This is a genomic window from Bacillus sp. DNRA2, from assembly GCF_012843265.1.
Lineage (GTDB): Bacteria > Bacillota > Bacilli > Bacillales > Cytobacillaceae > Bacillus_BU.
In genome coordinates, this window is sequence record NZ_JABAIT010000017.1 from 1 (window position 1) to 57,671 (window position 57,671).

Consider the following 57,671-nt stretch of genomic DNA (forward strand, 5'->3'; position numbering starts at 1 on the left):
TCATCCCCAACGGGGATAATTATGGAGGAGCCGTATGCGATGACCCGCACGTACGGAACTGTGAGAGGCGCATGAGTAATTCATGCGCCTACTCTATTTAATTAATAATTGGAAAAAAACATTGTTCATCCGATCTCATTTTTTTTGCTGTTGAAGTATCTTCTTTAATTTAAAATGCAGGGCAACTAGTCTTAAGCCTGTGCCAAAGTCAAAAGTGGCCAGAAGAACTAGGACATAGCTGAAAAAATCCCAGCCATATTCATTTACATTTTCAATTGCAAAATATGTGAATAAACAGGCTAATATTATATGGATTACACCTGAAATTAAGGGTGTCCTTATCATAGGAATCCTCCGATAAAACTTTGAATTTTTTCTGATTGTTCAATGTACCGATTAATATCTTCTTTAAAAACGGATTGAACAAGCACAACGAACGTATTCATGGCTACATGGGCAAAAATAGGAACGATGATTCGCTTTGTTTTTACATAAAGAAAGGCGAAGGTGAAGCCCATCGCAGAATAAAGTAGCGTATGTTCCAGTTCCATGTGTGCCAAAGAGAAAATAACAGAACTAATCAGTGCAGAAAGGAAAAAGTTTAAGCGCTGATAAAGTGTACCAAAGATAATTTTCCGAAATACAATTTCTTCAAGGATTGGACCTATTATCGAACTAACAAAAATCATAACTGGAAACGATTCTATAATACGAACGATTTGTTGGGTGTTTTCAGAGCCTGTTTTAATCCCCATCATCGATTCAATTGCACCGGCAAAGCCTTGGGCAAATAGTGCGATGAATAATCCGAATACCGCCCAAAAAACAGATGTTGAGATGTCGGTTTTATCGCGAGTATTATTTTGGGAATATTCTTTCCGTAATATCCATAAAACGAGTATCAGTGTAATCGCAAAACTGGCAACAAGCCATATTGGTACTGATAATTTCTGCATCTCAGCAGTTGATTTACCCAGTGAGGTACCAATAAAGATGGTTAAAGGAATGCCAAAAAAGCTCGAGAGCTGCATAGCTATATAGGCGATTAAGACAAAACCATATTCTTTCTTCAAATTATGTTTCTCCTTTATAAAACTGATGCAATAAGTCTAATTGTACTCATAAACCGCCCAAGGATTCAATTAATGACTATTATCTTCATTAATTTTTCTTTCATTTAGAATAAAATTGGAAATATGTAGCATACTCTTTAAGGTTGAGTAATTTTACGTGTAGTGTCTAGTTCCAGCGGCTAGGGGCTCGGGTCACAAGCCCCTGAGCAAGCCGCTTCCACTTTTCCGTTAAAATTTTTATACATGATACTTGCAAAAGTAGAGGTTATTAATTATTATAATAATTGTGTTAGCACTCAAGTAGAGAGAGTGCTAATAATGAAATTTCATAGATATTTGAGGAGGTTGTTTTACTTGTTAAAGCCACTTGGTGATCGTATTGTTATTGAGCTTGTTGAAACAGAGGAAAAAACTGCAAGCGGGATCGTACTACCTGACACTGCAAAGGAAAAACCGCAAGAAGGAAAAGTTGTAGCAGTTGGTTCAGGACGTGTACTTGATAGCGGCGAGCGTGTAGCAGTAGAAGTTGCTGTGGGCGATCGCATTATCTTCTCAAAATACTCAGGTACAGAAGTAAAATACCAAGGTACAGAATACTTAATCTTACGTGAAAATGACATTCTTGCTGTAGTTGGCGAGTAATTGGATCGATAGACCGATAAATATACTTAATTAACCATTTAGAGGAGGTAATTTTTACAATGGCAAAAGATATTAAATTCAGTGAAGATGCACGTCGTGCGATGCTTCGTGGTGTTGATACACTTGCAAATGCAGTAAAAGTAACTCTTGGACCTAAAGGACGCAACGTGGTTCTAGAGAAAAAATTCGGTTCACCACTTATCACAAATGATGGTGTAACAATCGCAAAAGAAATCGAGCTTGAAGACGCATTCGAAAACATGGGTGCGAAGCTTGTTGCTGAAGTAGCAAGCAAAACAAACGATGTTGCGGGTGACGGTACGACTACTGCAACAGTTCTAGCTCAAGCTATGATTCGTGAAGGTCTTAAAAACGTAACTGCTGGTGCAAACCCAATGGGAATCCGCAAAGGGATCGAAAAAGCAGTTGCAACAGCTGTAACAGAATTAAAAGAAATCTCTAAACCAATCGAAGGTAAAGCATCTATCGCACAAGTTGCTGCAATTTCTTCTGCTGACGAAGAAGTAGGTCAATTAATCGCAGAAGCTATGGAGCGCGTTGGTAACGATGGTGTTATCACAATCGAAGAATCAAAAGGTTTCACAACTGAATTAGACGTAGTAGAAGGTATGCAATTTGACCGTGGCTACGCTTCAGCTTACATGGTAACTAACACAGAGAAAATGGAAGCTGTTTTAGAGAATCCATATATCTTAATCACTGACAAAAAGATTTCTAACATTCAAGAAATCCTACCAGTGCTTGAGCAAGTTGTTCAACAAGGTAAGCCATTATTATTAATCGCTGAAGATGTTGAAGGTGAAGCATTATCAACATTAGTATTGAACAAACTTCGCGGTACATTCAATGCTGTAGCTGTTAAAGCTCCTGGCTTCGGTGACCGTCGTAAAGCAATGCTTGAAGATATCGCTATTTTAACTGGAGCAGAAGTTATCACTGAAGAGCTTGGCCGTGAGCTTAAATCTGCAACAATCGCTTCACTTGGTCGTGCTTCAAAAGTTGTTGTTACAAAAGAAAATACAACAATCGTTGAAGGTGCTGGTGATTCGGCAGCTATTCAAGCACGTGTTAATCAAATCCGTGTTCAATTCGAAGAAACTACTTCAGAATTTGACCGTGAAAAATTACAAGAACGCCTAGCTAAATTAGCAGGTGGTGTGGCAGTTGTTAAAGTTGGTGCTGCTACTGAAACTGAATTAAAAGAGCGCAAGCTTCGCATCGAGGATGCCCTAAACTCTACTCGCGCAGCAGTAGAAGAAGGTATCGTATCTGGTGGTGGTGTTGCCCTTCTTAACGTATACAATAAAGTGGCTGCTATCCAAGCAGAAGGCGACGAAGCAACTGGTGTAAATATCGTTCTTCGCGCAATGGAAGAGCCATTACGTACAATTGCTCACAACGCAGGTCTTGAAGGCTCTGTTATCGTTGAGCGCTTAAAGCATGAAGAAGTAGGAACAGGCTTCAACGCTGCAAATGGCGAGTGGGTAAACATGATCCAAGCTGGTATCGTTGACCCAACTAAAGTAACTCGTTCAGCACTTCAAAACGCTGCATCTGTAGCGGCTATGTTCTTAACTACTGAAGCAGTAGTGGCTGACAAACCAGAACCAGCAGCACCAATGATGCCTGATATGGGCGGCATGGGTGGAATGGGCGGCATGATGTAATAGCCCCCTCAAACCCTTGATATGACTGGGTTTTTAAGTAAGATGAGAGTGGTTTGCTAACATTTTGCTAACATAGAGGAAATTAACGGAGGCTTCTCATGAGTTCAGCGAACTTTTGAGAGGCTTCTTTTTTCATTTCTTGGGTTACGTGGAGATACACATTTTTCGTGATTTGATCATCGGAATGGCCAAGTCGGTCCATGATTTGTTCGAGTGAGACACCAGCCTCAGCAAGAAGTGACGTATGAGTATGTCTTAAACTATGCGGTGTTAAGTCTTCGTTTAGACCAGCAATTGCTAGCAGCCGTTTCATTCGATCTCGTACGTTTTTAACTACAATGGGATAACCATAATGCCGTTCCATTTTGGCAAAGATAAAATCTTTGTTATGGTAAGCAGCACCTAAGCGCTTGATGACTTCATCTTGAACCTTTTTATGCTCCTTTAAAGCATCAATCACCTCTTCGTCCACAATAATTTTTCGTCGTGATTTTCTCGTCTTCGGTGTGACTAGCTGATATTCCAAAGCATTATTTTTGGGATTGTAATATGTTTTGGTAATGCTAATGGTGTAGTTTTTAAAGTCTATATCCTTCCACTTAAGAGCAACCAATTCTCCAACCCTAATTCCTGTATAGGCTAATATCAAAAAAACTAAGTAATCATGTTCGCGGTCATTGGCTTTTGCTGTTTTTAAGAGTAAAGCAAGCTCTTCTTTTTCAAGGTACTTTGGTACTTCCTCTTCTTCCAACTGTTCAATCGTTTTTTTATCTTTTTTCACGTAAGCGAATTCAGTCGGGTCCTTTTTAAGTAGCTCTAGCTCTAGTGCCTTCCGGAAAATCATTCTTCCTGTACGATTAATTCCATCTCTTGTACTATCTGAGTAACCTCGGTCTTTAAGATCATTTAGAGCATCTTGATACATCTTTCTTGTGATGTCTTTTAACTTAAGTTTGGCAAAGTAGGGCAGTAATTTTCCAATTTCATGAAGGCGAACTCGAATCGTTCCAGGCTTTACATCTTTTGAATCACTGTAGACCGGAAGCCACTCCATTGCAAAGTCACTAAACGTTTTTTCTGTTTCCTCTAAATAGGTGCCTTGGTTTAATTCAAGAATGAGAGCGGCAGCAGCTTCTTCAGCTTCCTGTTTAGTAATAAACCCGCTTTTTACCTTTTGCTTTCTTTTGCCGGTAACTGGATCTAATCCAATATCAACGGTGAAAGCCCATTTTGAACCACAAGTGCATTTTTTCTTCTTGCACTTACAGCCTCTTCTGTAAAAATGTCCTTTCATTCAACAGCCTCACTTTCAAAGTATATTTGTGTTACTGAAAGAACATTATTTCCATAGGGAATGTCAAAAATTCCTTTTAAGACAATTTAAAAATTTTTAATTATGATATTAAATATATTTATTGAACTTTGGAGATGGTGGACGGGGGTTATCTTTGAAAAATTCTTGAAAAGTGAAACAATCAATTGTTAATTCGATTTTGTTGTAAATTACCTAAATTATAGAGGAGCACTGAAAGTGTGTAGTAAATAGTTCAAAAATGAAGTAAAAGAGATACAAGAGCAGTTAAAAGCGAACATAAAAGACAAGGAGCTATATAATTTAATTGAACAAATTGTAAAAGAAGATCCAGAATTGAAAAAATTGGTAGAAGAGGAGTGACTTTGTTGGTGGGAGGTATATCAAAACAAGCATTAGAAAAACAAATAACGGCATCAAAAAATTTTTTACAAGAGAGATACGGAATTATAAAACTTGGCATATTTGGCTCATATGCTCGTAATGAACAAAAAGCATCAAGCGATGTAGATGTTTTTATTGAATCTGAGAAAGCACTCGGTTTAGAATTCTTGTCAATCAAATATTATTTAGAGGATAAATTAGGCATTAAGGTTGATTTAGCAACCGAAGCAATGATAAAACCGCAAATTAGAGAGCAAATTTTCAATGAGATCATCTACCTATGGGGCGATAACGAATAACAGTCATAATTATTTACCATTATTTAGGATTGAAGTTTTGTAAATGTACTGAAAAAATCTTTAAGTTAGATAAAAATAAATGTTTTAGCTTTATTCAACAATCGGGCAAGATTATGAAGTAACTCTTGTATTGCGTATGTATTTGTCAATATTAAATTGAGCCAGAGTGATCACTTCAAAAGTGAGCCACTTCATTCTGTATTATTTCCATATTTGGGGGAGGATTAGGAGTTTAGGGGAGTTTGCCCCGAGGGGCAAACTCCCCTAAACTCCTCGCGCGCCCAGACTACTGGTCACTCTCTTCCCTTTGCTTCATACTTTGTCTAAACCGATAAGATTCTCCATTTAGCAGGAGGATATGAGCCCTATGTGTAAGGCGGTCTAGAAGGGCTGCAGTCATTTTTTCATCTCCAAATATTGAGGTCCATTCCGTAAATTCTAGATTCGTAGTTATCATTACACTTGCTCTCTCATATCGACCTGCAAAGAATTGGAACAGGAGCTCTGACCCAATTTTCGTGAATGGCACATAGCCAAGTTCATCAATTATGATCAAATCAAATTTGAGCCATCTCTTTTCTAATGCTCCAAGCTTATGTTCTTCATTTGCCAAAAGTAATTCTTCTACTAATTCTGCTGCGGAGATAAACTTAACCTTATAACCATTTTTAATCATTTCAATGCCGAGCCCCGTTGCCAGGTGCGACTTTCCGGTCCCACTGTTACCTAAAAAAATTATGTTTTCCTTTTTCTCCACAAAATCTCCTTTTGATAAGGTAAGAAAACGATTCCTATTCAGACTTGGCATCAAACTAAAATCATAACTATCTAGTGTTTTTTGGACAGGAAAAGCAGCTTGTTTTAGCCTTCTTTGTCTTTGATTTTCTTCTCTAGATTCTGATTCTGCTTCTAGTAAGGCCAATAGAAATTCCTCGTAGCTTAAATTACGATCCTCAGCCTCTCTTGCGAGAGAACGATATTGTGCTGCAATAGTAGGAATCCTTAGTTGTTTAGTTAAGTGGTCTAAAAGTAATTCAGTTGTCATTTTCCTGCGCCTCCCGTCAATTGACCGTACTGTTCTATATTGGACTTATTCACTTTGTAATCAAGGAGATTGACAGGTGTTTTGTCCATAGGAAGAGTACTGATTGGTGTGAACTGGTTTGTAAGCCTATGTATGATTTCATGAACCTTCTCATACCGGAAAACTTGCGATTTCTCTGCTTCCAATAAGGCTTTCGTTAAATTATCCATACCAATATCACGATGGAGGAGGAGAAGTCGAATGAACTTTCTATCACCAACAGAGCCTTCTTGCTCGCGCATTTTTAAATGGAATCTCTTGAAAATATCTGGGATTTCAGTGGATTGGAATGCGTGAGCGTCTCGGATTGCCCGTGGTTTTTTAAGTAATACTTCTAGATAATGATCAAGAACGGTGATCATCTGATTACGATCATAGGAGCGAGTATGTTCTGCGATCACACGGTTTTGAGCCACTACGATTACACGATCGGCAAAAATTTTTGCCCATACAGCTTGACCAACATAGCTACTTGGTACAGAATAACGATTGGTTTCCACTGTAATAAGGGAAGTTTTATTAACTTTACATGATATAAGCTTACAAGCTTCAAAGCGATTCGTTGGAAGGGGATGAAGGTACTCTTTTTCTTTCTCCCACATTTCTAAGACAGTCTCTAATTTATTTGGGACGTGAGTCCTTCCGGCCTCTTTTAAACACCAATCTATGAGATAGTCATTCAGTTCTTTTACTGATTGAACTTCAGGTAAAGGTACCAAGGCATTTCTTCTTATGTAACCTACCGTGCCCTCAACTCTCCCTTTTTCGTTCCCACTTGCAGGATTACAGAATTCAGCTTTAAACACGTAATGTGCTTGAAGCCCAATAAAAGACTCCTGTTCTAGCCGATCTCTTCCTTGTAAGATTTTCAGTACAGCTGTTTTAAGATTATCTAGTAGACCCTCTGTTGGTACACCCCCTACAAACTCAAACGCGTGAACAAAACCATCCAGGAAAGCTTCCTGTTTTTCGTGGAGATACGCTCTGACAAACCGCATACGGCTGGCGGAAAGCTGAACGCAGAAGAGAAAAATGCGTTGTTTTCGACCCTGTAGAATAATATCCGCCTCTCCCCAGTCGAATTGGAATTGGTGGCCGAGTTGAAAATCCAAAGGAATAAACGCTTCCTGAATTTGTTGCCTGCGCTTGGCTACGATTTTACGTATGTTGGAGGCAGAGCCTTTAAAATCATATTCATCTTGTAATCTCTTAAAAATTTTGATTGCGGTATGCTTTTGTTTTCTCCAGTTCTTTTGATCTTCTTCTAACCATTGATCAATAATAGGAATAACCCTTTTGGTTTCTGGAGAATATTCTTTTGTTCCATAAACGTTTTTCCGTAAGACTGTTGTCGGTGCTGTATTGTTTTTTAGGTATTTACTTACAGTATTACGGGAGATTCCAAGTTTTGTCGCGATTTGTCTTTGCGATAAACCTTCAACCTCTTTTAGGAATTTGATATTATGAAATTGAGCCATTTCAATCATCCTTTTCGTCCTCTCAAATGAAGTAAGTTTGGTCACTTCCTATCATAAGAGAGGTTAATAGAATTGGAAATTAAGTGGCTCATTTTTTATGTGATCAAAACACTTAAAAGTGGCTCAAATCTAGATTATCAAAAACAGCGTAGTAGACTACATACTGTGCAACAACGCAAAAAAGGTCTTTATTTTATTTAGTTATATGAAAGAATTTAATGAAATTCACAAACAGGGAAAATTTGGATAATATAGATTTAGAAGTATGAACAGGAGAGGATGGAAGTTGGACAATATAGTGTTAAAGTCGCAGCAGATGTCTACGAGACTGATTCAATTTTGCTTATACATGTGTGTCTATATATATCAATATAGCCTATGAGATAATTGGATCACAAGTAATAATACAAAGGCTGGTGAGGTATTGAATACAAAAGCTTTTTATGAACTAATGGATGTTTTAAAAAATCATGATATGATTGATGCTTTTATAAAAAAACATACATTGCGAGAAATATTGTTTGCTTTTAAGGGCAATGGATTAGGGGTAAATGCTTACCCGGATTCAAAATCATATGAGAGTTATTTAGAGTTAATAAGAAAAATTTATTCAAGTGATTTGACACAAAATGAGTTGTCTGAAATTGAAAGATATGAAAATGATATAAAAGCGTTTAATGACTTGTTTGAAGATTACTACAATAAAGATGAATTTAATGAAGTTATAAAAGTTCCAGATCAAAATAAACTTTTTGCTTTCCTAATAGTTTTTGAAATCTATGTAAGAGCATTAAAGGATCTTAGGTTTAATGGTGGTAAAAATAAAGACTTTTATGGAGATGTAGACATACAGAAAAATATTAAGGGAAAGGCTACAGGCATCGATAAATTATCTGCTAATCAGTTAACTGATGTTATTGATTATACTTTGCAACAAGCAAGTAAAGTTGTTCAAGCTTTCATTTTTCACGGATACCTTTACGATAATAACAAATTTAAATGTTGTGGAATAGAAGAAGAGATAGAATGGACTGATATTGAGAAATCAATCCAATACCTCCATTTAATAGATATAAGAAATGTTCTATTTGATGCCCTAGAAGACTGGAAGTTTGGCAATTATAAATTGGTATGTAATGGACAATACACTAATATTACCCCAAATGACTTAAAAAGTTTTTTAGACGAGAAAATAGAAATCCAACGGTTCGAATCATTTAGGCAAACAAATATCGTTAGTAACCGAGATGAGAATGTAATAATAAAACAAGATTCCAAAACTAACTCTTTTGCTCCAGATGCTTTTATAGATGAATGGGAAAAGGCATCATATGAGGAATATTTAGAGTATTTTTCAAGTGATAGTTTGGATTATAAAGTTAGTGGCATTGAACTTGTAAAATGGCTAAGGGCATATGCTATAGTTCGATACTATAATAGAGAATTTTTAAATAAAAATATATTTCCTGACAATGGTGTCCCAAACAGTTGGTTGTATATAACAACTCGCGATCATTGGATAAACATGTTTATTAAGCATGGTATAGACGGGGATAGTGCAAGATTTATATACAATAAATTAAAATTTAAAAAGAGCTCAGTAGATTGGTTTGACTCTCCATTTATTGAACTAGGAGAAAATGTTATAACCGTCCCATCACTTGTTAGTAACCTACAAGATGTAATAGCACTTACGTCTATGGCAACAAAGGAAGATATGAACCTTGACTTTAAGGGTTACTGTTATGAGGATAGAATTCTTAATGATTTAAGGAATAACCAAATTCCTGCTGTAAGTATTAAACGAAAAGTAGGAAACGATGTATATCAATGTGATGTGGCTTTTCTTTTAGGAAATGACTTATTTTTATGTGAGTGTAAACATACAACTCAGCCTTTACACAAAGAAAAAGGTATGATTTATATAATAAAAAAATACCAGAAGATGTAGAACAAACTAACAGAATATGTGACTTCTATAGTTCTAATTTAATTCACGTGATTGACGAGTTTAACAAGAATCAGGAATGTAATTTAGCAACAGATTGGAAGCCAAGGCGAATATATAGAATGGTTATATATCCTTGCAAACTAGCTAGAAAGTTAGAATTGGATAGAGTAATCATTACCGACTATACAGTTTTCACGACATTACTTTATAAAAGGTTGCCAACAATTTTTGAGAAAGGCAAGCCAATAAAACAGATAATGCCACCCAAAATGAAAGGTGTTTTTCAAGGGAAGGTTACTGCCAATAAGCTATTGAATTTTTTAGAAAATCCTTGGCAAATAGGCTATCAAAAAGCTGCAACTGAAATTGAGGATGAGGTAATACCAATCAATCATTTATTTTTAAGTAAGAAAAAAGCATTTAGAAAAATTGATAACTTTTATGAGTTAGTAAAGTAATACTGAACGTGGATGCTAATAACTTGTGTTATTAATGTTACTTCCAAGATACCCTTGTTTTGCGTAGTACAAATATACTATTTAAAAATCATGGAGACGATTACGTTAGTTTAGTGTCGTCTAGTGTTGGAAAGGAGAAATCTAAAAAATGTATAAAGCAAGTCTGCTTCTGAATATTAAGTGTATTTCAGATGCAAAAATATCCCAAATAAATGCTCTTAAACATGTAAGTGATTTTATACAATCGGCTTCGACTGAAGCAGCATATGGAGATAGTTTTTCACTGTTTGGTCATTTAAATGCAGCTGGTAAATACCTTTCAAGAGACTTCGAACAGATTGATAAAAACAATACGATTCTAAAATCATCTGATAGAAGGGTGGTACCTTTTCTTAGATCCCAACTATTTATTGCTTTAATCGCTAATCTCGAAGACTACTTTTCACAAATTATGAAAGAGATTTTACTTAGCTTTCCAGAAAAGATAACCACAAAGACTATTGAAAAAAACCAAATTTTTGATAGCAATAGTAAATTTCAATTAATCGAAAAGCTTGCAGTAAAAATGATAATGGATATTTTGTATAAATCACCTAGTGATTACCGAAAAGAATTTGAAAAAACAATCTCTGCAGAAGGAAATTTACTTGAACCCTTTTGGGAATCTTATGTAGAAATGAAGGCAACTCGAGATACCGGAATGCACGGAGGGTGGAAAGTAAATAGAACGTATATAGAAAAGGCAGGAAAAAAAGCAAGAACAACAACAGAAGGTGCATTTTTACCAATTACAAAAAAGTACTTTGATGAAGCATTAAAGTTAGGGGAACAAATAGTAGATTCAATATATAAGCATACATCTAATAAGTATAAAGGATGTACTTATTCATTTGCATTTAAAGAAATGTGGAATAAATCTTCCCTTAGTATAGTTGTTCCATTTGATGAGGCTTGGAACATAGAATCAGATTATATGACAAGACCAAAAAAGGATTTTAACTGGGGCTGGTCACATTCTGAAGTAATGCTGTATGAATTTTTTGAAAGCGTTTATTATGGTGAGGAGAAAATGCCACCTGTAACAAAATTGTTTGAAAGACTAAAGGAAAATGATGTCAAGATTATTAACTCATGGCTTGATTCTCCTTTTTTCTTTGGAAATATATTTTAAGTAAGATTGGTAATTTATTCTTATAAATTTAACAACTGAAAAATATTATTAATCCTCAAGTGTTTATAATGTGATGATAATTCCAATATTTCATCACATTAAACTTTTCAGCAATCGGGCGCGTATCCACAGCAAGGATAAGCGCCCATTTTACGTTTTGGGCCATATTGTTATAGAACAGAATTAATTGTAGAACGGTTCCGCAACATAGAAACAAAGGATATCTATCGAATGGATTACATTAAAGCTGAAATACGACCAGGAAATAGGATAGGGACACTTGACCAGTATAGGGAAGTATAGATATTTGTAAACTCAAATTGAAAAAACATATGAATAATACTAATTGTAATATTAGAAGGTAGTAGGAAATAGCTCTAGATATTAAAAGTCTCAAGCCATTTTACTGGTAATTATATCAGTAAAAAGGCAAATCAATGTGTTATGATAGTTTTGAATTTATTTGTATATTCAGGATAATTGAAAAGCAAATATTATTAAGTTAATACATAATTTAAGGGGGGCATTATGAAAAAACTTTTATTGTTCCTGTGTTTAATGGCCGCAATTATTATCATTTCAGCATGTTCTGCTGAACAAGAAAAAATGCTAAAAGTAAGCAAATCTTCTGATGAATTTGTTGGAGAAAATTATAAAACAGTCATTTCACAATTGGAAGAAACAGGATTTACCAATATTAAGACTAAGGTATTGGATGATTTAATTACTGGTTGGTTGACAAAGGATGGAGAAATTGAAAAAGTAGAGATTAATGGAGATACTGAGTTTAGTGCAAATGATAGTTTCCAAAAAAACTCCAAAATAGTCATTACATATCACACATTTCCAAGTGAAGAGGAAAGGGCCACCAAATCTACTGATGAAAAGAAAAAAGACATCAAGTCTACTGATGAAAATAAAAGGGATACCCAATCCACTGATGAAAAGAAAAGAGAAACCAAATCTACTGACGAAAAGAAAAAGGCTACCAAATCTACTGATGAAAAGAGTTCTAAGACCGTTGAACAATCAACCAATGATACATCGATATTAACGGTAAAAAATAATGAAGATCTTGCAGCACTCTTATCAGTCAAAAATGAGAACGATCCAATTATCGGTAAATTTGCAAAAAAATATGTTGGTAGAATCATTGAATTTGATGGAAATATTGCAAATATGATGCAACATGGCAATTATAAAACAAGATATAACATTTTAATTCTTGCAGGTGATTATAATGAAACCACTTTTAGTGGACCTAATTTTCAGTTCGAAAATGTCGGTGTCATTGATTTAAATCTTACTGGTTCTGAAATACCGGATAGTATTGGTGCGGGACAAAATCTTCATATTACTGCTGAAGTTGTAGAATACAATGAAACTTCTGAACTATTCCGACTTAAGCCAATAAATACTGAAATAAGATAAAAGTTATTTTAGGGCGTAGGAGTCGAATTTAAGATTCAGATAAAGCAGGCGGACCAACTTGATTGAAGGAATTAAGTACCATACTAAAAACAACATTGATGCAAAAACTAACCGTATAATAAATAATGATATTCAAAAAATCGGGCGCAGATCACAGCAAGGATTAGCGCCTTTTTTACATTCTAGGGCCAAATTAACAATATTTTTCAACATGGAGCTTCACATCAGTATTCTTGAAAAGCTCTTCAAATTGCTGAATTCCCTCCACACATTTTTGTTCTATGTGTTCAAAAAAATCAGTATAACTATTAAAGGAATAGTCATCAAAATGCTTTTGAGCTGTTTTGATGATGCTGTCAATTTGTTCTTTATGTGACAGTGACATACTAGCGATTTCTTCAAAAGTACTCTCATGAGAATAAATATAGTACCTTACATATTTTTCACATAACTTTTTGTACTGCGATATTTCATTTTTTGAGAGATGATCCAGATAGTCAGAAACATCTAAAGGATCGGTGTAAATGTGCAAGGGTTTTGCTGTATAATGTATACTTCTTATTCTGTTTTGCAACCAACGTTTTTCAAATAATGATAAAAACTCATCCCAAGAAAGTAAATGTATATTAGTGTTTTTAGTTGCCTCATATGCTCCTGATTGAAACCCTTTTTTAGCGATGATTAGACCGTATTGTGAACCATAGTCACTAACAACCGTTCTAAATGAGTGAATAACCGTTTGAGGGATATCAGTGTTCCAATATTTACATTCGATAAGGTACTCTGATGAAGGTGTGCTGTTGCTATCCTTTGCGAACACATCGATATCAACAGTACCTCTTACTGTTGCTATCTGTTTGCCACGTTCCGCATCAAATCCACATTCCTTTAATATTTTTGCAACTATTAGTTCTAAATCTTGCCAACTATTGGGTGATTCATGAACAATTTTCAATACAAAATCCTCCATAAACTACAATGTTATATAAATCTTATTAAATTATAGGATATCAAATTTTGATATCAAATAGTTAATGAGATTTTACTCTTTTATTCCGATAGGGCGCACTTCTGTAGTAAGAAATGTGCTCTTTCTTTATGTTTAGGGCCTGATTCTTCAAACATTCCTTTAAAGGAAATTAAAAATTCATGTTGAATTATAGAAGTGATTGTGAAGGTTACTATATATCGGATGCAGTTGAAACTAAAAAATTCTATGAAAATACAAAGGTTAATAGAGGTGCTGATGTGAACAATGGGTATGAGAGAAAAGTAATTTGTTTAAAGGATTATAAAAGTGCAAAGCTATTTGGAGAACTTCGAAAGTATCCTGATGTTTTCGAGTATTGCTTAATTCCTAATTATGAAGACAAATTTTCAGAATCTCATACTGAAAGCATTCAGATGGGGGATTGTTTTGCTAATTTGATTAAAAGTGGGGATCATTATGCCTTAATTTCAATTATCTTTAATGAGGAATGGAATGCTCAGGAAATTGGTGAATGGATAGAAAACTATGAAATAATCATTCACAAACCTACATCTTCACTAATAGAAATTCAAAAAATCGGCTCCATTATTGATGCAAAAAAATTTAAAAATCACACTTTAGTCTTATGTAAGCGAGGAACGGAATCAATATCATTAGATCCAGGTGAACTTGAAGAGGTTACAGAGGAATACGAAAAGTACAATAAGATAACCAATACTGGATTAGCTAAATCAGTTGAATTAGTTGATGATTTATTAGATAAGGATGACTGTTTAGGTCGTGAATACCCTGGCGTTTCTGATGAAGAAGATGAGCCATTATTTGAAGAGTTAATGGAGAACTTAAAATACTCTGAAATATTGAGAGGTCTATTAATTTTCTGTAAAAGTTGCTCTTTTGAAGGTGCAATAATACATTATAGAACGTTTGAAGTAGAAGAATCCTACTGTCCTTATTGTGGTTGTAAGATTGATGTTAATAATTGTAACTGGGTGAATGGTCCACTGTAAAATTACTGAAAAATTATAATATAGGAGAGTAGAGATTAACTTGAATTTAAAGAATCTTAAAGAAATGGTAAAACCTTTTGGAGATAATTCAGATTCACCATATTTCCGTCCTTTTGTATGTAATGGTGATGAATCTAACTATGATATTTTTTTAGTGGGTATTAATCCCGCAACCCCCATCTCTATGAAAGATATGGATATTGATAAGTACGTTAATTTACTAATCAAATATGATGATTTCTATAAGGAGTATCAGAAAATACGAGAGAATGCTGGCAAAACCACAATATCTCGAACGAGGAAAGGTACTGTAAATTTTGTAAATGAACTTGGAATGAAGACAGGAAAAGCAATCTTGGAAACAAACGTAATTCCATATCCAACCTCTAACATTAAAGAGCTCAAAGAAATACCAGACAATGTAAAAAAATATGCCATGAATTTATTTTATTCAGTCCTGATACAGTATACTCCAGAGGTAATTATTGTTTTTAGTAAAACAAGTCTTAAATATTTATTAGAAATTATGTGTGAACATAAAATTATTGAATCTAAGGTTAGTACAAAGAAACCTATTAAAGTAATTGAAGACAACTCCAATCCATTTATTCAATTTAGTTATTTGAATGGAAAAAAAGGAGCAATATTTGTTTGTAGACATCTGATGTATTATGGTGACAAGGGTAACAGTTTCTCGAAATTCAGGGAGAAGGTAATTAATTACCTAAATAGTGGTGGCAAATAGGTAAGATACTGAGTGCTTTTGTCCAATGTCATATACAGCTATTTAGCAAATTATTGTAGTACAATCTTCAATTATACCAGCTATAGAAGCTACTCAGGTATTCCATAAAATGGGCGCTTTCCTGAGGGAGCAGGCTAGGAAAATGCATGATATTGAACGGGAAAATTCTTGTAATTACAGTAGCGATTATTTTTAAGGGAGAATATAAATGGAAGAGGAAATAAAGTTGTCCAGAGAAGATGCCATTTTCTTTATGGATATGGTTGCATCTTCGAAAAGCCCGAACTATGTACCAAAATTACCAAAGGTAAAACCATATAACAAAATATTAAAAGATAGAAATTCAAATGATTTTAATAGATTTATAAGATTATATAAAGCAATGAGATACGTTTTAGCAGAAAGAGAATTGATTATTTTGGATGAAGTTGTAAATTAGTAAAGAAGAATTTGAAAACATCCAGCATAAATTAGCCTACAAAGTTCAAATCATCGATGAGTATGGGGAATATGGTGGGGATTTTTACGTTTTTGACAATTGGCAGATTGTCAGGAAATATACAGCTAGGATTAATGGGAAGTTCGTTACCCGATATGAAATTGTTGAGAAAATCCCCAAAAAAGATCGAACTGGCAATGTGAAAGAGTTAGGTTCTTCATATGAGGGAACTCCACTTGAACCTTTAGAATACTTGGTCAACCCTAAATCGTTAGCGATTAAGGGTGGTAAAAATTTATTTGGTAAAGGCTTGAATGACATTGGGGAACGCCTGTCCATCAAATTGGAAAAAACAGAATTATCCAATGCATGGGCACATAGTGGTTATGAGGATAATTTTCTACATATTAAGAAATCTGCGGACGTAAGTGGCTCTGTAGTGAATAAAGGTGTGGCTGATGTAAGCGGTGGTACTAAGGGTACGGGTAATGGTGTCCTTTCTTATGGAAAGAATTCAGTACCAATTGGACCTTGTAGAGAAGTTTATGGATTCCCAGTTAAAGTAAAGCCAGGAGCCCAAGAAAAGCATATTCCTAATACACCAAACTACAAACAAGAAATAGCAAATGGAAAAATCAAGAGTATTTTCTATGTTGATAATAAAACAGCACAAAAATTGCTTGATAAGTTTGCAGGAAAAGGCCAACTGCTGCCAAACAGTAGAAAAGAAAGAGTAGACTTTGGTAAACCAATTGGAAAATACTATGATCGTGATACTGGTGAATACCTTGAAACTACTAGAGGAATAATTCATTACGGAAAAGACGGAGCGCATATAGTGCCTTCAGAACCATTAAAAAAGTAATAAGAGGGAGGATATCATGGAATATGATCCTTTAATAAAAGTGTTAAAAGAGTATAAAGATAGTGACTTGATAATAGAGTGGGAAAGTGGATTAAAGATTATTGGTGAACCAGACACACTCTTTGAAACAGACAATGGGTTGGATGACGATGATGTGAATTATACCGAATATTATGCAGTTTCATTTCAAGTAAATGATATCATATCGCATCCTAATAGTGAAAAAAGTAGTTTATATAATTGGTTAATACAAAAGAAAGGTTCATTAGTTGAAATTTCACTTTATGATGATCCGCCAAGTGCGGTTTTTTTAACTAACGGAGAAAGTGTTTGGAAAAAGGATAGTAAACAATAAAAGCGTTTACTTTATAAACATATACCTTGATGGGCTAAATTGCCTTTCAAGGTTTTTTGCTTAATTTATATTAAGTCAGCTGAAATTTGTGAGTAGCAAATTGGAAATGATTAGTTTGGGAATCGAGAACGCATGATGGTAGTACCCTCAAGGAGTATCGTTTTATGTACCTAGCCGAAAAAGAGCGAAAGGATACAATTGAGAAAGTTCATGAACTGGACTATGATCTAGTCAATCAATACCAAAAGTCCCAGCCGGCCGAGTCCTATGCGAAACTTCTGTTTCAGCAGTTATTAGAATCATCAACGAAAAACGGTGCCATAACACCGATTCATTTTGATACGAAAGCCTATCACAACAGTGAAATTTATCGGGCAAAAAAGCCTAGGACAATTAGTAAAAAAGAGTTTGAAAGTATCAATAATTAATTGGCATACAAATTACAAATCATTGATGAATTCGAAGAATATGGTGGAGATTTTTATGTTTTTGACAATGGGCTGATTGTCAGGAAATAAACAGCTAGGGTTAATGGGAAGTTCGTTACCCGATATGAAATTGTTGAGAAAGTCCCCAAAAAAGATCGAACTGGCAATGTGAAAGAGTTAGGTTCTTCATATGAGGGAACTCCACTTGAACCACTAGAATACATGGTCAATCCCAAATCGTTAGCGATTAAGGGTGGAAAAAAACTATTTGGCAAAGGCTTGATTGACATTGGAGAACATTTGTCCATTAAATTAGAAAAACTGGAACTATCCAATGCAGGGGCACATAGTGGTAATGGCGAAAACTTTCTACATATTAAGAAATCTGATGAAGTAAGCAGCCCTGTAGTGAATAAAGGTTTGGATGATGTAAGAGGTGTAACTAAGGGTACGGGTGATGCTGGTAAGGGTGCCAGTGTAGTTGATAAATTTAATATTGATGACGCATATGTCAAACCAAAGCATTTATCAACAACTAAAGGTAATGAGGCAAAGTTTTTAGGAGATTCTAAAGGTGCTGCCGAGCAAATATTGAAGGATTCAATGAAAAATGGAACAGTCCAGTCAATAACAGATAATGGATTAACTAAAATGGGAAAACAGAGTTATTCAGTAATAATTGACGCTGGAAAAACTATAGGAACAAAGGGAGAAAACTTAATTAAAGTTGTATTATCAGAAGATGGAGGCATGTTATCTGCTTATCCAATAAAATAGAAAGGTGAGATTATTATGAATGTTTTAGAAGGATTTTTGCAGGCAGAAATTAATACACAGGAATTATATGAAGATATAATGTCTTTTATTACTTCATATCATATCAGATGTGGAGAATTTGAAGGAAATGAATATATAATAAAAAAAATGGATCAAACCAATTTTATTTTATTTCCGGAATATGTAGATACAGATGGTGAAAGAGAAATACACGGAGCGATATCAGTTTATAGAAACAATTTAATCAAAGTGATTAATGACTATGCACAGGTTAAAGGAATACAAGTAATTGATGTAAATTAGTAGTTACTAAGAAATGATTACAGTTCGAAAACGTAGTCTCATTGAAAAGAGTAACCTGCTTTAGTAAACTTTCATGAGTGTACCCCCATAGGGTGAATTTCTGAATAATCCTATTTATGTCTGCGACCAACATTCAAGCCACGTTGAGTGTGTGAACAATGGAAAAAGTATATCTGCTTGAAATTGCTAACATTAGCTAACGCAATCCTATGAAAAGCGGTAAATCCCCGTTAAAGATGTTACAACCAGCAATATCCAAAACGTTGATTTACCGCGTTTTTTGCACCTCTCGTTAACGATATTACACACTCAAAGCTCGCGGGCGGCATGATGTAATAGCCCCCTCAAAGCTTGATATGAATGGGTTTTGGAGTAAGATGATAGTGTAATGCTAACATTTTCTAATAAAAAGGAAATTAACGGAGGCTTCTCATTAGTTCTTTGAACTTTTGGGAGGCTTCTTTTTTATTGCAATGTGATGGTTTTGCTCAAACATACTGATAAATTTCTCAATTTCATAATGACTTTTATGGTATCATTACCACAAAAGTACTATATTACCATTAAAAGGAAACTCTGGTAGAAATGACAAAAGATATTGCTAATAATATGGTAAATAAAGCTGAAAAATTGGCAAGAGAAACGTTCGATAAAGCGGATGAGTATATTAATAGTGTCGGGAAAAAACTCGATAAAATATTTTGGTGATGTAGGAGGTTTGTATGTTAAAGAAATGTGCTGAGGAAGATTTTTATGGGATACGGTCGGTTGCATATGGCAGGCTGAATCCTCACTCGATTCCAGGATTTTTCTGGGCAACTTTCGTGATTAGTGGAGTAATCACAAGTGTGATAGCAGTGGGGATTTTAGGAAGCGGATACCCATTTCCAACCTCTTTTTGGCCTATAACCGCAAAAGTTAGTATTATTCTTTTAATAATCCAATTTTTAATTGTATTAATGTTTACAAAGGAAAAATATACCTTTCGGTTTCAAAAATAACAATCAGTCTTGTTAAGTATCATTCCATTAAAGATGTCAACAGAAGTGTATTTAGCTTTTTTAATATTTTGCATGGGCGGAACAGCACCTGATTATTTAAAAACTACAGCTATTATTCTATATATTGGAGGACTTGTCTATTTGGTCATTTCAACCATTAGAGGAGTCCGAAGAGTTCAAAAAGGTGAACTTCGCATAGGCGGTAAAGGATTATATGATTTTGCAAATTCAAAAGGGCATATAAGCATACCTATCGTATTCGGTGTTACGATGCTTGGAGGCTCAATATTCAAGATATTATCTTATTCAACGGTTAGCTTTGGTCCCTTGCTTCAATTGTATTTCTTACTTTTGCTAATTGTTGTCCTTCAATACGCGATTGCCTTTGCCTGGCCGGAGTTCTTCTTGTTCACATATTGCAAATTCAGATTTGAGTCGTTTATCATTCCCATGCCAAGGCGTCCGTTGGAAGATAAATATTCTGCCAAACACAGGAAGCCTCAGAAAAAACAGACAGTCCTGGCGAACAGCCATAATATTCATAAGAAGAAATAAAAACAAAAGAAAGCTAGGGGATGACATAATTGAAAATCAAACGTTGTCCGATTATTTTTCATAATGTGATAAGTACCTCAACAATGATGTAGCAAAAATAATTTTTAAAATGGATTAGAGGTGAAAGTTAAATGGCAGTAGGAATATTAGTAGATTGTTTTTATTACGAATTGAGTCAAAGCGATTTTGTACATTCATTCTTCTCAACAATCTCCTATCATTTAGAAAAAGAAGGATGGGGTACAAAATATCCGTTATTGATGAATGAGTTGTATAATGACAAACTAAACTGGAATGAAGTTTCTGTTGTAAAAGCTAATTTAATCGAAATTGAACAGGAATTATCAAAATACTTACCGGAACAAGTTATTTGGGATATAGATGATTTATCAAAAAATCCACCGTGGGGGGATAAAATTAGTTCAAAAGTAACTAATCTAGCGAATTATTTTGCAACAAATGATGGGAAAACATTTTTTGAAGTACTACGTACAGCAATTGATGTAGCAGAAGAAGATAAATGTTATTTGAAAATTCACAGACTATAATTTTTCTTAACCATGGGACGCTTTCCCATAGTTTTTTACATAAAATTCCTTTGGATCAAGTTGGTACTAATAATGTGGAAAACTTATATCTAATAAAAAACCATCCCTATCACAAGGTTATTACTAATGAGCAAAATTCATTAACAAAGAGTATGAAACCAGGGGAAAGTAAGATAGTGGAGTTTCCTATTCCAGAAGGAGACATTTATCTTCTTAACAAGGAATAAATAATATTCAGAGGGTGATTATTATATGTGGAGAGAGCAAATTAGTCAGATTTCCAAAATAAGAGAGAAGCGAAATCGAAAACTCAATATACCTACCAATGAAACTGAATTATCAAGATTTCGCAAATCTCTAGTAGAAAAATTTGGTGAAGATGTACTGCCACAGCAATACTATGAATTTATAAAAATAGTTAATGGAATTGAATTTAATGGACTTGAAATTTATGGGATTGACCAAGAATTTTTGGATTCCAAGCCAATAAATCAAGTGGATAGTTTTTTGATGCCAATGAAACAGGGGTGTCAATTATAGATGAAGATGATCTAATTTTTTTTGGAGATTCAGATATAGCTTGGTATTGTTACAATGTTACTAAACAAAATTTTGTTGAGCTAGATAAGCCTTCAGGTGAGCATATGGTAACTTTTTGCGATTTTGATACTATGCTCTAATCTGCTTTCTCTGCAGCACTTACATAAATGTACAATCCGACGAACAAAATCAATGCTTAAAGGGTGAAATTTGTAAGTCAATTACATTAGATAACTAACTTTAAAGCACTTGAAAGCCTTTAGGTAACAGGTGTTTTTTGTTTTTAATTACTTGTAATCAAAGAAGAGAAAAGTTCATCATTGTACAAAATACTTGGTGATATTTTGCTTGGAATCTTCAAAAGCAGCAGATAAAAATGGAATTGAATACTTGAGAGATAGTGATACAGTAAGGACGGCATTGCCCTGAGATGATTGTATTAGTAATGTTGGGAAGAAACTGGATAAGATCTTTTTGTAGATTTAGGAGGTTTGTATGTTAAAAGATTGTGTTGAAGAGGATTTTTATGAGATAAAGATGGTTACATGTGGTCGATTAAAACCCAACTCGATTCCTGGATTCTTTTGGGCGACATTTATATTTAGCGGTTTATATACGGCTGTCATGAGCTTTGGGACGGGGTATAGCAGTTACGTTACAAATCCTATATGGCCTATAATTGTCAAAATTAGTACAGCATTGTTAGTCATTCAATTAATTGTTGCGATTGTTTTTACAAAGGAAGAAATTAGCTATAGATTTCAGAAATTTCAAAGTATACTGTTAACCGTTATTTCATTAAAGTTTTCCTTAGAAGGTTATGTGCTTTTTTATCAATTTTGTGAAGATAGACAAGCACCTAGTTATTTAACTTCAATTACAACTCTCTTAGTAATAGGGGGAATTATATATTTAGTATATTCAACAATTAGAGGTATTAAGCGGGTAAAAAGGGGAGAGTTTCGCAAAGGCGGCAAGGGATTGTACAATTTTGCACAATCAAAAGGGCAAATCAGTTTACCGATCATCTTTGGTGTGACGATGATAGCAGGTACAATTATCAGATCATTGTCCGATCCATCAGTTCTTTTTGGACCCTTAATTCAATTATATTTTTTTCTATTCCTTTTCGTTGTTCTGCAATACGCGATTGCCTTTGCATGGCCGGAATTTTTCTTGTTCACCTATTGCAAGTTTAGATTTGAGTCGTTTATCATTCCCATGCCAAAGCGTCCGTTAGAAGATAAATATACTGCCAAACGAAGGAAGCCTCAGAAAAAACAGACAGTCCTGGTGAACAGCCATAATAATCATAAGAAGAAACAAAAACAAAAGAAAGCTAGGGGATGACATAATTGAAAATAAAACGTTGTCCGATTATTTTTCATAATGTGATAAGTACCTCAACAAGATGCAAGACAAATGAATGGTATATTACGGCTAGAGAGTTCAGAAATGCCATTATTAAAAATGGATTATACAGCACCGGTCCGATTATTTATAAAGTCTCTCATTTTGACGAGCCTTTGAATGAAGCAGATTACACATTTTATATACCGATCAATACTCCTTTAGAAATGGAAGATAACGATAAATATTGTTTTTATGAATTGTGGAAATTTGATGATGGTTTAGCGTTTAGACATGCGGATTTAGACGATGACTTGGAAGTGTCTTATGAATTACTTCAGGCTGCTGCCAAAGCAAATAAATTAGAATTAGAGGAATCATTTTATCATATTTACTTAGATGTGTATGGGGAAGGAATCATTGATATTTACGCTCCCATCGTAAAGGCGAAGATTGGAAGCGAGACCGGGGGATACTTTGGTGAAGAGGTTGGTTTTGGTGGATTTATCAAATTTGAAAAACCAAAGGAGGAGGGAAAATGATATGCAGGCGTTTAAAGTTGGAAAATTTGTTACATACATTGCAATAATTATTCTTCTAATAGTTGCTTTTATATCTCCTTATAGTTTATCCAAGAAAGTCTACTTTATTTTTTGTATTTTAATTCTTGGCGTAATTTCATTGGGGGTAAATAAAATATTAGAACGAGCGCACGGTAAATTCTTCAAAAGTTAAAATCACATATGTTATAGGGATACCGATTGAAGATGTGAAAATTACTGAGAAACGTAAAGATATTCAATATTGAAACAAGTAACCACGGGGATGGTTGTCTGTTTACTTGATTATTTCCAAGTTATAAATCAGCTAACTCCAATTGATTCATAAGAGTTCGCTATTGATATGTGAATAGAACTTCGTTGATTGGACAATTGCTTTTGAATCTTGAATGGACTAATCCCTTCAAGGTTTTTATATGTGCGCCCGGCATGCCTTTAACTTGGTGGTGAAAGTCCACTACAGGCTTGGTATGTGGAGTGTGCGATCAACGGTAAAAAGTCTATCTGCTTGAAATTGCTAACATTTTGCTAACGCAATCCCATAAAAAACGGTAAATCCTCATTAAAGATATTACAGCCAACAATATCCAAAACGTTGATTTACCGCAATTTTTGTACTCAATGTTAACAATATTACACTCTAAAAAACTACGGGCGGCATATGTAATAGCCCCCTCAAACACTTGATATGAGTGGGTTATTAAGAAAGATGAAAGTGTAATGCTAACATAGTGGAAATTAATGGAGGCTTTTCATGAGTTCAGCGAACTTTTGAGAGGCTTCTTTTTTCATTTCTTGGGTTACGTGGAGATACACATTTTTCGTGATTCGATCATCAGAATGGCCTAGTCGGTCCATCATTTGTTCTAGTGAGTCCCTATCCTCTGCAAGAAGCGATGTATGAGAGTGCTTTATAAGCGGATTCCATAATTGCCCAATTATGGAATTATTACATTTCAATAAACGGTCATTTTTTACCTCTTTAGATTGTTGCTTTACTAAATCATTATTCGCTATATTTAGAAATGATCACCTCTTCTTATTGGTATTGTTTTTGCGGGCATTAACCTATACCAAGAGAAAAGGTGTTTTTGTTTGCTGACGCTTTGTATCCAATAACGGATTTTTTTGCTTATCTTCAAGGAGGAACTCTAATGAATCAATATACAAGTAAAGAGATTCCAAAGGCTAGATGGTATTATCTATTACCAGTTTTTTTTCTAGTTAATTTCTTTGGCTTTATGGACCGTCAAGTAATTTCTTTTGCATTACCAGGTGGAATGATCTGTGATCTCGGACTAACCGCTAGCATTGCTGGTCTTGCAGCAGGTATTTTTGCTGCAGGCGCTTTATTTTTACAAGTAACAGCAGGACAATTGGCTGCAAAAGGAAAAGTGAAGAGTTTTGTCACTTTTTCAATCATCGCTTGGAGTATATGCTCACTGTTAACTGGTTTTGTCCAAAATGCGTGGCAACTACTTACTGTTAGGTTTTTCCTTGGGGTATTTGAGGGTGCTTTATCTCCTGCTGTTGTTACACTAATAACATTTTGGTTTCCTGATAAGAACGGTGAAAGAGCAAAAGCTACCTCTATCTTTTTTACCGCAGTGTCTGTAGCCGGCATCTGTACCGGACCTCTTTCAGGAACGATTATAGAATATACGAACTGGCGCTTTTTGTTTATCATATTAGGTGTTTTGGGGCTGCTGACAGCTATTTTGTGGATAATTTTTGTTGCTGAGCGCCCGGATACAGCTAAGTGGCTTAGCAAAGAGGAAAGAGATTATATTGTAACCTCACTTAACGAAGAACGAGAATTTGTTAAACAAAAGAGCGGCGTTGATGATGAAGGTGTTAAATTACCTCTAAGAATGCTATTAAGAAACAAATACATTTGGATTTTGTGTATTATTGGATTTTCTGTTAATTTTGGACAGTTCGGTTTCAGTATGTGGATGCCGGTGATGATTCAAAATCTTGGAATTGACAATATGGCTGTTATTGGCTGGATTGCTGTTTTACCGAGTATCGTCATTCTTCTTGGATTATGGATTTGGACTTTCATCTCAACTAAAGTAAAGGATCGAAGACTTACAACGGGTGTTCCAATACTATTACTTGGTTTCTTTTTAGTCTTGGGTACTTTTATATCTGGTAATTTAATTTTAGGTATTACCATGATGTGTTTAACATCATTTTTCATGCTAGGACATATGCCAAGTTACTATACCCTTCCTTCTTTATTATTTATTCAGGAACAAGATGGACCAGCTCGGGGGGTAATAGGAACCGCAATGGGTCTAGGTGCGTTTATTGGACCTTATGTTGTAGGCAATTTGATGTCAGTTGCAGGATCGACAACAGCAGGGATGTATTTTTTAGGAGGAGTATTAACCGTTGGGTTTTTAGCATCATTATTACTTCCCAAAAATATTGGAGCAATTGAATAATGATGAAAAAAACAAATACCCCTCTACCTGATGGGGTAAAAATTAAAACATCTCCAAATTCAAATAATTAAGAATCTCAAAGGAAAGCTGTAGATGCAATAATGAGTGATAATCTTTAAGGTTAATATCTAAAATTTCCTCTATTTTCCTTAATCTGTACAGTAAAGAACTGCGTTGCAAATGGAGTTCTTTGGCAGTTGTTGTCTGACATTTTCCATTTTTTAAATATAACATTAAGGTCCTTGAAAGTTCCGGATCTTCTTCAATTAATTTCAAAAGCGCAGGATGGCAAAGGCTTTTTATATCCTCCTGATTTGCACATAAATCAATTAAGTGGTAAAACTGCAAATCTAAATACCGGAAAATATGCCCCTTCATATTAATTCTTTGCCCTAACTCTGCAGCTTTTTTAGCTTCGATATATTTTCTTCTGATGTCTGAAAGATTAGAAAAGTCTCTGCTTATCCCTGCAAACATATTTCTAACGGATAACAATTCGGTCAATTTTGAAAGCACATCCTGTGCAAATGTACTATCTGAGGAAGATTCAAAAATCATGACAATGTTCCGTTCATACATGATACAAAAATTACACTTAACATTATGCAAGATCTTTGCTTTTAAATAAGTTAATTCACAATTCCGTTCAGAAACAGGTGTACTAACAACAACCAAAAAGTATTGATTGCTCATAGAATAATTAAGATAACTGGAAATTTTCTCAATTTCTTTTTGAGACAGACTTTTACCGCTTAGCAGGTCAGTAAAAAGGTACTCATACTTCATACTATCATTTAGAAATAACATTTCATTTTTTTGCAATTCCAGTGTTATGATTCTTGAAAAAAAGACAATTAAATCGGATGTTGCATTCGTGAAAAGATTATCAACTTCATAGACAGTAACCATAGCAACTTTTTTATTTTGAAACTTTAAATTATGTGAAATCATAGGACATGTATAACTTCCAGAAAATAAAACGGGTTGATCATTCTCGTTCATTTTAGAAATATAATTCTTCATGTCAGCATAGAACCCATCTGAATTCATAATGTATCCATTGACGATCGTTTTATCATCAATTCTTCTCCGCAGTTCAACATTTTTAGAATCGAAACTGGTCATTGCAAGTATTTTAAAGTTCCAGTCATTTATCCTTATAGGATTGCTGAATATGGTTGAAATTTTATCAACTAAAGCTTGTAATCCTTTACTTTCTTCTACAATTTCTAACAATTCTTCCCAAATACCAGAATAATAACTGAATATATCCTGAAGCAAATCGGCTAACTCAATAGTATCTATAAAGGTTTCAATCAAGATTACTTCTGAAGTCTCAAACAGTTTATGATCAATGTCAAAATTCCCATCTTTTATACAAACGATTTTTTTAGGGATAACGCCTTTATAACCTGACATCAAATAAGATAGGTTCGTAATATAGAGAACATCAGAGTTAATTGACCGGTGGCTATTTTTAAGAAATCTTATACTAGAAATATGTTTTGCTTCAGAAACCACTCCTGGATAATAGGAAAATTTTATATCCGTTATTCTTTCTAATAACATCGGAATTGTTATCTTCATATGCCAACACCTCCTTTAGCGGTATTATATTATACGGATTTATGTGTGTATATACATATTGAAGTGAATGTGAATCTTTTAACAATTGTACGATGTGGAGAAAAAAACTTCTAACATTTGTACGATGAATAACAAATGAGGATGAAATAAAATGAGTGAGAAATTATTTTCATAGAATGATTTCAACTGAAGAGTACACAGATGTCCATGGAGGTGAAAGATAGGGGGCTATCAAATCAAGGGGAGGAATAGAAAATCTTTAGTTAATATTTTAGTGAAATGAAAAACATTAGAAAAAAGAACTTTGTTTTTTGTCGTTGTAAAACAAAAAACAGGCAATAGCTATTGCAGTAGCTATCGCCATCCGGAATGATATTTGTCTGGGAACGTAAAGGACCGTAATGACAAAACAGCTCAATCGACCCAGATTTAAGAAATGTGTAAGCAGTATTGACATTAAAAACTACAAAGAAAAGTCGGATTTTCTCTATAGTAGTTACTGCTAGGTTAGATCTAATGGTTAAAAAAACCTTCCTAGATTATATCATCTCCTTCTGAAATTATAAAGAAGTGTCAAATTCAATTAGGGGGATATAATGGCAACAGAACAAATTACGAAAGAAAAAAAACCTAAAAAAAGGTTTTTTAAAAAACTTTCAAAGAAACAAGTAATCTTTATTCTACTATTTGCACTTTTATTTTTTGGAATCGGAGGAATGGCACTCGTTAAGGCCAGCGATAACCCAGCATTTTGTAGTACCTTCTGCCACAATATGGAGCCAATGTATAACTCATACAAGCATAGTAATTTGCTAGCAAATGCACATGCCAAGGCAGATGTTGTCTGCCATGATTGTCACCAGGATTCATTAAGCACTAAGGCCCAAGAAGGAATTAAGTATGTTAAGGGAGATTACGAGACACCGATGAAAACGAGAAAGTTTTCAAAGGAAATGTGCCTTAAATGCCATGACTATGACAAAGTCATCGCCAAAACCAATTTCGAGGAATCAAACCCTCATAAATCACATAATGGGCAGCTCGAATGTAACAAATGCCATAAATTGCATGAACCATCAACCGTATATTGCTCCGAGTGTCATGATTTTGAATGGATGGATAAACTACCAGCTGCCTTTAATTCAGAAGAGTAAAGGAATAATGGAGCAATACACTGATAAGAGCCGATTTATGATGTCTTTTTTGCAGTGGTTTAATTTCTGAAAAGTTCGTGAACTATATTGTATCTTTGGAATTCATTATGAAAAAGGAGTAGTCATATGAATAAAATATTTTCCGGCAACAAAACTCTCAAAGTCATTACAATGATGTTTTTAATTATAACTATGCTATTACAAGGATGTTCTGATTCTAGTTCTAGTTCCACTAAGAGTGAAAAATCTAGTGGCGAAGCTAATGGGAAAACAATGAGTACAGATGTTGTAGTGGTTGGTTCTGGATCTACTGGGGTCTCAGCTGCTGTACAGGCAAAACAACTAGGCCTAAATGTAATCATGATTGAAAAAAATCCCGGCTTAGGTGGAACTAGTGCTGTAACTGAAGGATATGGTGGTATCAATACTGAATTACAAACGCAACAAGGAATCCATTACGATGTTAAGGATGTTCTATTACAAGCGGAGGGTTATCATCACTGGTTTGCTGATGCCAATCTTTTAAAGAAATTTTACGAAAACTCTGGAGAAACCTTCAGTTGGTTACAATCCTTAGGTGTAAAATTTACTGGATTAAGAAATTTGGGAGCAAACAAACTCAATACTTGGCATCTTTATGATGGGGGAGGAAAAGCATTAACAGAAACCCTTGCGGAAAATGCCAAAAAAATGGGTGTAGAGATTCTAACAGATACTAGTGGTAAAGAACTGATTATGAAAGACGGAAAAGTGGCTGGCATTAAAGCAACACATAGTGACGGAAGTAACCTAACAATCAAAGCCCCAGTTGTCATTTTAGCGACAGGTGGATATTCCGACAATCCTGAAATGCTTGAGAAGTATGCAAAAGTTAATGCCGACAATGTTATCGATGCAGGGATCCCTGGAAGAACCGGAGACGGGATCAATATGGCTTTAAAAGTAGGGGCATCAGATAAAAACCTAAAAGGTGGTCTAATGGCCTTTGGTGCAATGATGAAAGGTGCTCCTTATGGAGGAACGCTTCACAATGGTATTGGCAGACAGCCATTGTTGCGTGTTAATCAAGATGGTATGCGCTTCACAGATGAGTCCTTGTTAGCACGTGACTGGGGTGCTTATGGTGCTGCTCATAGATTACAAGGAACAGTCTATCAAATTGCCTCTAAAGCTAATTTAGATAACTTTGTTCAGAACAAATTCCCAAGAGATATGACACCTGAGGGTAAAATACCTACCTTCTTCGAAGATTTAGATAAGTATATGAAAAAGGAAAAAACTCAGGTTGTTATTGCAGATACGATTGAAGAATTAGCAAGTAAACTCAATATGAATGAAGAGCAATTAAAGGCAACAGTTGATCAATATAATGCAGACTGTCAAACAGGTGTTGATTCACAGTTTGGAAAGGATCCGAAATTTTTAATTGCGCCTGGGGAAAATGGTCCTTATTATGCCTTCAAATTAGATTTAGGCTATTACGCTACCACTGATGGACTAGCAATTACAACGGATGCACAAGTATTAGATAAGAAAGGCAAAGTCATTCCTGGTCTTTATGCTGGTGGCGGTGACGCTGGCGGCCTTAACGGAGAATCATACGATGTTAGTTTAGTTCCAGGTTCTCAACAAGGTTGGGCTGTGAACTCTGGCCGCTTTGCTGCTCAGGATGCTGCTAAATATTTAAAAAAATAGTAATAAAATTATTGAGTTCAGTAACACTTTGAACAAAAAATAATAGATAAATTGGCAAGGGGTACTCTATTCCTTGCTGATTTATCTATAATAATCGATTACTGAGAAAAGGGGAGTAATTCCTATAATGAAAGCATTGCCCAAATTAAAACGTGGTGATTTTATCTTAGTGTTGTTAGTTGGAATCATCGTTTCAATCTCCCTTTTTTGGATGAATTCCCACAGCGAAGCCCAACAAAACAGCCTGATTGCAGACATAACACGCGACGGAAAAGTAATTCAAAAGATTGACCTAAATAAAATTAATAGTCAGCAAACCATTTTATTACAGAATGATGGTTATAAATTAACTGTATTAGCAGAAAAGGGTAAAATACGAGTTTTAGATGCAGACTGTCCGGATAAAATTTGTAAAAACTTTGGATGGCTGACGAAGCCTGGTGACAATGCGATTTGTATGCCTTCAAGAATCATTGTCATGATCGAAGGCGTAGAAAAATAATACACTTCTAGTTAAGTAGGTAACCTCAAATGAACAAAAACAGAAAATTTGCCGTGATCGTTATTTTAGTAACCAATGCCATTTTGATCTCTTTTCTTGAAGCGTTTATTCCCATCCCCGTCCCTGTCCCCGGGGTAAAGCTGGGCCTTGGTAATATTATTACGATGATTGGGATTGCCTTCCTTGAATTGAAGGATGTCATTTTTATTGTCGTCGTGCGCTGTTTAGTCGTAGCCATTTTAACAAGAGGTGTAACGATGCTGGCCTTCAGTTTAAGCGGCGGTATTTTAAGTGCCTTAGTTATGTGGTTCCTGTATAAGAAACTAAATAAATACTTTAGTATTAAAGGGATTAGTATGGCTGGGGCCATTGTTCATAGTACGGCCCAAATTATAGTTGCATCAATCATTTTAGGCCAAACCGTCGTTATATTCTATCTTCCAATTCTATTAATTTCCTCTGTCATCACCGGATTCATTACTGGAAAAATTGGAGAATTAGCCATTTTTGAAGTTAGCCAAAAAGATATTTTCAGCGAAGGAAAATTAACCAGAAAGGACGCTATAGGTTATGGCAAACGATATAACTTTGACCAATCCAACTATTAAAAAAATCGGTAAGTCCTATGAACTTGATGGGCTCATCAAGTTTATTCAGGCCGGGGTGCTTATGGGCATACCGTTTCTTTTTTTAAAACCTATGAGTCTTGTCCTTCTAACCGTGTACTTACTAATTGTAACCTTCATTTTGAGAATGAACAGACGTACTATAGCTATGAGCGCTTTATCTTATTGTATTGTCTTTTTGTTCCCTTATCTTTTTGGATTATTAATGAATTCTCTTTTGTATTTTTTTTCTGGAAACGATATTTTCGCATTTCAACAAAGCCCCTATGAAATTTTTCTAAGATTATTTAGATTATTTATTATTTGGTATGTTAGCATTCTTTATTTTCATACTACTGATACGAAAACAGTGATCGGAATGTTTGATAAACTCTTAACTCCACTGAAGTTCATTGGAGTTCCCGTAGCAGACTACTTAAAAGTAATCATGTGTATTGTTTTAGAGCTTACTGAGATGGGTTCAGAAGTAAAAAAGAGTTTAGCAGAAAGTATGCGTTCAGTAATAGGTGAATCAAGACGGAAATTTAAAGTTAATATCAATGGAGTTTCCAAAATTATTGTTTCATTAATCGTGAATTCCTTTGACAAACTGGATCGAATTGAAAGTTTCATAGAAAAAGCTGAGCCAGATGATTTATACCATTACCGTTTTAAAGTATCAATAAGTGATGGGGTTTCAATATTTTGCTTTTTCTTTTTTACATATTTAGTACTAATCGTGGAGAAGGGGTATTGGTTCTAAGGCGAACCCTTGCTCCATGACAGAAATAAGGACATCGACTGAATACTGGGAAATTATTGAATGGTAATAGGTGTGATGTCCCTTTGTCCCTTTCATAATCGAAATTAATATTGACTTTTCGAAATACCTTTTCTATACTAAAGACAGTTGCTAGAGATGATGTGAGATAAGCGACTCCATATTTGGAGTGCGCTTTTTTTTATGCCCAAAATATTATATTAGAATATTAATATTATTGATAATATTTTGAAAAAGGATTGTGAGATGTAATTTATCAAGATGCAACACTCAAATCCGAATGGCAAAATGTTAAGCTTTCTAAACAAGAATTTATAATGAAAGCGATTGCGATATAACAAAAAAACACACATCTCGCTAAATTTTAGTCTAATGTTGGCCAATCATTAGAATCATACCAATTAATACAAAACTATGAACTGTTGAGAGGAGAAAATCATTATGACAATGACATTAGGGTTAAGAGAAGAAATCGTAGCAAAAATGCAAGAGCTAGTGGGTGCTGAAAACGTTATTACAAACGAAGAGGTATTAAAGGAAAGCTCAGTCGATCGTTATAGGAAATATGAAAAGTACTCAGGCGTTTTCACTCGCCCGATTCCTGCAGCCGTTGTAAAAGCACAAAGTACAGAGCAAATTGCAAACGTTCTAAAATATTGTAATCAGCATGGCATTAATGTAATTCCGCGTACGGGTAATTCCGCGCTTGAAATGATGCTTGAATCCGTCCGTGAAAACCATATCGTGCTTGATGGATCAGATATGAATCAAATAATACAGATTGATGAATATAATATGCAGGCTACAGTTCAGGCAGGTGTGCCTCTTGAGTATTTAGAAAACATTCTTCGTGAAAAAGGCTATACAACCGGACACTCACCGCAATCTAAACCGCTTGCTCAAATGGGTGGAATTGTTGCCGTAAGAAGTATTGGCCAATTCTCAACTCTATATGGCGGAATTGAAGACATGGTTGTTGGCTTAGAAGCAGTCTTCCCTAACGGTGAAATCACACGCATCAAAAATGTGCCACGCCGTGCAGCTGGCCCGGATATTCGCCACGTAATCATTGGTAATGAAGGGGCTCTTTGCTACATCACAGAAGTAACTGTAAAAATGTTCAGATATATGCCTGAAAACAATAAGTACTATGGATTTACATTAGACAACATGAAAACCGGCTTTGAAATTTTACGTGAAGTCATGGTTGCGGGATATAAACCATCCATTGCACGTCTTTACGACCAGGCAGATGCTCAAGGTCATTTCTCTCACTTTGCGAATGATAAATGTGTTCTTGTATTCATGGCAGAAGGTCCAAAAGGGATTACAGAGGCAACTGGTGCTGCAATTGAGGAGATTGTAGGGAAATATTCTGAGTGCCAGCAGGTTGACAGCAAATTAATCGAAGACTGGTTCTTACAATTAAACTGGGGTCCTGAACAGGTAGCGCAAGAAAGAGAAGAAATCATTCAAACACAAAATATGGGCTTTACAACTGAAATCGCAAGCAACTGGGATACCATCAATGAAATTTATGAAGCAAGCCGCAAACGTGTAGCTGAAGAAATTCCTGATATTACATGGGTAGGTGGACACTCTTCACACAGCTACATAAATGGAACAAACCTTTACTTTGTCTATTACTACAATATTGTGGATTGCCCAGTGGAAGAAGAAATTAACAAATACCATAACCCAATCAACAAAATTATCGTTGAAGAAGCGCTTAAGCATGGCGGTACAATGGTACATCACCACGGAGTTGGTAAAGCAAGGGCACCATGGATTAAAGAAGAATATGGTAATTCTTTCTATGTTCTTAAAACACTCAAGAAAGCCTTCGATCCAAACAATGTCATGAACGTAGGAAATATCATTCCTGTTGAATATTTAGAGGACTAATTTGGACATCCTCGTTTGCTTCAAAGTAGTTCATGACTTGGATATGTTAGGCGAGAGCGATTGGGAAACAGGGGAAAACCTAAATATCGACCTTAGCTATACAAAGAAAGCACTGAACAGCTTTGATGAAAGTGCACTGGAAATCGCGTTAAATCTCTCCGATTCATCGGAGGGATTTCATGCGCCGGTGAAACTGACAGCGCTTTCGATTACTGGGGATCTTATAGAAAACTTTATCAAGACATTGTATGCCTTAAAATATGACAAAGTTGTCCAAATTGATTATGCGGGTGATCTTCGCTTTAATTCAGCAGGAGTAGCGCATATAATCGCCGCCTATTACAAAAAACACTGCACTGAGCAGGCCATTTTCATGGGAAGACAAAGCGGGTGTGGAGATAATGGAGAGACACCGCTTCGTGTGGCAGAGTTGTTGGGAATTCCCTGTGTAACAGGTGTATTAAATATGAAACGAACAAGTCGTGAGGATATACTGAAAGTCATCCGGCAGGTTAATAATGGAACCGTCACACAGTTGATTAAGCTGCCGGCTGTTTTTCAAATTGGTGATTCTCCTATTACTCATATGCGTGTACCAACACTGAAGGATAAAATGAATACGAAGAATATGAAAGCGGTTGCTCTTTCGTTGGAAGACCTTAATTTAGATTCAACATACATTCAGGATTTGAGTGATATTGAGCTTATTTCGCTTGTTCGTATAAGAGACGAGCGAAAGACGACAATCATTGATGGAAAGGATGCTTTTGAAAAAGCAGATATCTTATACCATAACTATATAAAGGAGCGGCTCTGAACCATGAATACTGCGTTTGTATTTAATGCCTGCTCACCGCTTTTTCCAAAGGAAATCAATGAATTAAATCATTTTCAACAAACATATATACAACAGGATGCTATACAGGCTTGGGTTATTTCCAGAGAATGTGATGAGCTTCCAAAACCTGCACTGCAAATTGCTATGAGCGAGATCAAGCTAGTGCAAGTAAGAGACGAGACAGATGAAGAAGAAATCTTAGCAGCTTTACTACAGGTCTATCAACAGGAAATGCCTGATTGTGTTATTTTTCCAAGCACTTTGTCTGGTACCTCTCTTGTTGTCAGGTTTTCCGTTCGCTCAGGGGGAACATCTTGTATGTCTGTCACTGTTCGTGAGAGTACAAGTGAAGGTTTGATAATCAACAAGTCGGTTTATGCCAATAATCTAACGGCTAGCTTTCGGATGAAACGTAAGCCGTATTGTTTTTCAGTTGCAAAAATAGCTATTCGGAAAGAGTGGCAGAACATTGAACATACGGTAACAATCATGGAGCCCATCATACCAAACGACCGGAATAGCCATGTATTATCTTATGAATTTCATCAAATTGAAACAGGAGAACCTTTGGATAGCGCAGAAAAAGTGCTTGCTTTAGGAAAAGGTGTAAAGAAGCAAGAACATTTACATGAATTGGAGAAAGCAGCCAATCAAATCGGTCTTGAAATAGGTGTAACAAGACCGATTGCCATGAATGGCTGGACAGATATGGGCCGGTTAATCGGGGCTTCTGGGAAATTGCTATCCCCACGGTTATGTATTGCAGCTGGTGTTTCCGGATCACAGGCCTTTACAGTTGGCATCCGAGACAGCCGATTCATTGTATCCATTAATCAGGATGAATATGCGCCGATTCATAAAATAGCCGACGTTGCCATTATTGATGATTATCAAGAAGTATTAAAAGCGCTATTCCCGCTTATGGAGCAGCAGACAGTGGAAGGAGTGTGAGGAACATGAATCAGTTAATTAGGCCAATGGATGAAAAATATGAGGAATACTTGCATGATGAATCAAGATTAACAGGCAGTGCAAGTACGATTTCATTTCCAAAAACAGAAGCTGAGGTTGTTCACATTGTCAAAGCGATGCGGGAGGCAGGACAGCCAATAACCGTTCAAGGAGCAAAGACAGGAATCAGCGGAGGTGCAGTTCCTTATGGCGGTCATATTATCAATATGACTGAAATGAAAGCAGTCACTGATCTTTGTGAACAGGACGGTATCTTTACTTTATCGGTAGAGCCGGGATGTTCGTTATTAGATCTTCATTCCGGGTTATCAAGACGGGCCTTTGCCACTGAAACCTGGCGTGACGAGGCAAAAGAATTGTTAACTAAACTCAAAAAAACACAGCAACTGATGTGGGCACCTGATCCTACAGAATTATCTGCGACTCTCGGAGGTATAGCCGCGAGTAATGCGCAAGGGGTATGTTCCCGCTTATATGGCAGTGCACGCGATCATATCAAACGCATCCGTGTCGTTACAACTGATGCGGAGATTTGGAAAATCGAACGCGGATGTTATCGGTTCAATCAAGGAGAGGTACTTTTACCTAATGGCAAGAGGCTAAAAGTCGATCCAACGATAATGGGATATGCTGAACAAGCCGACCTCATTGACCTTTTTCTTGGCAGTGAAGGGATGTTTGGCGTGATTACAAATCTCACGCTGGAATTACAGGTACAGCCGGCAGAGCTTTGGGGAATCTGCTTCTTTTTCGACACTGAGGATGATGCTCTTTCATTTGTTGAAATTACTGATGCAGAGAACAAAGAGATTTTAAATCATCTTGCAGCACTGGAATATTTGGACAAGGCCTCGCTTGCTTTTATCCAATGCTTCAAGGAATCAGCTGCCAAGCTTCGTGAGCTTCCTGATTTTCCAAGTGATTTTGCTGCAATGGTCTATCTGGAAATTCATTCTTCTACCGGTGAACAAGCTGAGTTGGCTGCCGAATGGCTGATGGAAAGGGCCGCAGAAGCAGGAAGTGATATTGATACATCATGGGCTGTTTCAGGTGAAGTCGAAATGGAAAAAATCCGTGCCTTTCGCCATGCTGTACCAGAGTCCGTTAATATCCGCATTGAGCAGCTCCGTAAGCACGACGCAACCATAATGAAGCTGGGAACGGATATGGAGTTGCCTGGAGTACCGATTTCTTCCCTTGTTGAAATGTATCGAAAAGATCTCGATGCGGCCGGTCTTGAAGGGGTCATTTTTGGTCACATTTCAAATGGGCATCTTCATGTCAACATTCTTCCGCAGAATGGACTGCAATATGAAATGGGAAAAAAACTTATTTTGCAATGGGGCCAATCAATTGCAGAACAAGGTGGACGGACGACGGTTGAGCATGGAGTCGGCAAATTAAAAAAAGAATTATTTTTCCATACAACTCTACCTGAAACCATCGAGGCTTGGCGAATTGTTAAAAATCAGCTTGATCCAGTTGGTATGTGGAATCCGGGAAATAAGCTTGACTAATGTGTAAAGGAGGGTACTAATGAAAATCGCGGTATGTATAAAACAAGTACCAGCTTCTTCGGATGGGAATATGGACCCGGTACGAGGAGTGCTGATTCGAAATGGGAGTAAGCAGGTCATGAATATATATGATGCTTCAGCCCTTGAAACAGCACTTCGGCTTAAAGAGGGGCGAATAGGCACTGTTGATGTCTTTACGATGGGACCTGAGACTGCCAAGCAAGTGTTGGTAGATGCCTATGCGCTTGGAGCGGATGATGGTTATTTAATAAGTGATAAGAAATTCTCGGGAGCGGATTCTTTAGCGACCTCTTATACGCTTGCGCAAGCCTTAAAAGTCAAAGGTCCGTATGACATCATTTTATGCGGCAGGCAGACAACAGATGGTGATACTGGACAGGTAGGGGCATCGCTTGCTGCTTGGCTGGACATCCCTTACTTGGGCCAGGTAAACAAACTGGAAGAGGCTTCAGATGAATCCATCTCTGTTTGGCAGAATCTTGGGAAGGAAAGAGCCCTTACAAACGTAAAGTTTCCATGTGTTCTTGCCGTTGAACGGGACATTTTTACACCGAGAATGCCTGCGCTACGATTGAAACTTTCAGCAGCGAAAAAACCTGTTATTACTCTTTCCTTAAAAGATATGCCTGTTCAAAATGAAAAATTATATGGTTTGAAGGGGTCACCAACAAGGGTAAAAAGGATTTATACAATTGAGCATCCGAAGGCGGCGCACTTATTTCAGGATGAACCGGATGCTGTTGCTGATAAAATGCTTGTCGCTTTGAAAGAATGGGGACTGGCAAAATGATTGATCTAACAAAATGGCACGATATTTTAGTCTTTATTGAAACAGAGGAAACATCTATTCATCCTGTTTCCCTTCAAATGATCGGCAAAGCTACTGAATTAGCAGAATCTGCTGATTTTGACGTTTATGCTATCGTAATCGGTTCAGGGAAGGATAGGATTTTGCCACAATTGGAAGGGATGCCGCTGAAGAAAGTTTATTTCTATCAAGACGCTGCATTGGAGCATTTTCGGGCCAATTGTTATGCAGGTGCATTGGTTGACTGTATTGAGTTATTAAGTCCTGCTGTTGTTCTGATTGGTGCAACCCCAATTGGCAAAGCAATCGCTCCGATTGCGGCAACTAAGTTTCGCACCGGTTTAACAGCGGACTGTACACAATTGGAGCTAAGGAAAAGTACAGACCTGATTCAAATCCGTCCTGCTTTTGGTGGAAATGTTATGGCGCAAATTGTGACTCCTTATTCCCGTCCGCAATTTGCGACTGTAGGATACAACATGATGGTATCCGCTGTCCGGCAGGCAGGGTATATGCCGGAATGGGAAGTACGAGGCTTGCCTCATGAGGCCAAGGTGTTTGCCGAACGAATCAAAATCATACAGACGGAACGAATAACAGTTGAAAAGGACATAACAAAGGAAAATGTTCTAGTCGTTGCTGGACGGGGAGTGAAAAAAAAGGAAGACCTTGCATTGCTTGATGAATTGGCAATGATACTCGGCGGCAAACTAGCAGCGACAAGAGGTCTGGTGGAAAGGGGGTGGTTACCGCAATCGAAGCAGATTGGGCTATCGGGTAAAATGGTAAGACCAGAAGTTTTACTAGCTTTTGGTGTTTCTGGCTCTGTTCAATTTATGGCAGGCACTCATGGTGCTAAGCATATTATGGCTGTAAACAATGATCCAAACGCAAAAATCATGGCAGAAGCGCATTTACCTATCTTAGGGGATTTATATCTAGTGGTACCGGAATTACTAAAAAAATTGAAAAAAACAAAGATTTCTTAATACCATTATGTTTTCTGATTTTCTTCTTTAAATCATGTAAAGCACATCCGATTATTATTCCGTTATAATTTTTAATGATAAAAGAATGTACTTCTTGTTCATAGTAGGCTAATCTAAAAATATCTTCTAAATTAAGTTTTGATTTTTGGTAGATAAAAAGTTTTTCATTTAATTAACGGAGGGCCTTCTATGAACCAAAATATTATTGAAATATTAGATGAGAATCCAATTATTGCAGGAATTAAGGACGATGACGGTCTTGAAAAAGTACTTCATTCCAGCTGTAATGTAGTCTTTGTTCTATATGGAAATATCTGTTCGATTTCCAATATTGTGAACAAAATAAAAAGTGTTGGGAAGTACGCGTTTGTTGATATTGATCTAGTAGAAGGAACCTCAAATAAAGAAATTGTTGTTGATTTTATGAGAAGAAATACGAAGGCAGACGGCATTATCAGTTCAAAAGCTTCCATTGTCCGTGCAGCGCGTGAAAAAGGGTTTTATACGGTCCATCGCTTCTTCCTGATTGATTCCATGTCCTATCGCAATCTGCCAAAGCAATATGCCGTATCAAAAGCTGATATTGTAGAAATATTGCCTGGCTGTATGCCAAAAGTTCTTGGCTGGGTACAGGAAGCTATTGATGCACCAGTTATTGCTAGCGGACTTGTTTGCGATAAGGAAGATGTTGTAACCGCCCTTAAGGCTGGGGCAATTGCCATTTCATCAACAAATCTTGATGTCTGGGATAATATCTAAACGTAACAAGATCGTTCAGTAAAGTCTATTTGAAATCTAGTAGGTTATTTGATTGGAAATGAGTTCACAAATAGTATATTAATGTAATAAAATGCTGATCTTGTTAATGAATTTTATTGCTATAATTTCATATTGTATTTATAATTAAAGTGTTGCTAGAGTCGAGAGAAAAGCGAACACCCTTATTAGGTGTTCGCTTTTTTTGTGCCAAATTTCGGAGAATAAAGAAATGGTAGGAAAAGACAGTGAATGATTGGCTTTAAATAAGCTTCATTCGATTCTTTATCGTAACAATCCATGGCTAATCAACAACATGAAAACGCTTTTATTTTAATTCACTATCTTGTGTAACATCCGAAAATATATTTAGGAGGAAGTAATGATGGAAATTCAAGAATTCTCAATGGACTTTTTCTCGCTAAAAGGCAAAAATGCTATCGTAACAGGTGGAAATTCTGGGCTTGGCCGTGCGTTTGCGCTGGCATTAGCAAAAGCAGGAGCAAATCTCTTTATTCCGAGCATTATGGAAGATGACGGAACAACGAAAAGCTTAATAGAAGAAGCCGGATCTAAAATGGAATTTCTTCGAATTGATATAGCAGAAAAAGGGGCACCTAAGAAAATTATTGAAAATTGTGTGGAAAAGTTCGGCTCCGTTGATATCGTAGTGAATAGTGCAGGGATTTGCAAATTGGCAGAAGTGCTTGATTTTGATCGCTCTAAATGGGACCCAATGATTAATATTAACCTTACAGCTGCATTTGAATTAAGCTATGAAGCAGCACAAGTGATGATTCCACAGCGTAGTGGAAAAATCATTAATATTTGCTCGTTGTTCTCATTCCTTGGTGGACAGTGGTCTCCAGCTTATGCAGCAACAAAGCATGGAATTGCCGGTTTAACAAAGGCTTACTGTGATGAACTTGCACAGTACAACATCCAAGTGAATGGAATTGCACCAGGTTACTATGCGACAGATATTACGAAAGCAACAAGAAGCAACCCAGAAACAAATAAGAGAGTACTTGATCATATTCCTGCAAACCGCTGGGGAGATGTAGCTGACTTAATGGGAACAACAGTATACCTTGCAAGCCGTGCTTCCGATTATGTAAATGGACATATTTTAACGGTTGACGGTGGATATTTAGTTCGATAAGAGCTGCATTATAAAATGATTCCCAATTAGAACGAGGAGGATTAAACATGACAGAATCTAGAAGAGCCTTTATGAAAAAATATGGTACTTTGCTTTTATTAGCAGCAGGGGCAGGAATCATTTTTCAGCTCCCATATATAAGAGAAACGTTTTATCCGCAGATTCAGGAAGCAATGGGTTTGAGCAATAAGCAAATGGGTCTTTTGTCTTCAGGTTATTCAGCTATGGCTATATTCTCTTATTTTATAGGTGGGATAATAGCAGATAAATTTTCTGCTAGGAAGTTGCTTGCTTTTTCGTTTGTTACAACTGGTTTGTTAGGTTTTTGGTTTTCAACGTTTCCAAGCTATAATGTAGCTCGATTAATTTTTGTATTAATGGGTATTTCTACGATTGTTACTTATTGGTCAGCTTGTATAAAGGCAACTCGTATGTTAGGGACGTCGGAAGAGCAAGGTAGATTGTTCGGGTTACAAGAGGGGTTACGCGGTGTCATGAATGCGCTTTTAGTTTTTGTGATGACAGCCGCATTTGTTCATTTTTCAGCAAATAGTGAAATACTAGGCACTTCTATGGCTATTAAAGTGGTTTCAATCGTAAACATTATACTTGGGATTTTGCATTATATTTTTATTGAAGATACGAAAACAAATGAAAATAATCAATCCATAGTTGAAGTTACAAAGGGCATGTTTAAAGCTCTAATTATTCCTCGAGTTTGGATTTTAATTGCGATTGTTTTTACCGCCTATAGTGTTTATGGGTTACTCGGATATCTTAACACCTACGCTGTAAAATATTTTGGATTATCGGCAGCACTTGGATCGACCTTAGGAGGTATTCGTTATTTAATTCAAGGAGCCGGTGGAATTATTGGTGGATTTTTAGCTGATAAAATTAAATCCAGAGTTAAAGTTATTGTTATTGGTTGTTCGGGGTTAGTGATTTGCTTTGGTTTATTGATTGTGTTGCCTGCTAAAGCAAGTTTACTTCCAGCTATCGTGGCTAATTTCTTGTTTGGCTTACTATTCATTTATGCTGTAAGAAGTCAATATTTTGCCATTCACGATGATGCAGGTATTCCAGTAGCGATGAGTGGACGAGTTTCAGGAATCGTTTCTTGTTTAGGTTATGCACCAGATATCTTCATGTTTGCGTTGGTTGGTTCTTGGATGGATTCATATGGCGTAACCGGATTTAAAATGACTTGGGCGTATGCATTAGTTGCTTCAGTTTTATGTATTGTTCTCTCTGTTGTTTTGAATCGTATTATTATGAAGAATAAAGCAATGATAGGAAAAGATAGTGAATTATCGGCATAGAATAAACGTTGCTATTTAGTCAGATAAACGCGGAAATCTAGGATAAGGAGGGGTTCTGTCTAAAGGGTCCCTCTTTTTACCTTTGGATACTGCAGCTAGGAGGTTTATTCATGAGTAAAAAATATATTATTGGTGTCGACGGTGGTTCACAAAGTTCAAAGGTAGTCATTTTTGATTTGAAAGGAAATATTATTTGTGAAGGTAAAAAGGCATTGCAACCAATGAGTCTGCCAGAGCCCGGCATTGTTGAACATCCAGACGATGATTTGTGGGATTCTATTGTAGAAGCAAGTCAAATGGCAATGGATCGTTTTCCTGGAGATAAAAAAGATATCATCGGCATGGGGCTTTGTACAATCCGCTTTTGCCGAGCTTTGTTAAAAGAGGACGGAAAACTTGCACAGCCTGTTATGAGTTGGATGGATGCTCGTGTTTCAAAACCATATGAGCATACAAATCCTGACGTAAAATATGTAACTACTTCATCTGGATATCTAACACACCGATTTACGGGAAACTTTCATGATACGGCTGCCAACTATCAAGGACAGTGGCCAATCGATACTGATACATGGGAATGGAGCGAGGATGAAGAGGTTATTAAAGCATTACAGATTCCACGGGATATGCTCTTCAAACTGCAAATGCCTGGTACGATATTAGGCCACGTGACGGGAAAAGCAGCAGAGGCAACCGGTATTCCGGCAGGTATTCCTGTAGTAGCAACGGCTAACGATAAAGCAGTAGAAGCTTTAGGAGCGGGGCTATTGTCAGAGAAAACAGCGCTTATTTCACTAGGAACCTATATAGCTGCAATGGTGCCCGGTTTAGAAAATCCGAAAGGGACAACCCATTTTTGGACAAACTTTGCCTCCACGCCAAATAAATATTTATATGAAAGTAACGGGATCCGTAGAGGAATGTGGACAGTTAGCTGGTTCAAAGATTTGCTAGGTGAGGAATTTGTAGAGAGAGCAGAGCAAGATGGAATATCTGCCGAAGAAAGATTGAATCGTGAAGCATGGAATGTACCGGCAGGAAGCGACGGATTAATGACTGTGCTAGATTGGCTTGCTCCGACTGATGCGCCGTATAAAAAGGGAATCATGATTGGATTTGATGCCCGCCATACCCGTGCGCATATATACCGCTCTATTTTAGAAGCCATTGTGTTAACGATGAAAAATAAAACCGAAGCTATGTGTGCTGAGTTAAATGGCTCATTGGATAATGTTATTATTTCTGGTGGAGGCTCGAACAGTGATCTAATGATGCAAATATTTGCAGATGTGTTTGGTCTTCCAGCAACTAGAAACGTAGTAAACGGCTCAGCTAGCCTTGGTGCCGCCATTTGTACAGCTATTTCGGTAGGAGCATATGAAAGCTATGAAGAAGCAATTGAAAAAATGGTAAAGGTTAAAGACACGTTTTTACCAAATAAGGGAAATTATAAATTTTATAATGTAATGAATGAAGAAGTTTACAAACAAATTACAGTATTCACTGATGATATAATGAAAAAATCTTATCCTATTTTTAAATAGATATTTCTGTTTTTTGTAAACTAATGCAAAAACAGTGATTGCAGTGTTTTGAAAATTACTACGATCACTGTTTTTGGTCGTTGAAAAACCAAGCGAAAAGGGAGAGAAAGAATGAAAAACATTAGACCAATCGCTTTCTGGCCGCCGGTTATACTATTTGTTGCAGCATGTGTTTATAATTTTCAAAACCAAAAAGGTTTTACAAGAATGATTAATGATGCAAATTCATGGCTTATGAGTAACTTTGCATGGGCATTCAGCCTTGGTGTACTGATTATGCTAACTGTCGTTATATATTTGATGTTTTCTAAGTTTGGCGATGTTAGAATCGGTGGACGTGAAGCTGTACCGATGCTTGATGATGTCAGATATTTCTCTATTACTCTAACAAGTGTAGTGGCGATAGGAATTCTTTTTTGGGCAACTTCAGAGCCGCTCTATCATTTGACATCTCCACCTCAATCATTGAAGATTACCCCTAATAGCCCGGAAGCAGCAGTATTTTCTTTATCGACACTCTTTACCCACTGGGGATTTTTGCCACTGGCAATCTATGCTGTCCCATCTGTCATGTTTGCCTTTTCATTTTATAATATGAGAAAACCGTATACGCTTGCTTCTACATTGACACCTATCTTTGGTGACAAGGTTCTTGGAAAATGGTCACAAGTAATTGATGCAACCTGCATGTATGCCCTTATTGCAGGAATGGCTGCATCACTTGGTACCGGTGTACTCTCGATAGCCGGTGGGCTTAAATATTTAACTGGAGTTCAGACTGGTGCATTTTTGTGGGCAATGGTTGATATAGCAGTAGTCGCTACTTTCGTCATCTCATCTATAACTGGACTATTTAATGGAATAAAAAAACTGTCTGAAATCAATTTAGCTATTTTCATTTTACTAGCGGTTATTGTATTTGTTTTTGGACCTACCTTTTTTATGCTTAACCTTGGAGTAGAGGCCTTTGCCAATCATCTGGATACTTTTTTTGAAAAGGCAGCATTTACAGGCGCGGCTGCTGGAGATCCTTGGGCTGGTTCATGGACGATCTTTTATTGGTGTAATTGGCTTGCCTGGGCTCCTATTTCTGGAATGTTTCTTGGCCGGATTTCCTATGGGCACACGATTAGAAAGGCGTTATTCATTCAATTTGTGCTTCCAGCATTGTTTGAAATTATTTGGATGGTGATATTTGGCGGAGCTGCTATTAACATGCAGCTTTCTGGTGGAGGACTTATGGAGGCAATGTCTGCGGGTCCGGAATTTGCTGTCTATGCCTTGCTTGAAAAATACCCGATCGCTATATTTACAATACCTGTATTTGTTTTCTGCATGTTTCTATCATATGTTACAGGTTCTGATGCGTTTACAACTACACTTGGAGGCCTAAGCACAACGGGTATCTCACCGGATGATCCTGAACCATCGATGTTGATGAAAATTTTCTGGGGAATTGTAATTGGGACGGTCACCTGGGTGATGATTACCTCTGCTGGAGTAGACGGAATTAAGATGCTTTCGAACCTTGGGGGAGGACCTGCATTAATACTTGAGCTCCTTATTTGTGTGTCACTATTAAAGGTAGCAAGTAAACCAAAGGTATATGATTACCGGAAGCATGATTATACAGATGATGGAATACCAATTAAATCAGTAACGAAGAAGAATATCATGTCAGAAGGGACAAATGACAAGGCATCTAAACAAAAGATATCATAGTAAAATTTCTTAAATTTCTAGATAAATTTAGGTCTTTACTATTTTATTAGAAGGTGTTTTAAATGTTAAACATTCTGTTAATTTTTGCACTCCAATTACTATATGTTCCAGTGTTAACACTTCGTACGATCTTTTTAGTAAAAAATATGAGTGTAGCTGCATCGTCGTTTGGAGTATTGGAAGCATTAATCTATGTATTCGGTCTTTCATTAATTTTTTCAGGTCATCAAAGTACCGCAGAAATGGTCGTTTATGCTGTCGGTTTTGGAGTAGGATTATACATTGGTACACGGATCGAAAATAAATTAGCCATTGGCTATACTTGTGTATTTATAACATTACAAGATATGAATGAAGAACTTCTTATTTTATTAAGAGAAAGAGGATTTGGTGTTACTGTTTTTAAAGGAATGGGTAGAGATGGAAAAAGATACCGATTAGAAATACTATCCAAACGGAACAGGGAAAATGAATTGATGAAATTAATCGAAGAACATGAACAAAATGCCTTTATTATATCTTATGAACCACGAAGATTTAAAGGTGGTTTCCTTGCTAAATTCGGGAAAAATTAATCCCATAAAAACGGTACATCCCCATTGCAGGGACTAGGGGACAGGTACCATGTCCCACCTTTTAAAAAGTTAATCGTTAAGGGACAAAGGGACATCAAACTGTCCCTTTGTCCCTTAACAATTTGAAATTCTGTAGTGCCGGTCTCTCTGATTTTAAGATTTGGAGTTGGCCAAGGGGTAAGAGTTGTATAGGGAGTTTTTGGGGTAATCCGATACACTTTCATAAAGGTGCTTAAATTATTAAGATATTGGTCACCAATAAATTTTTCTGCCCAAATGGCTTCCCTTATAAGGATGGTAAATGTGTCCTTTCCTTTTTCAAGCCCCATGTTTACCAATTCAATAGGAATGTTATCATTGTTCATGGCATTTGGATCAAATCCTGCTCCCGCCAAAGCATCACGAATTTGCTTATTACACTCTGGTCAGCTGGAGTAATGATGACAGTAGAACTGTTAAAAGGATTGCCGAGTGTTCCGCCCGGTGTATTTTCCGTCCAGATATTGAAATTATTTAGTACCTTAATTCACCTTACTGTACAATAAAACCCCTTTCTTCTAATGTTGAGACAAACTTATTCACATTACCATTATCATTAGAAAAATTCATCCGTCATCGGGCTGGGATACATGTACTACATCTCCTTATCAGTGGTTGAAAGCTATGATTATAATGGTTTGAAAAGCCAGTAAATTAGTGCTTATCTCTAAAAATTAGAAGTCATTAAGGCGTAAGCAAATATGGCCATGCTGGATGTTAACAATAATTCTTACATGAGCCTTTTTTCTATAATAAATTGGGAGGTTCTTATTAATATTATAGCGGTTGTTGACCAGGACAAGGAGGATATCCATGTATATCTTGTATCGCGTACATATCATATTGCATTAAGGCGAATTGTGCTTGGTATAGGTATTTCATAACTAGAAGCTTTCCATCTGAGGTTCCGCATAAGACCCCTGAAGCTCCTGTTCCATCTATAAACGAGACTCCAATAGGCTGATTGATTAAGTATGGAATTTTCTGCAGCCAAGGCATAGCCGACACTCCCTTCACTCTAGTGTATAACCCATAGAATCTTTAAGTGCCTGTACGATTTTTGTAGGTATGAACATGTGTACAGTTTAGTGCATAGGTTATTGTATCAATGAGATCTATTTGCAGGGAGCCTAATATGAATAGATATTATTTTACTCAAAATATGAGAGTATCTGGTGTGGTTACTTCAACTACTGGCGATGTTAATGGTGACTTAATACCTGATATTGTATACGTGACCGGTTACAGAGAATCAGATGTTTCCATTATACAAAACATGGTACTAGGAATCCGAGATGGAGCCACAGGTGTCTCTATTAGTATTCCTCTGGAGAAAAATATAGGATATGCCCCCATGCTATTTTTGGGGGATTTTACCGGTGACGGGATCAAAGATATTTTAATTACCATTCCTACAGGTGGCAGTGGTGGAACGACAAACAACTATATTTATTCTTTTGTTAACAACGAACCACGTTTGTTGTTCGACTCTGAGACATTTAACCAAGCGTATCAATATGAGGTAACTTATAAGGATAATTACAAGGTTGAAGTATTTAGTAAAAGAAATAATGCAAGATATCTAATCGATCTATCACTAAGGGAGCCTGATTATTTAGATGAAAAATATGATGCAAATGGCAAATTGAAGACGCCTATCAGTGGCTGGGTTGACCCCATAAGTGGCTTATACCCAATTGATTTTGCATTTGATGGTTTGTATGATTTAATTGCGTATCAACAGATTTCTGGAACATACCATGCAGATTCTATCGGTACTATTCAGAATAGGCTAAAATGGAATGGTTTTATGTTTATACTGGACTATCAGGATTTAGCCATCTATGGCTCTTGATTACGGCCACTAGGGGACTAGGGGACAGGTACCATGTCCCAACTTTTAAAAAGTCAATATCTTTAGGACATTTCGGCTGGGACATCAACCTGTCCCTCTGTCCATCTAAGAGGTTCCTCATAATTTATGAGGGCCTTTTTCTGTTGTTTGTCAAAAATGGTAGATGAAATGTAGGGAAGCGAATTATAAAAAATACGTAACTTTCAAAGATGACTCTAACAAAGTACAATTAATATGAAGCCTTGTTCGGTACTAAAAAGAACAAAATAGAAGAGGGTTATATAATGATTCAGGTGAAAAATACACAGCATTATACTGGTGTTACCGTAAGTGGAGATTTATATGATTTTGAGGCACTTTATGATTCACTTCATGTAATTGTTGGTGATGAATGGGAGTGGGAAGAGTATGAAGGTGCAAGATTAAGGGTTCTTGGCGTTTGTTATGATATTCGCCATGCTTTAATGGGGCATCGGGATGTTATGTTTGTTGAAAATGGGCTTGATCAGGACAAAATGAAGTATTTATCAGTTGTTGCAAATGACAAAAATATATATCTAACATGTAATGTCCTTTGGCCAGAAGTTTTATTTGTACAAATAGCATTAAATGATTTTATAAGAATGTATGCAAAAAAACAAGCTAAAGGCAATTATAATGCCCTAACTGATTACCGAACTATTTGGGATTCTACAATTGCTACAGTTCGAAACTTTCAAGCTGCTATTGCCAATTGTATTAAAGAAACAATACCTGAAACTTCAATTAACCGGGTGCTCAAATTAATGAATCATGACTATTCTTGGTCTGATGATTATGCAACACAATACCTCGATGAACTAAATTGTAAATTCATTAATATGGATGTAGAGAAACGACAAAAAAGCATTACGGTCATGGCAAAGCGGATTGCAGAGAAAGGCCGTGAGTATCAAGAAGTAAAAGGAGCTGTGTTAGAGACAGCAAGAAAATATAACTGCTCCATGACAGAAATAGAGATATCAACGGAATATCCAGAAATTATCGAATGGTAAAAGGTGAATATTGGACTAGGGAATAGGTGTGAACCACAATTCCTATTGTTAGTTGTGTCTAACAATAGGGCTGTAGTTCAAACCTTTCCCCGTGTCCCTATGCAACTTTAAATCTTCATAAACGGTGGTTGTTATCAATGAGTTTACGTTCTACAGGCATAATTGCAGAAAAATTATTTCAAAATAATATAATGAAATTTAGAAGGAGTGGTTGATAATGTCACGATCGTTAAAAGGAAAAGTTGCGTTTATAACAGGTGCTGGGAAAGGAATTGGAAGGGCGGTTGCAATCGCGTTAGCAAATGAAGGTGTGAACATAGGCTTGATTGCAAGAACCCAAGCCGACTTGGAGGAAGTTGAACGTGAAGTTAAAAGCCTTGGGGTGAAATCGGCTTATGTTACAGTAGATATTTCATCACAGGAAGAAGTAGATCAATCGATTATAAAATTAACTGATATATTGGGTCCTACGGATATTCTGATTAATAATGCGGGAATTGGAAGTTTTGCCACACTTTTAGACATGGACCCGGAAGAATGGAAGAGAATCATTGATGTCAATTTAATGGGACCATATTATGTGACGCGTGCGGTTCTTCCCCAATTAATTGAAAAAAATGGTGGAGATATTATCAATATATCATCCACAAATGGCCTAAATGGCGCAGCTACATCCAGTGCATATAGTGCATCGAAATTTGGCTTGATGGGTTTAACGGAGTCATTGGCACAAGAGGTTCGGAGAAATAATATCCGCGTGACCGCTTTGACACCAAGCACTGTAGCAACTGAGCTGGCAATTAAGACTAACTTAATAGCTGAAAACAATAATGAAAAATATATGCAGCCAGAAGATATTGCTGAAGTAATCGTTAATCAATTAAAGTTGCATCCTCGCATTTATGTAAAAACAGCCAGTCTACTGGCAACAAATCCATTTTAGGTAAACAAGTAGGGACCAGGGGACAGGTACCTTGAACCTTGTCCCACCTTTTAAAAAGTTAATCGTTAAGGGATTGCAGTTGGGACATCAAACCTGTCCCTTTGTCCCAATCTCACCGTGTCCCACATTCTTGTCGTTATCATTCGGTCATTTGATTAACTGTTTTTTGAATGTTCTCTATGATAAGCGAATGCGAAGATTAGTGTTGTTACAAAAAGTACGCCTGCTGCACTCCATGGGATTAATGGCAGAGAATTTGCTTCTTTATGATCAGACGGTGCTTTCTCACTTGTAGCAGCGCTGGTATTCTGATCTTCAGTATCATGGGCATCTGTGCTAGTATGTGCACTACCCTCAGCTGTATGTCCCTCTTCTTCACCTTCAGCAAATTTGAAGAAGCTGACATAGGCTTCGATGTATTCTCGTCCTTCCTTCACATTATTGACATCAAAGTTTTTTAGAGATTGTACTTTATCAAATCGTTCCTTCAATTCAGGCAGTTTATCTTTTGGCATAAGTTTTTCTAACGGAGATAAATCTCCGACTTCAATACTCTCGTCTGCTGCCAATATCATTTCATCAATTGGAGTTCCGTGTGGTTTCACTCCCGTAAACGGTGCTCCTTCTCCAGCTCTATGAATTCTGATAAGATTTTCAAATAAGTAATTGTCGGCGAGCTCTTTTGCTTCAGGACTTAATGTTCTCACATTCATCGTAAGATTAAAGATCCTTGTTATTTCTTTCTCTTCGTCAGGCTGTATCCACTTTAAAATATAGCTTGGGTTATTTTCCTCGATTGCCTTATTTGCATCTACAACGAGAGGTCCATCCATCGTATCACAATGGGCACTTGCCAGTGTTGGCACGAAAACAACAAGGGCCAAAGCCATCAGAAGGGCCCCAATAAAACTTGTTTTTTTACTTTTTCTCATATAAATTGCCTCCTTTAAAATATAACCCAATTGGTTTGGTTGAGTTGTTTTTAGTATAGAAAGCAAATTTGAACTCCGATGGGACTATTTGTGAACTTTTTTGTTAATCCATTTTTAAACCGAAGTTTTGAAGGGTTAGAAAAATTTAAGGCTCATGAGGATGAAATTATTCGTTTCATCCTCATGAGCCAAAAGGTAACTAGGTTATTTAACATGCGACTTGTTGATCTATTTCTTTACTATTTTTAGACTGAAACTAAATGTGGATCCTTGATTTTGAATGCTTTCTACCCAGGACCTGCCATTCATCCGGTCCAAGATTTCTTTTACTAAGGATAGCCCTAATCCGGCTCCTTCTTTTGACGAAGGTCTGGCATTATCAATTTTGTAGAACCTTTTCCAAACTTTCGAAAGGTCTTCGGGAGCAATTCCAATTCCACTATCAGTTACGTGAATATGGACCTCATCACCATGTATAATGGACGAAACGGTAATTTTTCCATCTTCAGGAGTAAACTTTATCGCATTCGTGATGTAATTAATGAGAATTTGCTCAATTAAGTCTTCATCTCCCAAAACGGTAGGTAAATGTTCTGGAACATCAGCCCGTAATGATAGAAACTGATCATCTGCTAACGATTCAAGATTCATCACGGTTCGGTGGATAATGTCTGATAGTTTGCATTCTTTTTTTTCAATCTTTATTTGTCCTGATTCAATTTTTGATAATTCTAAAAGTCCCTTGACTAGTCTTTGCAGTCTCAGCGTCTCTTTAAGCGTAATCCGAAGATATCGCTCTTCCTGAATCTCGCTTTTGACAACACCGTCCAACAGTGCTTCAAGGTACCCGCGGACTGAAGTCAAAGGGGTTCGAAGTTCATGGGAGGCATTTGCAACAAATTCTCTTTGCAGCCTTTCCATCTCCGCCATTTTATTTTTCTCTTTTTCCAAATCTCGTACAGTTTTATCAAGGGTAAGCATCATTGTGTTAAATGTTCCTGCTAATATCCCTATTTCATCCGCTGAGTGGACTTGTGCTTGTTTTGTGAAATTTCCATTTATCATTTCTGAAGAGCTTTTTGTGATTTCCTTAATGGGTTTTGTAATAGATTGGGAGATAAAATAACTGACAAAGGCAGTAATAAGAATAGAAATGATTCCTGCAAAAATTACGATGTGCAAAGTTTGGGTGATACTTGCTTGAATATCTGATAGGGGATTACAGACAAATAAGGCACCGGCTACCTGACCCTCTGCATAAATGGGTAAGGCTACTGTAAGGACAGGCGAATTTAAATGCTCTACCATCCCATAATTTGTAACGATTTCCCCTTCAAGGGCTCTTTTTAGTTGATCAGACTTAGGGTATAAATGATCCTCAGTGTTTTGGCCATCTATACTGCTTATCAGCTTCTTGTCTTTATCTACTATCCACATTCTCGCACTATTTACTTTATTAAAATCATTTATTTTTTCATTGCTTATAGCGAATTTTTGATCCTTTAAATATGGAACTAAAATTTGCGCCATCTTCTTACCCTGAGAAATCATTTGCTGTTCTTTTACATTAAAATAATAGCTTTTAAAAAAAAGATAGAAAAAAAGACTGACTATGACAATACTTAGAAAGGTAACTATTACGTAGGTTTTCAGAAGCTTACTAAACAGACTTTTCTTCATAATTGTATTACCTCAAATTTATAACCTACCCCCCATACGGTCTGAAGATAGGTATAGGAAAGTATGTTCTCCAGCTTTTTCCGTAAACGTTTAATATGGGTATCAACTGTACGGGAATCACCGGGATATGCATACCCCCAAATTTTATCTAACAACTGGTCCCTGGTGAACACTCTTTCAGGATTACTGGCCAGGAACCATAATAGTTCTACTTCTTTTGGAGTACTCGTAACTTTTTTGCCTGCAACAATAATTTCGTACTTATTAAAATCAATAACTAAGTTGGGGAATTCTAATTGATTGTCCGCTTGTTCTTCTGCTTTGTATCTTCTTAAAATTGCTTTTACTCTAGCCACGATTTCACCTGGAGAGAAGGGCTTCGTGACATAGTCATCTCCACCTAAATTTAATCCAAGTATCTTATCGGATTCCTCACCTTTTGCAGATAGCATGATAATCGGAGTATTCATCGTTCGCCTGAGTTCCTTCGCTACCTGCCAGCCATCTTTAAATGGAAGCATAATATCGAGAATAATCAAATCCGGCTGAAACTGATTTGCAAGTGCCAATGCTGTTAGCCCGTCAGCAGCAGTCTGTACCTCAAAATTCTCTATTTCTAAGTACAATTTAAGCAACTCTGAAACATTTTCCTCATCATCTACCACTAAGATCCTTTTATTATTTGAGGACGATCCTCCTGCTTCCTTTTCGCCAAGATATCTGCTATTTACTTTGTTTGGGGAAATTTCTTCTAAGTGGAGTTTTGTTGCGCTCATCGTCCTTGTTCTCCTTTAGTTTTTATCACCTATGATAACGATGTTTCACTATTATTTCCTTGATGTATGTCAAGTTGTAAAAGGGACTAGGGGACAGGTACCATGTCCCACCTTTTAAAAAGTTAATCGTTAAGGGATTGAATTTGGGACATCAAACCTGTCCCTTTGTCCCTTCACGCTGTAGTTCTTCGACTTTAATCAGTAGCCTTCCATTATAGTCTCTATTAATCAATTGATTAGATTCTAGTTTGCTCATAATCCTACTAACTGTTTCACGAGTGGTTCCAATAATACTGGCTAACTCTTTATTTTGAAAGGGTGTGAGAAACAAGATGTCACCATTTGAGAGTTTTACTCCGTGTTTTTTAGCCAGTCTTAAAAGGAGTTTTATCATTTGTTCATATGTGCTGCTTAATAGGCTTTCCTGGAGGCGGCATTGCAAATCAATCATTTTTTCTCCCATAACTTTTATAAGAATCATTGCTATATTTGGATTATTTGTGATTAATTTTTCAATGTTTTGACTCGGAACATATAATAAATGAGCATCTTCTAAAACTAACGCATTGGCTGGATAACCTGTCTTGCTAAAATAATAGCCTAGGTGTGGAAACATATCCCCATCATTACAAACTCCTACAAGTTGTTCTCTACCTTGATGATCAATTCTAGTGATTTTCACCCGACCATTACATAAAAAGTATATCGAGTTGAAATGATCCCCTTGCAGAAATATATGATGATTTTTTTTGACTTTTTTGTAAGAAAAGTAGCCTGATATATCCCTTAATTCAGTTTCCTCAATGCTTTTAAACAACGGATTATGACAGAGACTTCTGTAAACCTCGTTAATTAAAACCATATTACCACTCCAACTAATTTTAATATGGAATACGTGACTCGAATCACATAATTGATAATTGTTATCATTTGCATTAATAATTGTAATCTAATTGATAATAATTATCAAATAATTATGGAGAAATATATATATGGAACAAACTTTGGTGAATTTCTAGATGAGCCGAACTTAAACAAACATGCCCTCATCTGCATAAAAAAACAAAAGAATAACATTTCTTGAAATAATATATTAAAATAGAGGTTTCTGAGGGTTTTGGGACTTGGGGACAGGTCCATTGTCCCTCCTTTTAATAAGTTTACTGCTGGGACATCAAACCTGTCCCCTTGTCCCATCCCCTTGTCCCTCTGTTTCAAGGGCAAGAAAAGTGAACAAACTAAGAATAACAAATCGATGTATGCGATTGACTCATTTAGAAAGGTGAGTAGAAAATGGTTTCGAAACGACAAAAGGACATCGTGCTGTCTTTAATGAAGGCGAAAGATCCTGTTACAGCTGAATGGATGGCAAAGGAACTTGGTGTGAGCGACAGAACTATCCGAACCGAGATCAAAGAACTTCAATCACAATGCTCTTCGTTAGGAATCATTATTGAATCGGTTCGAGGAAAAGGCTATCAATTAGAAATTATCGATTATGGGACGTTTGAAAGAGAGTTTACCGATAATGCAAATGATTCGGTAGCTGAAATTCATTCGGATTTTTCCGAACAAGAAGATCGGGTTTTATATATATTAAAACGATTTTTGCTAGAAAAGGATTTAATAAAATTAGAAAGTCTTGAGGAAGAACTTTTTATTTCCAAACCAAAGTTACAAAATGATTTAAAAGTCGTCCGGGAAATTTTGGAGAGTTATCATTTGAAGCTAGTTTCCAAGCCGCATTATGGTACATACGTCGAAGGCGATGAATATATGAGACGGCTTTGCTTTTCTAATTATATTATAAGTCGAAATAGCAATTTGAACGTTGATAGTAAGTCTTTGCAATTACTAGACAAAAATCTGTTTGAAAAGATTAAGGAAATCATCATAAAAAAAGTGAATGAATACAAATTTGAAATATCTGATATAGCACTTGAAAATTTGGCAACGCATATTACAATTGGATGCAAAAGAATTGAAGAAGGCTTTGTCATTGAAAATCTCGAACGCAATTTATCTGGGAAATACCCCTTTGAAAGTATTGTAGCTAACGAAATTGTTAAAGAAGTTGAGGAATTTACCGGACAAAGTTTCCCCGAAGCTGAGATCGATTATATTATTGTTCATTTGTTAGGGACCAAATTAATTCATAAGAATACTTTAAATGAATTTAGTAAATTTGATGAATTAGGCTCCATTATTCATTGCATGCTGGAAAAGTTGAAGACTGAATTAAATTGGGACTTTCATGAAGACTCTGAATTCATTCAAGCGCTGACTTTGCATATTCGGCCGGCAATGAATCGGTTACGCTACAATATGAACATTCGGAATCCATTATTGGATGATATTAAAAGGAAATATCCTAGTGCTTTTGAGGGTGCTGCGATTGCGAGCAGATGCATTGGCGAATATTTGGGAGTTGAGGTAGGAGAACACGAGATTGCCTATATTGCCTTACATATTGGCGTGGCTTTAGAAAGAATGAAGACGATACAGAAAGAGGCAAAACGGGTCATTATCGTGTGTGCTTCAGGAGTTGGCAGTGCAAGGCTACTATTTTATCGTTTGAAAAATGAGTTTAAGGATGAAATTGATATTGTCGCAACAACTAATTATTATCAATTAAATGATTATGACTTATCCTCAATCGATTTTATTATTAGTACGATTCCGTTAAAAGAAGATTTAGGTGTTCCGGTGCAAGTCGTTAATACCTTTTTAGGTGAAGGAGATATTGCTAATATCCGGGGCGGATTATCGTCTGTAAATGGGTGTGAGGAACAGAACTATTTAGATGAGTCCAGAGTTTTTATTCATAAAAATTTTGAAGATAAAGAGAGCGTCATCCGGTTTATGTGTGAAGAGTTATATAAACAAAAGCTCGTCTCCAAAGATTATGTTAATTCGGTATTTGAAAGGGAGGCGCTTGCTCCAACCAGCTTTGGGAATCTTGTCGCCATCCCACACTCACTTATACCGGAAACAGAAGAAACCTTTTGGACTGTGTGCACATTAAAAAAGCCCGTCGAGTGGGCGGACAAAAATAAGGTTCAATTTATTTGTTTGTTAAATGTTAGAAAAGAACCTGGTGGTGACTTGGAAAGAATGTATCGAAGGCTCATTGCGATAATTGAAAACAGCGCAACGGTCCAGAAAATACTAAAGTGTGAATCAGCTGAAGAACTGGTAACACTTTTAAATGGATAATAGAAACGAAATGAAATTTGATTCGTAAAATCAAACGATTACAATTATATAGAAATTGTACGGGGGTATTCCAAACGGGATACTCCTTTTTAGGTTAGGAGAATATGTTTGAGGGGATAATATTGACATGGCAAAAAGGGTTATATATAGTGTTCAGCTTTTTTCCGTTACGTAACGGAAAAATCCTTTCTGTAAAATGAAACGCTTTCAAAATAAACTATAAACAGAAAGTAATTAAAGCAAGTTGTCAATTAAAGCAGTTATGATAATTGGCTACTGATTTTTTAAAAAATAACAACTTTTATAGTTAATAGGAGGAATAGATCAATGAATATTTTGTTATGTTGTGCAGCTGGGATGAGTACAAGCTTGTTGGTGACTAAAATGGAAAAGGCAGCACAAGAACAAGGTTTAGAAGGGAAAATCTGGGCTGTTCCAGCCAATCAGGTCAATCTACACATTGATAACGCCGATGTCCTTCTCTTAGGACCGCAAGTTCGCTTTCTTCTTCCAAAGATGAAAACCTTAGGTGAAGAAAAAGGTATTCCTGTTGAAGCGATCAATCCAGCTCACTACGGTATGTGTAATGGTGCAGAGGTATTAAAAACAGCAATAAACCTAGTAAATAACAAATAATATAAGAGGGGAAATAACAAAATGAGTAAATTCAACAGCTTTCTAGAAGAGAAAGTAATGCCTGTTGCAGCAAAGGTTGGCGCGCAAAGACACTTATTGGCTCTTCGTGATGGTCTCATTGCGACTATGCCATTCATTGTCATTGGGTCACTGTTTCTAATCATTGCTAACTTTCCAATTCCAGGTTATGCCGATTGGATGACTTCTATTTTCGGAC

The 57,671-nt window shown here is 36.3% G+C and carries 57 protein-coding genes and 2 pseudogenes (1 of these 59 running past the window's edge); 46 read left to right on the forward strand and 13 right to left on the reverse strand.

The features are described 5' to 3' along the window. Positions 1–135 precede the first annotated feature (135 nt). Together HHO41_RS14520 and HHO41_RS14525 are read right to left on the reverse strand one after the other, a co-directional pair. Positions 136–345, reverse strand: coding sequence for a YdiK family protein (locus HHO41_RS14520; protein WP_169099888.1), 210 nt, complete (start codon positions 343–345; stop codon positions 136–138). After that, positions 342–1,073: a CPBP family intramembrane glutamic endopeptidase gene (locus tag HHO41_RS14525; protein ID WP_169099890.1), complete on the reverse strand. Its 732-nt coding sequence runs from the start codon at positions 1,071–1,073 to the stop codon at positions 342–344. The genes HHO41_RS14520 and HHO41_RS14525 overlap by 4 nt, the downstream gene beginning before the upstream one ends. 354 nt (positions 1,074–1,427) lie before the next feature. Between HHO41_RS14525 and groES the strand changes: the two genes are divergently transcribed. Continuing rightward, positions 1,428–1,715 (forward strand): co-chaperone GroES, encoded by a 288-nt coding sequence (groES, locus tag HHO41_RS14530; protein WP_169099892.1) that lies wholly within the window; start codon positions 1,428–1,430, stop codon positions 1,713–1,715. Between the two features lie 59 nt (positions 1,716–1,774). Beyond that, entirely contained in the window at positions 1,775–3,403 is a 1,629-nt protein-coding gene (groL, locus tag HHO41_RS14535; protein ID WP_169099894.1) for a chaperonin GroEL, read from the forward strand. A gap of 82 nt (positions 3,404–3,485) precedes the next feature. On the opposite strand, the gene HHO41_RS14540 is transcribed toward groL, so the two are convergent. Then, complete coding sequence (locus HHO41_RS14540) at positions 3,486–4,697, reverse strand: tyrosine-type recombinase/integrase (RefSeq protein ID WP_169099896.1); 1,212 nt, start codon at positions 4,695–4,697, stop codon at positions 3,486–3,488. Between the two features lie 389 nt (positions 4,698–5,086). Between HHO41_RS14540 and HHO41_RS14545 the strand changes: the two genes are divergently transcribed. Beyond that, positions 5,087–5,398 carry a nucleotidyltransferase family protein gene (locus HHO41_RS14545; protein ID WP_348981285.1) on the forward strand — a complete coding sequence of 104 codons (312 nt, stop codon included), beginning with the start codon at positions 5,087–5,089 and terminating at the stop codon, positions 5,396–5,398. 286 nt (positions 5,399–5,684) lie between these two features. Here the strand turns inward: HHO41_RS14545 and istB are convergent, their stop codons facing one another. After that, a complete protein-coding gene (gene istB / locus HHO41_RS14550) occupies positions 5,685–6,443 on the reverse strand; it encodes an IS21-like element helper ATPase IstB (protein ID WP_169099898.1) in 759 nt (252 codons plus the stop codon). Beyond that, positions 6,440–7,969 carry an IS21 family transposase gene (istA, locus tag HHO41_RS14555; protein WP_169099900.1) on the reverse strand — a complete coding sequence of 510 codons (1,530 nt, stop codon included), beginning with the start codon at positions 7,967–7,969 and terminating at the stop codon, positions 6,440–6,442. Before istA ends, istB begins: the two co-directional genes overlap by 4 nt. Before the next feature lie 415 nt (positions 7,970–8,384). On the opposite strand from istA, the gene HHO41_RS14560 reads away from it, so the two are divergent. The 4 genes from HHO41_RS14560 (at position 8,385) to HHO41_RS14570 (ending at position 12,971) form a co-directional block, all read left to right on the forward strand. Further along, positions 8,385–9,911: a hypothetical protein gene (locus tag HHO41_RS14560; RefSeq protein ID WP_248278477.1), complete on the forward strand. Its 1,527-nt coding sequence runs from the start codon at positions 8,385–8,387 to the stop codon at positions 9,909–9,911. Between the two features lie 119 nt (positions 9,912–10,030). After that, complete coding sequence (locus HHO41_RS22405) at positions 10,031–10,369, forward strand: hypothetical protein (protein WP_248278478.1); 339 nt, start codon at positions 10,031–10,033, stop codon at positions 10,367–10,369. 148 nt (positions 10,370–10,517) lie between these two features. After that, the gene (locus HHO41_RS14565; RefSeq protein ID WP_169099902.1) at positions 10,518–11,540 is read left to right on the forward strand and encodes a hypothetical protein; all 1,023 of its coding nucleotides are present in this window, start codon (positions 10,518–10,520) and stop codon (positions 11,538–11,540) included. Between the two features lie 528 nt (positions 11,541–12,068). Further along, on the forward strand, positions 12,069–12,971 hold the full coding sequence (locus HHO41_RS14570; RefSeq protein WP_169099904.1) for a DUF4839 domain-containing protein: 903 nt from the start codon (positions 12,069–12,071) through the stop codon (positions 12,969–12,971). Positions 12,972–13,164: 193 nt separating this feature from the next. Here HHO41_RS14570 and HHO41_RS14575 read toward each other — a convergent pair whose 3' ends face one another. Continuing rightward, positions 13,165–13,926 carry a restriction endonuclease gene (locus HHO41_RS14575; protein WP_169099906.1) on the reverse strand — a complete coding sequence of 254 codons (762 nt, stop codon included), beginning with the start codon at positions 13,924–13,926 and terminating at the stop codon, positions 13,165–13,167. 194 nt (positions 13,927–14,120) lie between these two features. Between HHO41_RS14575 and HHO41_RS14580 the strand changes: the two genes are divergently transcribed. The 16 genes and pseudogenes from HHO41_RS14580 (at position 14,121) to HHO41_RS14655 (ending at position 25,888) form a co-directional block, all read left to right on the forward strand. Continuing rightward, positions 14,121–14,972 carry a hypothetical protein gene (locus tag HHO41_RS14580; protein WP_169099908.1) on the forward strand — a complete coding sequence of 284 codons (852 nt, stop codon included), beginning with the start codon at positions 14,121–14,123 and terminating at the stop codon, positions 14,970–14,972. A 40-nt stretch (positions 14,973–15,012) separates the two neighbouring features. Next, on the forward strand, positions 15,013–15,717 hold the full coding sequence (locus HHO41_RS14585; RefSeq protein WP_169099910.1) for a hypothetical protein: 705 nt from the start codon (positions 15,013–15,015) through the stop codon (positions 15,715–15,717). A gap of 208 nt (positions 15,718–15,925) precedes the next feature. Beyond that, positions 15,926–16,156, forward strand: coding sequence for a hypothetical protein (locus HHO41_RS14590; RefSeq protein WP_169099912.1), 231 nt, complete (start codon positions 15,926–15,928; stop codon positions 16,154–16,156). A 496-nt stretch (positions 16,157–16,652) separates the two neighbouring features. Continuing rightward, a pseudogene (locus HHO41_RS14595) lies at positions 16,653–17,021 on the forward strand (polymorphic toxin type 50 domain-containing protein); the annotation flags it as partial. Between the two features lie 16 nt (positions 17,022–17,037). Next, positions 17,038–17,376, forward strand: coding sequence for a hypothetical protein (locus tag HHO41_RS14600; RefSeq protein ID WP_169099913.1), 339 nt, complete (start codon positions 17,038–17,040; stop codon positions 17,374–17,376). A 164-nt stretch (positions 17,377–17,540) separates the two neighbouring features. Then, entirely contained in the window at positions 17,541–17,804 is a 264-nt protein-coding gene (locus HHO41_RS14605; protein WP_169099915.1) for a hypothetical protein, read from the forward strand. A gap of 168 nt (positions 17,805–17,972) precedes the next feature. Next, the gene (locus HHO41_RS14610) at positions 17,973–18,581 is read left to right on the forward strand and encodes a hypothetical protein (protein ID WP_169099917.1); all 609 of its coding nucleotides are present in this window, start codon (positions 17,973–17,975) and stop codon (positions 18,579–18,581) included. A gap of 15 nt (positions 18,582–18,596) precedes the next feature. Beyond that, positions 18,597–18,884, forward strand: coding sequence for a hypothetical protein (locus HHO41_RS14615; protein WP_147536250.1), 288 nt, complete (start codon positions 18,597–18,599; stop codon positions 18,882–18,884). Between the two features lie 722 nt (positions 18,885–19,606). Continuing rightward, complete coding sequence (locus HHO41_RS14620; RefSeq protein WP_169099919.1) at positions 19,607–19,885, forward strand: hypothetical protein; 279 nt, start codon at positions 19,607–19,609, stop codon at positions 19,883–19,885. Positions 19,886–19,930: 45 nt separating this feature from the next. Continuing rightward, a complete protein-coding gene (locus tag HHO41_RS14625; RefSeq protein ID WP_169099921.1) occupies positions 19,931–20,440 on the forward strand; it encodes a hypothetical protein in 510 nt (169 codons plus the stop codon). Between the two features lie 131 nt (positions 20,441–20,571). Beyond that, a complete protein-coding gene (locus tag HHO41_RS14630; protein ID WP_169099923.1) occupies positions 20,572–20,988 on the forward strand; it encodes an immunity 70 family protein in 417 nt (138 codons plus the stop codon). A gap of 252 nt (positions 20,989–21,240) precedes the next feature. Then, positions 21,241–21,668, forward strand: a pseudogene (locus HHO41_RS14635) (YrhA family protein). Between the two features lie 355 nt (positions 21,669–22,023). Next, a complete protein-coding gene (locus tag HHO41_RS14640) occupies positions 22,024–22,878 on the forward strand; it encodes a hypothetical protein (protein WP_169099925.1) in 855 nt (284 codons plus the stop codon). A 5-nt stretch (positions 22,879–22,883) separates the two neighbouring features. Then, a complete protein-coding gene (locus tag HHO41_RS14645) occupies positions 22,884–23,420 on the forward strand; it encodes a DUF5085 family protein (protein ID WP_169099927.1) in 537 nt (178 codons plus the stop codon). A gap of 1 nt (position 23,421) precedes the next feature. Then, complete coding sequence (locus tag HHO41_RS14650) at positions 23,422–23,613, forward strand: hypothetical protein (RefSeq protein ID WP_169099929.1); 192 nt, start codon at positions 23,422–23,424, stop codon at positions 23,611–23,613. Positions 23,614–24,592: 979 nt separating this feature from the next. Next, entirely contained in the window at positions 24,593–25,888 is a 1,296-nt protein-coding gene (locus tag HHO41_RS14655) for an MFS transporter (RefSeq protein WP_169099931.1), read from the forward strand. A 42-nt stretch (positions 25,889–25,930) separates the two neighbouring features. Here HHO41_RS14655 and HHO41_RS14660 read toward each other — a convergent pair whose 3' ends face one another. Then, on the reverse strand, positions 25,931–27,475 hold the full coding sequence (locus HHO41_RS14660) for a PucR family transcriptional regulator (protein WP_169099933.1): 1,545 nt from the start codon (positions 27,473–27,475) through the stop codon (positions 25,931–25,933). A 596-nt stretch (positions 27,476–28,071) separates the two neighbouring features. Between HHO41_RS14660 and HHO41_RS14665 the strand changes: the two genes are divergently transcribed. From HHO41_RS14665 to HHO41_RS14745, 17 genes are all read left to right on the forward strand, one after another. Further along, positions 28,072–28,629, forward strand: a complete 558-nt coding sequence (locus tag HHO41_RS14665) for a cytochrome c3 family protein (protein WP_169099935.1) — start codon at positions 28,072–28,074, stop codon at positions 28,627–28,629. Positions 28,630–28,902: 273 nt separating this feature from the next. Continuing rightward, the gene (locus tag HHO41_RS14670) at positions 28,903–30,324 is read left to right on the forward strand and encodes an FAD-dependent oxidoreductase (protein WP_169099937.1); all 1,422 of its coding nucleotides are present in this window, start codon (positions 28,903–28,905) and stop codon (positions 30,322–30,324) included. A gap of 127 nt (positions 30,325–30,451) precedes the next feature. Then, positions 30,452–30,826 (forward strand): NusG domain II-containing protein, encoded by a 375-nt coding sequence (locus HHO41_RS14675; RefSeq protein WP_169099939.1) that lies wholly within the window; start codon positions 30,452–30,454, stop codon positions 30,824–30,826. A 29-nt stretch (positions 30,827–30,855) separates the two neighbouring features. After that, positions 30,856–31,434, forward strand: coding sequence for a Gx transporter family protein (locus tag HHO41_RS14680; protein WP_169099941.1), 579 nt, complete (start codon positions 30,856–30,858; stop codon positions 31,432–31,434). Next, on the forward strand, positions 31,397–32,194 hold the full coding sequence (locus HHO41_RS14685) for an energy-coupling factor transporter transmembrane component T (RefSeq protein WP_169099943.1): 798 nt from the start codon (positions 31,397–31,399) through the stop codon (positions 32,192–32,194). Before HHO41_RS14680 ends, HHO41_RS14685 begins: the two co-directional genes overlap by 38 nt. A 459-nt stretch (positions 32,195–32,653) precedes the next feature. Continuing rightward, positions 32,654–34,117 (forward strand): FAD-binding oxidoreductase, encoded by a 1,464-nt coding sequence (locus tag HHO41_RS14690; protein ID WP_248278479.1) that lies wholly within the window; start codon positions 32,654–32,656, stop codon positions 34,115–34,117. Between the two features lies 1 nt (position 34,118). Then, positions 34,119–34,934, forward strand: coding sequence for an electron transfer flavoprotein subunit beta/FixA family protein (locus HHO41_RS14695; RefSeq protein WP_169099945.1), 816 nt, complete (start codon positions 34,119–34,121; stop codon positions 34,932–34,934). Positions 34,935–34,937: 3 nt separating this feature from the next. Further along, positions 34,938–35,906 (forward strand): electron transfer flavoprotein subunit alpha/FixB family protein, encoded by a 969-nt coding sequence (locus HHO41_RS14700; RefSeq protein ID WP_169099947.1) that lies wholly within the window; start codon positions 34,938–34,940, stop codon positions 35,904–35,906. Positions 35,907–35,911: 5 nt separating this feature from the next. Next, complete coding sequence (locus HHO41_RS14705; protein ID WP_169099949.1) at positions 35,912–37,444, forward strand: FAD-binding oxidoreductase; 1,533 nt, start codon at positions 35,912–35,914, stop codon at positions 37,442–37,444. Positions 37,445–37,463: 19 nt separating this feature from the next. Next, on the forward strand, positions 37,464–38,255 hold the full coding sequence (locus HHO41_RS14710; RefSeq protein ID WP_169099951.1) for an electron transfer flavoprotein subunit beta/FixA family protein: 792 nt from the start codon (positions 37,464–37,466) through the stop codon (positions 38,253–38,255). Continuing rightward, positions 38,252–39,262 carry an electron transfer flavoprotein subunit alpha/FixB family protein gene (locus tag HHO41_RS14715; RefSeq protein WP_169099953.1) on the forward strand — a complete coding sequence of 337 codons (1,011 nt, stop codon included), beginning with the start codon at positions 38,252–38,254 and terminating at the stop codon, positions 39,260–39,262. Before HHO41_RS14710 ends, HHO41_RS14715 begins: the two co-directional genes overlap by 4 nt. 189 nt (positions 39,263–39,451) lie before the next feature. Next, on the forward strand, positions 39,452–40,021 hold the full coding sequence (locus tag HHO41_RS14720; RefSeq protein ID WP_169099955.1) for a glycerol-3-phosphate responsive antiterminator: 570 nt from the start codon (positions 39,452–39,454) through the stop codon (positions 40,019–40,021). Between the two features lie 382 nt (positions 40,022–40,403). Next, complete coding sequence (locus tag HHO41_RS14725) at positions 40,404–41,180, forward strand: SDR family oxidoreductase (protein ID WP_211171175.1); 777 nt, start codon at positions 40,404–40,406, stop codon at positions 41,178–41,180. 47 nt (positions 41,181–41,227) lie between these two features. After that, positions 41,228–42,502 carry an MFS transporter gene (locus HHO41_RS14730; protein ID WP_169099959.1) on the forward strand — a complete coding sequence of 425 codons (1,275 nt, stop codon included), beginning with the start codon at positions 41,228–41,230 and terminating at the stop codon, positions 42,500–42,502. Between the two features lie 110 nt (positions 42,503–42,612). Continuing rightward, positions 42,613–44,046, forward strand: a complete 1,434-nt coding sequence (locus HHO41_RS14735) for an FGGY-family carbohydrate kinase (protein WP_169099961.1) — start codon at positions 42,613–42,615, stop codon at positions 44,044–44,046. Positions 44,047–44,157: 111 nt separating this feature from the next. Then, positions 44,158–45,768 (forward strand): BCCT family transporter, encoded by a 1,611-nt coding sequence (locus tag HHO41_RS14740; protein WP_169099964.1) that lies wholly within the window; start codon positions 44,158–44,160, stop codon positions 45,766–45,768. A 62-nt stretch (positions 45,769–45,830) separates the two neighbouring features. After that, a complete protein-coding gene (locus HHO41_RS14745; RefSeq protein WP_169099966.1) occupies positions 45,831–46,343 on the forward strand; it encodes a DUF2179 domain-containing protein in 513 nt (170 codons plus the stop codon). On the opposite strand, the gene HHO41_RS22245 is transcribed toward HHO41_RS14745, so the two are convergent. Together HHO41_RS22245 and HHO41_RS14755 are read right to left on the reverse strand one after the other, a co-directional pair. Then, positions 46,340–46,738 carry a hypothetical protein gene (locus tag HHO41_RS22245; protein ID WP_211171174.1) on the reverse strand — a complete coding sequence of 133 codons (399 nt, stop codon included), beginning with the start codon at positions 46,736–46,738 and terminating at the stop codon, positions 46,340–46,342. The two genes, HHO41_RS14745 and HHO41_RS22245, sit on opposite strands and share 4 nt — an antisense overlap. Positions 46,739–47,159: 421 nt before the next feature. After that, positions 47,160–47,381 carry a hypothetical protein gene (locus HHO41_RS14755; RefSeq protein WP_169099968.1) on the reverse strand — a complete coding sequence of 74 codons (222 nt, stop codon included), beginning with the start codon at positions 47,379–47,381 and terminating at the stop codon, positions 47,160–47,162. Positions 47,382–47,517: 136 nt separating this feature from the next. On the opposite strand from HHO41_RS14755, the gene HHO41_RS14760 reads away from it, so the two are divergent. The 3 genes from HHO41_RS14760 (at position 47,518) to HHO41_RS14770 (ending at position 50,214) form a co-directional block, all read left to right on the forward strand. After that, entirely contained in the window at positions 47,518–48,237 is a 720-nt protein-coding gene (locus HHO41_RS14760; RefSeq protein ID WP_169099970.1) for a VCBS repeat-containing protein, read from the forward strand. 284 nt (positions 48,238–48,521) lie between these two features. Continuing rightward, complete coding sequence (locus tag HHO41_RS14765; RefSeq protein WP_169099972.1) at positions 48,522–49,271, forward strand: DUF6904 family protein; 750 nt, start codon at positions 48,522–48,524, stop codon at positions 49,269–49,271. A 217-nt stretch (positions 49,272–49,488) separates the two neighbouring features. Next, entirely contained in the window at positions 49,489–50,214 is a 726-nt protein-coding gene (locus HHO41_RS14770) for a 3-ketoacyl-ACP reductase (RefSeq protein ID WP_169099974.1), read from the forward strand. Positions 50,215–50,369: 155 nt separating this feature from the next. Here HHO41_RS14770 and HHO41_RS14775 read toward each other — a convergent pair whose 3' ends face one another. The 4 genes from HHO41_RS14775 to HHO41_RS14790 all read right to left on the reverse strand — a co-directional run bounded on the left by HHO41_RS14775 (position 50,370) and on the right by HHO41_RS14790 (position 54,464). Continuing rightward, positions 50,370–51,146, reverse strand: coding sequence for a DUF6448 family protein (locus HHO41_RS14775; RefSeq protein WP_169099976.1), 777 nt, complete (start codon positions 51,144–51,146; stop codon positions 50,370–50,372). A 228-nt stretch (positions 51,147–51,374) separates the two neighbouring features. Further along, the gene (locus HHO41_RS14780) at positions 51,375–52,676 is read right to left on the reverse strand and encodes a HAMP domain-containing sensor histidine kinase (protein ID WP_169099978.1); all 1,302 of its coding nucleotides are present in this window, start codon (positions 52,674–52,676) and stop codon (positions 51,375–51,377) included. Positions 52,677–52,822: 146 nt separating this feature from the next. After that, a complete protein-coding gene (locus HHO41_RS14785) occupies positions 52,823–53,602 on the reverse strand; it encodes a response regulator transcription factor (RefSeq protein ID WP_169099980.1) in 780 nt (259 codons plus the stop codon). A 151-nt stretch (positions 53,603–53,753) separates the two neighbouring features. Further along, complete coding sequence (locus HHO41_RS14790) at positions 53,754–54,464, reverse strand: Crp/Fnr family transcriptional regulator (RefSeq protein WP_169099982.1); 711 nt, start codon at positions 54,462–54,464, stop codon at positions 53,754–53,756. Positions 54,465–54,895: 431 nt separating this feature from the next. On the opposite strand from HHO41_RS14790, the gene HHO41_RS14795 reads away from it, so the two are divergent. From HHO41_RS14795 to celB, 3 genes are all read left to right on the forward strand, one after another. Next, positions 54,896–56,818, forward strand: a complete 1,923-nt coding sequence (locus tag HHO41_RS14795) for a BglG family transcription antiterminator (RefSeq protein ID WP_169099984.1) — start codon at positions 54,896–54,898, stop codon at positions 56,816–56,818. A 327-nt stretch (positions 56,819–57,145) separates the two neighbouring features. Continuing rightward, positions 57,146–57,454 carry a PTS sugar transporter subunit IIB gene (locus tag HHO41_RS14800; protein ID WP_169099986.1) on the forward strand — a complete coding sequence of 103 codons (309 nt, stop codon included), beginning with the start codon at positions 57,146–57,148 and terminating at the stop codon, positions 57,452–57,454. 21 nt (positions 57,455–57,475) lie between these two features. Continuing rightward, positions 57,476–57,671, forward strand: partial view of a PTS cellobiose transporter subunit IIC gene (gene celB, locus HHO41_RS14805; RefSeq protein WP_169099988.1) — the 5' portion only. 1,142 nt of this gene lie beyond the right edge of the window; 196 of the gene's 1,338 nt are visible here — the first part of the coding sequence; it begins with the start codon at positions 57,476–57,478; the stop codon falls past the right edge of the window.

What these genes read in the sequence shown, in the direction of transcription:
- HHO41_RS14735 (WP_169099961.1), top strand. Translation starts at nt 42,613, where the DNA reads ATGAGTAAAAAATATATTATTGGTGTCGACGGTGGTTCACAAAGTTCA.
- HHO41_RS14720 (WP_169099955.1), top strand. Translation starts at nt 39,452, where the DNA reads ATGAACCAAAATATTATTGAAATATTAGATGAGAATCCAATTATTGCA.
- HHO41_RS14795 (WP_169099984.1), top strand. Translation starts at nt 54,896, where the DNA reads ATGGTTTCGAAACGACAAAAGGACATCGTGCTGTCTTTAATGAAGGCG.
- HHO41_RS14605 (WP_169099915.1), top strand. Translation starts at nt 17,541, where the DNA reads ATGTACCTAGCCGAAAAAGAGCGAAAGGATACAATTGAGAAAGTTCAT.
- HHO41_RS14715 (WP_169099953.1), top strand. Translation starts at nt 38,252, where the DNA reads ATGATTGATCTAACAAAATGGCACGATATTTTAGTCTTTATTGAAACA.
- HHO41_RS14775 (WP_169099976.1), bottom strand. Translation starts at nt 51,146, where the DNA reads ATGAGAAAAAGTAAAAAAACAAGTTTTATTGGGGCCCTTCTGATGGCT.
- istB (WP_169099898.1), bottom strand. Translation starts at nt 6,443, where the DNA reads ATGACAACTGAATTACTTTTAGACCACTTAACTAAACAACTAAGGATT.
- HHO41_RS14655 (WP_169099931.1), top strand. Translation starts at nt 24,593, where the DNA reads ATGAATCAATATACAAGTAAAGAGATTCCAAAGGCTAGATGGTATTAT.
- HHO41_RS14700 (WP_169099947.1), top strand. Translation starts at nt 34,938, where the DNA reads ATGAATACTGCGTTTGTATTTAATGCCTGCTCACCGCTTTTTCCAAAG.
- HHO41_RS14670 (WP_169099937.1), top strand. Translation starts at nt 28,903, where the DNA reads ATGAGTACAGATGTTGTAGTGGTTGGTTCTGGATCTACTGGGGTCTCA.
- HHO41_RS14630 (WP_169099923.1), top strand. Translation starts at nt 20,572, where the DNA reads ATGGCAGTAGGAATATTAGTAGATTGTTTTTATTACGAATTGAGTCAA.
- HHO41_RS14650 (WP_169099929.1), top strand. Translation starts at nt 23,422, where the DNA reads ATGCAGGCGTTTAAAGTTGGAAAATTTGTTACATACATTGCAATAATT.
- HHO41_RS14660 (WP_169099933.1), bottom strand. Translation starts at nt 27,475, where the DNA reads ATGAAGATAACAATTCCGATGTTATTAGAAAGAATAACGGATATAAAA.
- HHO41_RS14520 (WP_169099888.1), bottom strand. Translation starts at nt 345, where the DNA reads ATGATAAGGACACCCTTAATTTCAGGTGTAATCCATATAATATTAGCC.
- HHO41_RS14640 (WP_169099925.1), top strand. Translation starts at nt 22,024, where the DNA reads ATGTTAAAAGATTGTGTTGAAGAGGATTTTTATGAGATAAAGATGGTT.
- HHO41_RS14780 (WP_169099978.1), bottom strand. Translation starts at nt 52,676, where the DNA reads ATGGCGCAAATTTTAGTTCCATATTTAAAGGATCAAAAATTCGCTATA.
- HHO41_RS14745 (WP_169099966.1), top strand. Translation starts at nt 45,831, where the DNA reads ATGTTAAACATTCTGTTAATTTTTGCACTCCAATTACTATATGTTCCA.
- groL (WP_169099894.1), top strand. Translation starts at nt 1,775, where the DNA reads ATGGCAAAAGATATTAAATTCAGTGAAGATGCACGTCGTGCGATGCTT.
- HHO41_RS14730 (WP_169099959.1), top strand. Translation starts at nt 41,228, where the DNA reads ATGACAGAATCTAGAAGAGCCTTTATGAAAAAATATGGTACTTTGCTT.
- HHO41_RS14760 (WP_169099970.1), top strand. Translation starts at nt 47,518, where the DNA reads ATGAATAGATATTATTTTACTCAAAATATGAGAGTATCTGGTGTGGTT.
- HHO41_RS14590 (WP_169099912.1), top strand. Translation starts at nt 15,926, where the DNA reads ATGGAAGAGGAAATAAAGTTGTCCAGAGAAGATGCCATTTTCTTTATG.
- HHO41_RS14755 (WP_169099968.1), bottom strand. Translation starts at nt 47,381, where the DNA reads ATGCCTTGGCTGCAGAAAATTCCATACTTAATCAATCAGCCTATTGGA.
- HHO41_RS14665 (WP_169099935.1), top strand. Translation starts at nt 28,072, where the DNA reads ATGGCAACAGAACAAATTACGAAAGAAAAAAAACCTAAAAAAAGGTTT.
- HHO41_RS14540 (WP_169099896.1), bottom strand. Translation starts at nt 4,697, where the DNA reads ATGAAAGGACATTTTTACAGAAGAGGCTGTAAGTGCAAGAAGAAAAAA.
- HHO41_RS14565 (WP_169099902.1), top strand. Translation starts at nt 10,518, where the DNA reads ATGTATAAAGCAAGTCTGCTTCTGAATATTAAGTGTATTTCAGATGCA.
- HHO41_RS14620 (WP_169099919.1), top strand. Translation starts at nt 19,607, where the DNA reads ATGTTAAAGAAATGTGCTGAGGAAGATTTTTATGGGATACGGTCGGTT.
- HHO41_RS14690 (WP_248278479.1), top strand. Translation starts at nt 32,654, where the DNA reads ATGACAATGACATTAGGGTTAAGAGAAGAAATCGTAGCAAAAATGCAA.
- HHO41_RS14740 (WP_169099964.1), top strand. Translation starts at nt 44,158, where the DNA reads ATGAAAAACATTAGACCAATCGCTTTCTGGCCGCCGGTTATACTATTT.
- HHO41_RS14790 (WP_169099982.1), bottom strand. Translation starts at nt 54,464, where the DNA reads ATGGTTTTAATTAACGAGGTTTACAGAAGTCTCTGTCATAATCCGTTG.
- HHO41_RS14675 (WP_169099939.1), top strand. Translation starts at nt 30,452, where the DNA reads ATGAAAGCATTGCCCAAATTAAAACGTGGTGATTTTATCTTAGTGTTG.
- HHO41_RS14710 (WP_169099951.1), top strand. Translation starts at nt 37,464, where the DNA reads ATGAAAATCGCGGTATGTATAAAACAAGTACCAGCTTCTTCGGATGGG.
- HHO41_RS14615 (WP_147536250.1), top strand. Translation starts at nt 18,597, where the DNA reads ATGAATGTTTTAGAAGGATTTTTGCAGGCAGAAATTAATACACAGGAA.
- HHO41_RS14770 (WP_169099974.1), top strand. Translation starts at nt 49,489, where the DNA reads ATGTCACGATCGTTAAAAGGAAAAGTTGCGTTTATAACAGGTGCTGGG.
- HHO41_RS14680 (WP_169099941.1), top strand. Translation starts at nt 30,856, where the DNA reads ATGAACAAAAACAGAAAATTTGCCGTGATCGTTATTTTAGTAACCAAT.
- HHO41_RS14685 (WP_169099943.1), top strand. Translation starts at nt 31,397, where the DNA reads ATGGCAAACGATATAACTTTGACCAATCCAACTATTAAAAAAATCGGT.
- HHO41_RS14785 (WP_169099980.1), bottom strand. Translation starts at nt 53,602, where the DNA reads ATGAGCGCAACAAAACTCCACTTAGAAGAAATTTCCCCAAACAAAGTA.
- HHO41_RS14705 (WP_169099949.1), top strand. Translation starts at nt 35,912, where the DNA reads ATGAATCAGTTAATTAGGCCAATGGATGAAAAATATGAGGAATACTTG.
- HHO41_RS14800 (WP_169099986.1), top strand. Translation starts at nt 57,146, where the DNA reads ATGAATATTTTGTTATGTTGTGCAGCTGGGATGAGTACAAGCTTGTTG.
- HHO41_RS14765 (WP_169099972.1), top strand. Translation starts at nt 48,522, where the DNA reads ATGATTCAGGTGAAAAATACACAGCATTATACTGGTGTTACCGTAAGT.
- HHO41_RS14600 (WP_169099913.1), top strand. Translation starts at nt 17,038, where the DNA reads ATGGAATATGATCCTTTAATAAAAGTGTTAAAAGAGTATAAAGATAGT.
- HHO41_RS22405 (WP_248278478.1), top strand. Translation starts at nt 10,031, where the DNA reads ATGGTTATATATCCTTGCAAACTAGCTAGAAAGTTAGAATTGGATAGA.
- HHO41_RS14570 (WP_169099904.1), top strand. Translation starts at nt 12,069, where the DNA reads ATGAAAAAACTTTTATTGTTCCTGTGTTTAATGGCCGCAATTATTATC.
- HHO41_RS14580 (WP_169099908.1), top strand. Translation starts at nt 14,121, where the DNA reads ATGTTGAATTATAGAAGTGATTGTGAAGGTTACTATATATCGGATGCA.
- istA (WP_169099900.1), bottom strand. Translation starts at nt 7,969, where the DNA reads ATGATTGAAATGGCTCAATTTCATAATATCAAATTCCTAAAAGAGGTT.
- HHO41_RS14725 (WP_211171175.1), top strand. Translation starts at nt 40,404, where the DNA reads ATGGAAATTCAAGAATTCTCAATGGACTTTTTCTCGCTAAAAGGCAAA.